The 55231-nt window shown below is 71.7% G+C and carries 54 protein-coding genes and 5 pseudogenes (1 of these 59 cut by a window edge); 28 read left to right on the top strand and 31 right to left on the bottom strand.

The annotated features are described in order from the left end of the window. The 4 genes and pseudogenes from IE263_RS44185 to IE263_RS44170 all read right to left on the bottom strand — a co-directional run. Nucleotides 1-79: the 5' portion of an NPP1 family protein gene (locus IE263_RS44185; protein ID WP_189943784.1), read on the bottom strand. It extends 698 nt beyond the left edge of the window; 79 of the gene's 777 nt are visible here — the first part of the coding sequence; the start codon lies at nucleotides 77-79; its stop codon lies beyond the left edge, outside the window. A 145-nt stretch (nucleotides 80-224) separates the two neighbouring features. Continuing rightward, nucleotides 225-1205: an ATP-dependent DNA ligase gene (locus tag IE263_RS44180; protein WP_444545110.1), complete on the bottom strand. Its 981-nt coding sequence runs from the start codon at nucleotides 1203-1205 to the stop codon at nucleotides 225-227. A 279-nt stretch (nucleotides 1206-1484) separates the two neighbouring features. Then, nucleotides 1485-2177: pseudogene (locus IE263_RS44175) on the bottom strand (sensor domain-containing protein); the annotation flags it as partial. Nucleotides 2178-2324: 147 nt separating this feature from the next. Then, nucleotides 2325-3374, bottom strand: a complete 1050-nt coding sequence (locus IE263_RS44170) for a zinc-dependent alcohol dehydrogenase (RefSeq protein ID WP_229911510.1) — start codon at nucleotides 3372-3374, stop codon at nucleotides 2325-2327. Between the two features lie 303 nt (nucleotides 3375-3677). Between IE263_RS44170 and IE263_RS44165 the strand changes: the two genes are divergently transcribed. The 4 genes from IE263_RS44165 to IE263_RS44150 all read left to right on the top strand — a co-directional run bounded on the left by IE263_RS44165 (nucleotide 3678) and on the right by IE263_RS44150 (nucleotide 7498). Next, a complete protein-coding gene (locus IE263_RS44165; RefSeq protein WP_189943783.1) occupies nucleotides 3678-4535 on the top strand; it encodes a response regulator transcription factor in 858 nt (285 codons plus the stop codon). 316 nt (nucleotides 4536-4851) lie between these two features. Beyond that, entirely contained in the window at nucleotides 4852-6084 is a 1233-nt protein-coding gene (locus IE263_RS44160; protein WP_189943782.1) for a cytochrome P450, read from the top strand. Between the two features lie 53 nt (nucleotides 6085-6137). Continuing rightward, nucleotides 6138-6332 carry a ferredoxin gene (locus tag IE263_RS44155; protein WP_189943781.1) on the top strand — a complete coding sequence of 65 codons (195 nt, stop codon included), beginning with the start codon at nucleotides 6138-6140 and terminating at the stop codon, nucleotides 6330-6332. Next, complete coding sequence (locus tag IE263_RS44150) at nucleotides 6329-7498, top strand: NAD(P)/FAD-dependent oxidoreductase (RefSeq protein ID WP_189943780.1); 1170 nt, start codon at nucleotides 6329-6331, stop codon at nucleotides 7496-7498. The genes IE263_RS44155 and IE263_RS44150 overlap by 4 nt, the downstream gene beginning before the upstream one ends. Nucleotides 7499-7604: 106 nt before the next feature. On the opposite strand, the gene IE263_RS44145 is transcribed toward IE263_RS44150, so the two are convergent. Further along, on the bottom strand, nucleotides 7605-7850 hold the full coding sequence (locus tag IE263_RS44145; RefSeq protein ID WP_189943809.1) for a hypothetical protein: 246 nt from the start codon (nucleotides 7848-7850) through the stop codon (nucleotides 7605-7607). Here IE263_RS44145 and IE263_RS44140 point away from each other — a divergent pair. Both IE263_RS44140 and IE263_RS44135 read left to right on the top strand, forming a co-directional pair. Further along, a pseudogene (locus IE263_RS44140) lies at nucleotides 7786-8067 on the top strand (iron chelate uptake ABC transporter family permease subunit); the annotation flags it as partial. The gene IE263_RS44145 and the pseudogene IE263_RS44140 sit on opposite strands and share 65 nt — an antisense overlap. 81 nt (nucleotides 8068-8148) lie before the next feature. Then, nucleotides 8149-8673 carry a MarR family winged helix-turn-helix transcriptional regulator gene (locus IE263_RS44135; protein ID WP_189943779.1) on the top strand — a complete coding sequence of 175 codons (525 nt, stop codon included), beginning with the start codon at nucleotides 8149-8151 and terminating at the stop codon, nucleotides 8671-8673. 2 nt (nucleotides 8674-8675) lie between these two features. Here IE263_RS44135 and IE263_RS49225 read toward each other — a convergent pair. Further along, a pseudogene (locus IE263_RS49225) lies at nucleotides 8676-9142 on the bottom strand (MFS transporter); the annotation flags it as partial. A 153-nt stretch (nucleotides 9143-9295) separates the two neighbouring features. Between IE263_RS49225 and IE263_RS44120 the strand changes: the two are divergent. The 3 genes from IE263_RS44120 to IE263_RS44110 all read left to right on the top strand — a co-directional run bounded on the left by IE263_RS44120 (nucleotide 9296) and on the right by IE263_RS44110 (nucleotide 12569). After that, nucleotides 9296-9676: a DoxX family protein gene (locus IE263_RS44120; RefSeq protein ID WP_189943778.1), complete on the top strand. Its 381-nt coding sequence runs from the start codon at nucleotides 9296-9298 to the stop codon at nucleotides 9674-9676. Further along, nucleotides 9673-10140, top strand: coding sequence for a peroxiredoxin (locus IE263_RS44115; protein ID WP_308430824.1), 468 nt, complete (start codon nucleotides 9673-9675; stop codon nucleotides 10138-10140). The genes IE263_RS44120 and IE263_RS44115 overlap by 4 nt, the downstream gene beginning before the upstream one ends. A gap of 83 nt (nucleotides 10141-10223) precedes the next feature. After that, entirely contained in the window at nucleotides 10224-12569 is a 2346-nt protein-coding gene (locus IE263_RS44110; protein WP_189943777.1) for an ATP-binding SpoIIE family protein phosphatase, read from the top strand. Nucleotides 12570-12578: 9 nt separating this feature from the next. On the opposite strand, the gene IE263_RS44105 is transcribed toward IE263_RS44110, so the two are convergent. Together IE263_RS44105 and IE263_RS49220 are read right to left on the bottom strand one after the other, a co-directional pair. Then, nucleotides 12579-13016 (bottom strand): cupin domain-containing protein, encoded by a 438-nt coding sequence (locus IE263_RS44105; RefSeq protein ID WP_189943776.1) that lies wholly within the window; start codon nucleotides 13014-13016, stop codon nucleotides 12579-12581. 97 nt (nucleotides 13017-13113) lie between these two features. Continuing rightward, a complete protein-coding gene (locus IE263_RS49220) occupies nucleotides 13114-14472 on the bottom strand; it encodes a hypothetical protein (RefSeq protein ID WP_229911509.1) in 1359 nt (452 codons plus the stop codon). Between the two features lie 204 nt (nucleotides 14473-14676). Here IE263_RS49220 and IE263_RS44095 point away from each other — a divergent pair, with 204 nt between their 5' ends. The 4 genes from IE263_RS44095 (at nucleotide 14677) to IE263_RS44080 (ending at nucleotide 18795) form a co-directional block, all read left to right on the top strand. Continuing rightward, the gene (locus IE263_RS44095) at nucleotides 14677-15474 is read left to right on the top strand and encodes a class I SAM-dependent methyltransferase (RefSeq protein WP_189943775.1); all 798 of its coding nucleotides are present in this window, start codon (nucleotides 14677-14679) and stop codon (nucleotides 15472-15474) included. A gap of 249 nt (nucleotides 15475-15723) precedes the next feature. Continuing rightward, a complete protein-coding gene (locus tag IE263_RS44090) occupies nucleotides 15724-16680 on the top strand; it encodes a GlxA family transcriptional regulator (protein ID WP_189943774.1) in 957 nt (318 codons plus the stop codon). Nucleotides 16681-16787: 107 nt separating this feature from the next. Further along, complete coding sequence (gene gap, locus IE263_RS44085; protein WP_189943773.1) at nucleotides 16788-17786, top strand: type I glyceraldehyde-3-phosphate dehydrogenase; 999 nt, start codon at nucleotides 16788-16790, stop codon at nucleotides 17784-17786. A 223-nt stretch (nucleotides 17787-18009) separates the two neighbouring features. Continuing rightward, nucleotides 18010-18795 (top strand): sulfite exporter TauE/SafE family protein, encoded by a 786-nt coding sequence (locus IE263_RS44080; RefSeq protein WP_189943801.1) that lies wholly within the window; start codon nucleotides 18010-18012, stop codon nucleotides 18793-18795. Nucleotides 18796-19028: 233 nt separating this feature from the next. Here the strand turns inward: IE263_RS44080 and IE263_RS44075 are convergent, their stop codons facing one another. Continuing rightward, complete coding sequence (locus IE263_RS44075; protein WP_189943772.1) at nucleotides 19029-19610, bottom strand: DNA polymerase ligase N-terminal domain-containing protein; 582 nt, start codon at nucleotides 19608-19610, stop codon at nucleotides 19029-19031. Nucleotides 19611-19706: 96 nt separating this feature from the next. Then, nucleotides 19707-20537: an aldo/keto reductase gene (locus IE263_RS44070; protein ID WP_189943771.1), complete on the bottom strand. Its 831-nt coding sequence runs from the start codon at nucleotides 20535-20537 to the stop codon at nucleotides 19707-19709. 131 nt (nucleotides 20538-20668) lie between these two features. Here IE263_RS44070 and IE263_RS44065 point away from each other — a divergent pair, with 131 nt between their 5' ends. After that, the gene (locus IE263_RS44065) at nucleotides 20669-21643 is read left to right on the top strand and encodes a TauD/TfdA dioxygenase family protein (RefSeq protein ID WP_189943770.1); all 975 of its coding nucleotides are present in this window, start codon (nucleotides 20669-20671) and stop codon (nucleotides 21641-21643) included. Between the two features lie 144 nt (nucleotides 21644-21787). Here the strand turns inward: IE263_RS44065 and IE263_RS44060 are convergent, their stop codons facing one another. Together IE263_RS44060 and IE263_RS44055 are read right to left on the bottom strand one after the other, a co-directional pair. Continuing rightward, a complete protein-coding gene (locus IE263_RS44060; protein ID WP_189943769.1) occupies nucleotides 21788-22825 on the bottom strand; it encodes an LLM class flavin-dependent oxidoreductase in 1038 nt (345 codons plus the stop codon). Between the two features lie 68 nt (nucleotides 22826-22893). Continuing rightward, on the bottom strand, nucleotides 22894-24399 hold the full coding sequence (locus IE263_RS44055) for a metallophosphoesterase family protein (RefSeq protein ID WP_189943768.1): 1506 nt from the start codon (nucleotides 24397-24399) through the stop codon (nucleotides 22894-22896). A gap of 176 nt (nucleotides 24400-24575) precedes the next feature. On the opposite strand from IE263_RS44055, the gene IE263_RS44050 reads away from it, so the two are divergent. Further along, a complete protein-coding gene (locus IE263_RS44050) occupies nucleotides 24576-26489 on the top strand; it encodes a protein-arginine deiminase domain-containing protein (protein ID WP_229911508.1) in 1914 nt (637 codons plus the stop codon). A gap of 91 nt (nucleotides 26490-26580) precedes the next feature. On the opposite strand, the gene IE263_RS44045 is transcribed toward IE263_RS44050, so the two are convergent. Next, nucleotides 26581-27741, bottom strand: coding sequence for an ROK family transcriptional regulator (locus IE263_RS44045; RefSeq protein WP_189943766.1), 1161 nt, complete (start codon nucleotides 27739-27741; stop codon nucleotides 26581-26583). Between the two features lie 165 nt (nucleotides 27742-27906). Between IE263_RS44045 and IE263_RS44040 the strand changes: the two genes are divergently transcribed. Genes IE263_RS44040 through IE263_RS44025 form a run of 4 tightly spaced genes read left to right on the top strand, consistent with a single transcriptional unit; the run spans nucleotide 27907 to nucleotide 32379 of the window. Further along, nucleotides 27907-28860: a carbohydrate ABC transporter permease gene (locus tag IE263_RS44040; protein ID WP_189943765.1), complete on the top strand. Its 954-nt coding sequence runs from the start codon at nucleotides 27907-27909 to the stop codon at nucleotides 28858-28860. A gap of 18 nt (nucleotides 28861-28878) precedes the next feature. Then, nucleotides 28879-29808, top strand: a complete 930-nt coding sequence (locus IE263_RS44035; RefSeq protein WP_189943764.1) for a carbohydrate ABC transporter permease — start codon at nucleotides 28879-28881, stop codon at nucleotides 29806-29808. Nucleotides 29809-29818: 10 nt separating this feature from the next. Further along, nucleotides 29819-31162 carry an ABC transporter substrate-binding protein gene (locus IE263_RS44030; RefSeq protein ID WP_189943763.1) on the top strand — a complete coding sequence of 448 codons (1344 nt, stop codon included), beginning with the start codon at nucleotides 29819-29821 and terminating at the stop codon, nucleotides 31160-31162. 14 nt (nucleotides 31163-31176) lie between these two features. Continuing rightward, complete coding sequence (locus IE263_RS44025) at nucleotides 31177-32379, top strand: Gfo/Idh/MocA family protein (protein WP_189943800.1); 1203 nt, start codon at nucleotides 31177-31179, stop codon at nucleotides 32377-32379. Nucleotides 32380-32457: 78 nt separating this feature from the next. On the opposite strand, the gene IE263_RS44020 is transcribed toward IE263_RS44025, so the two are convergent. Continuing rightward, nucleotides 32458-33651 carry an MFS transporter gene (locus tag IE263_RS44020; RefSeq protein WP_189943762.1) on the bottom strand — a complete coding sequence of 398 codons (1194 nt, stop codon included), beginning with the start codon at nucleotides 33649-33651 and terminating at the stop codon, nucleotides 32458-32460. A gap of 46 nt (nucleotides 33652-33697) precedes the next feature. On the opposite strand from IE263_RS44020, the gene pdxR reads away from it, so the two are divergent. After that, entirely contained in the window at nucleotides 33698-35137 is a 1440-nt protein-coding gene (pdxR, locus tag IE263_RS44015) for a MocR-like pyridoxine biosynthesis transcription factor PdxR (RefSeq protein WP_189943761.1), read from the top strand. A 32-nt stretch (nucleotides 35138-35169) separates the two neighbouring features. On the opposite strand, the gene IE263_RS44010 is transcribed toward pdxR, so the two are convergent. Beyond that, nucleotides 35170-36381: a serine hydrolase domain-containing protein gene (locus tag IE263_RS44010; protein ID WP_189943760.1), complete on the bottom strand. Its 1212-nt coding sequence runs from the start codon at nucleotides 36379-36381 to the stop codon at nucleotides 35170-35172. A 140-nt stretch (nucleotides 36382-36521) separates the two neighbouring features. Beyond that, nucleotides 36522-36902: a winged helix-turn-helix transcriptional regulator gene (locus IE263_RS44005; RefSeq protein ID WP_189943759.1), complete on the bottom strand. Its 381-nt coding sequence runs from the start codon at nucleotides 36900-36902 to the stop codon at nucleotides 36522-36524. 143 nt (nucleotides 36903-37045) lie between these two features. On the opposite strand from IE263_RS44005, the gene IE263_RS44000 reads away from it, so the two are divergent. The 4 genes and pseudogenes from IE263_RS44000 to IE263_RS43985 form a co-directional block, all read left to right on the top strand. Further along, nucleotides 37046-37453 carry a RidA family protein gene (locus IE263_RS44000; protein ID WP_189943758.1) on the top strand — a complete coding sequence of 136 codons (408 nt, stop codon included), beginning with the start codon at nucleotides 37046-37048 and terminating at the stop codon, nucleotides 37451-37453. Between the two features lie 79 nt (nucleotides 37454-37532). Beyond that, nucleotides 37533-37800, top strand: a pseudogene (locus IE263_RS43995) (DUF5937 family protein); the annotation flags it as partial. Nucleotides 37801-37970: 170 nt separating this feature from the next. Continuing rightward, nucleotides 37971-38771 (top strand): alpha/beta hydrolase family protein, encoded by an 801-nt coding sequence (locus IE263_RS43990; protein WP_229911507.1) that lies wholly within the window; start codon nucleotides 37971-37973, stop codon nucleotides 38769-38771. 330 nt (nucleotides 38772-39101) lie between these two features. Continuing rightward, nucleotides 39102-39947, top strand: a pseudogene (locus IE263_RS43985) (putative Ig domain-containing protein); the annotation flags it as partial. 63 nt (nucleotides 39948-40010) lie between these two features. On the opposite strand, the gene IE263_RS43980 reads toward IE263_RS43985, so the two are convergent. From IE263_RS43980 to IE263_RS49865, 5 genes are all read right to left on the bottom strand, one after another. Next, on the bottom strand, nucleotides 40011-41204 hold the full coding sequence (locus IE263_RS43980; protein ID WP_189943757.1) for a glycoside hydrolase family 64 protein: 1194 nt from the start codon (nucleotides 41202-41204) through the stop codon (nucleotides 40011-40013). A gap of 145 nt (nucleotides 41205-41349) precedes the next feature. Then, nucleotides 41350-42105 (bottom strand): dienelactone hydrolase family protein, encoded by a 756-nt coding sequence (locus IE263_RS43975; RefSeq protein ID WP_189943756.1) that lies wholly within the window; start codon nucleotides 42103-42105, stop codon nucleotides 41350-41352. Nucleotides 42106-42252: 147 nt separating this feature from the next. Then, nucleotides 42253-42873 (bottom strand): L-threonylcarbamoyladenylate synthase, encoded by a 621-nt coding sequence (locus IE263_RS43970; protein WP_189943755.1) that lies wholly within the window; start codon nucleotides 42871-42873, stop codon nucleotides 42253-42255. 441 nt (nucleotides 42874-43314) lie between these two features. Continuing rightward, entirely contained in the window at nucleotides 43315-43905 is a 591-nt protein-coding gene (locus IE263_RS43965) for a TetR/AcrR family transcriptional regulator (protein ID WP_229911506.1), read from the bottom strand. A 195-nt stretch (nucleotides 43906-44100) separates the two neighbouring features. Beyond that, nucleotides 44101-44259: a hypothetical protein gene (locus IE263_RS49865; RefSeq protein ID WP_189943753.1), complete on the bottom strand. Its 159-nt coding sequence runs from the start codon at nucleotides 44257-44259 to the stop codon at nucleotides 44101-44103. 235 nt (nucleotides 44260-44494) lie between these two features. On the opposite strand from IE263_RS49865, the gene IE263_RS49860 reads away from it, so the two are divergent. Both IE263_RS49860 and IE263_RS43955 read left to right on the top strand, forming a co-directional pair. After that, entirely contained in the window at nucleotides 44495-44623 is a 129-nt protein-coding gene (locus IE263_RS49860; protein WP_308430822.1) for a hypothetical protein, read from the top strand. A 127-nt stretch (nucleotides 44624-44750) separates the two neighbouring features. Continuing rightward, nucleotides 44751-46274, top strand: coding sequence for a helix-turn-helix domain-containing protein (locus IE263_RS43955; protein WP_189943752.1), 1524 nt, complete (start codon nucleotides 44751-44753; stop codon nucleotides 46272-46274). 120 nt (nucleotides 46275-46394) lie between these two features. On the opposite strand, the gene IE263_RS43950 is transcribed toward IE263_RS43955, so the two are convergent. From IE263_RS43950 to IE263_RS43920, 7 genes are all read right to left on the bottom strand, one after another. Then, a complete protein-coding gene (locus IE263_RS43950; RefSeq protein ID WP_189943751.1) occupies nucleotides 46395-47627 on the bottom strand; it encodes a cytochrome P450 family protein in 1233 nt (410 codons plus the stop codon). Beyond that, nucleotides 47624-48862, bottom strand: a complete 1239-nt coding sequence (locus IE263_RS43945) for a cytochrome P450 family protein (protein WP_189943750.1) — start codon at nucleotides 48860-48862, stop codon at nucleotides 47624-47626. Before IE263_RS43945 ends, IE263_RS43950 begins: the two co-directional genes overlap by 4 nt. Next, nucleotides 48859-49476: a GTP-binding protein gene (locus IE263_RS43940; protein ID WP_189943749.1), complete on the bottom strand. Its 618-nt coding sequence runs from the start codon at nucleotides 49474-49476 to the stop codon at nucleotides 48859-48861. The genes IE263_RS43945 and IE263_RS43940 overlap by 4 nt, the downstream gene beginning before the upstream one ends. Next, on the bottom strand, nucleotides 49448-49810 hold the full coding sequence (locus tag IE263_RS43935) for a DUF742 domain-containing protein (protein ID WP_189943748.1): 363 nt from the start codon (nucleotides 49808-49810) through the stop codon (nucleotides 49448-49450). Before IE263_RS43935 ends, IE263_RS43940 begins: the two co-directional genes overlap by 29 nt. Next, nucleotides 49807-50229 (bottom strand): roadblock/LC7 domain-containing protein, encoded by a 423-nt coding sequence (locus tag IE263_RS43930; protein ID WP_189943747.1) that lies wholly within the window; start codon nucleotides 50227-50229, stop codon nucleotides 49807-49809. Before IE263_RS43930 ends, IE263_RS43935 begins: the two co-directional genes overlap by 4 nt. After that, on the bottom strand, nucleotides 50226-51605 hold the full coding sequence (locus IE263_RS43925; RefSeq protein WP_189943746.1) for an ATP-binding protein: 1380 nt from the start codon (nucleotides 51603-51605) through the stop codon (nucleotides 50226-50228). Before IE263_RS43925 ends, IE263_RS43930 begins: the two co-directional genes overlap by 4 nt. A gap of 246 nt (nucleotides 51606-51851) precedes the next feature. Beyond that, nucleotides 51852-52319 carry a hypothetical protein gene (locus IE263_RS43920; RefSeq protein ID WP_189943745.1) on the bottom strand — a complete coding sequence of 156 codons (468 nt, stop codon included), beginning with the start codon at nucleotides 52317-52319 and terminating at the stop codon, nucleotides 51852-51854. A 283-nt stretch (nucleotides 52320-52602) separates the two neighbouring features. Between IE263_RS43920 and IE263_RS43915 the strand changes: the two genes are divergently transcribed. Further along, a complete protein-coding gene (locus IE263_RS43915) occupies nucleotides 52603-52839 on the top strand; it encodes a hypothetical protein (protein ID WP_189943744.1) in 237 nt (78 codons plus the stop codon). Between the two features lie 112 nt (nucleotides 52840-52951). Here the strand turns inward: IE263_RS43915 and IE263_RS43910 are convergent, their stop codons facing one another. Together IE263_RS43910 and IE263_RS43905 are read right to left on the bottom strand one after the other, a co-directional pair. Then, nucleotides 52952-53320: an ArsR/SmtB family transcription factor gene (locus tag IE263_RS43910; RefSeq protein WP_189943743.1), complete on the bottom strand. Its 369-nt coding sequence runs from the start codon at nucleotides 53318-53320 to the stop codon at nucleotides 52952-52954. Nucleotides 53321-53474: 154 nt separating this feature from the next. Further along, on the bottom strand, nucleotides 53475-53849 hold the full coding sequence (locus IE263_RS43905) for a hypothetical protein (RefSeq protein WP_189943742.1): 375 nt from the start codon (nucleotides 53847-53849) through the stop codon (nucleotides 53475-53477). Nucleotides 53850-54100: 251 nt separating this feature from the next. On the opposite strand from IE263_RS43905, the gene IE263_RS43900 reads away from it, so the two are divergent. Then, nucleotides 54101-54553 carry a flavodoxin family protein gene (locus IE263_RS43900; RefSeq protein ID WP_189943741.1) on the top strand — a complete coding sequence of 151 codons (453 nt, stop codon included), beginning with the start codon at nucleotides 54101-54103 and terminating at the stop codon, nucleotides 54551-54553. 21 nt (nucleotides 54554-54574) lie between these two features. Here IE263_RS43900 and IE263_RS43895 read toward each other — a convergent pair whose 3' ends face one another. Continuing rightward, nucleotides 54575-55051 carry a hypothetical protein gene (locus IE263_RS43895; RefSeq protein WP_189943740.1) on the bottom strand — a complete coding sequence of 159 codons (477 nt, stop codon included), beginning with the start codon at nucleotides 55049-55051 and terminating at the stop codon, nucleotides 54575-54577. Nucleotides 55052-55231: the final 180 nt, after the last annotated feature.

The raw sequence follows: 55231 nt of genomic DNA, 5'->3' as shown, positions 1-55231 counted from the left end.
AGGCGACCACGAGCGCGGCGGCACCGGCGAGACCGGTGAGCCATCTCCTGCGGTGAGCCTTGAACTTCGATGACGACACTGCGTCCTCCTCTGTGATCGCGGGCGCAGCCCAACGGCTGTGGGGGAAAAGGCGGTTCAGCTTCCCCGGTTTTCACTTCCGCGCCAAGAGGTCGCAGGCGTATCGGTGGTGAAGCGCAACCCAATACTTGGGATGTGACGGCACATCAGACGGGATTGTCCGGGATGTCGGCCGCCGACTCCTCAGGCGTGAGGTCGGTCCGCAGCCGCAGCCAGGACGGCTGGCGCAGCAGGCCCGCCCGGGTACGGGTGCTGAAGCGGACCTCGCCGACCAGCCGGGGCAGCACCCAGTACGCGCCGGGCGCCGCCGGCACCGGGTCGAAGGGGCACACGTCGGTCGCGCCGGCCCGCAGCAGCGCCGCCAGCTCGAGACGTTCGGCCTCGCTCCAGCCCGTGCCCACGCTGCCGACGTACCGCAGGGCCGCCCCCGCCCGTTGCCCGACGAGGACGGCACCGGGCAGCCCCGTGAGCCGGCCCTTGCCGGGCAGCCAGCCGCCGATCAGCACGTCCGCGGTGCGCATGTTGCGGATCTTGATCCAGTTCCGGGAACGCACCCCGGGCTCGTACACCGAGTCGAGCCGCTTGCACAGCAGCCCCTCCAGACCGTGCGCGCGCGTCGCCTCCAGCGCCTCCCGCCCGTGTCCGACGATCGCCCCCGGCGTCGACCAGTACGGCCCCTCCAGGCCGAGCCCCTCCAGGCGCGCCCGTCGCCGGGCGTAGGGGAGCCGGAGGAGGGAGCGGCCGCTCAGGTGCATCACGTCGAACAGCACGAGGTGGACGGGTGCCGACGCCGCGAGCCGCGCCGCCTTGCCGGGCGCCTGCACCAGCCCCATCCGGGCCTGCAGCAACTGGAAGTCGGCCCGCCCCTGTTCGTCCAGCGCGAGCACCTCTGCGTCCAGCACGGCCGGCGTCCGCCCGAGCGCACCGCCGATCGGCCGCAGCTCCGGATACGCGGCGGTGATGTCCTCCCCCGAGCGCGCACGCAGCACGACACTCCCGTCCCCGGCGAGGTAGACCACCGCCCGCTGCCCGTCCTGCTTGGTCTCGTAGGCCCACCGCGCGTCCTGCGCCGCGGACGGCAGGGTGCCGGGGGTGGCCAGCATGGGGGCGATCAGGGGGAGGGTCACGGGGTGAGGTGTCGACAGGGCGGCGGCCCGCCACGCGCACCGTACGGGCGTTTCCCCTGAACGGAGGGGAGCAGGCTCAGTCGCCGGAGTAGCCGAAGGCGCCCAGGTGGGTGGGCCGGTCGTCGGTGTACAGCACGACGTGGCGGCCCGTCCACCGCATGTCGCACTCGTCGATGAGCGTCGGCTCGAGGTCGCGCGGCGGCCACCGGGACTCCCGGGCCCGCGCGTGGACCTCCCGGAACTGGTCGGGCGTCGGTCTGTCGGTGCCGAAGTGGTGGCCAGCAGCTTGCGCGCCGCCTCCGGGTCGCCCTCGTGGGCCCGTTGGGCCAGCCCGATCCGCAGGGAGAGGGCGACCAGGTGGGCCTGGGCGCCGTCGTGCAGGTCGCGTTCGATGCGGCGCAGCTCGGCACCGTGGGCGGCGACCGCGTCCGCCCGGGTAGCGGTCAGCCGCTCGACCCGCTTGGCCAGCAGCGCCTGCGGGGAGGGCCTGAGCAGGGCGGCCGACCAACGGGCCTCCAGGTCGGCGAGTTCGACGACGAGCGGCAGCACCACCGGGGCGCGGCGCAGCAGTCCGGCCCACACGCCGTCGACGACGAGCGCCGCCGGCCACAGCGGCAGGATCAGCACCGTCAGCCAGCCGTAGGCGTAGTACGCGACCATCCAGCGCAGGTCGGTCAGTGTGCCGGGGTCCTTGACGGCCGTGCGCAGCCGGTGGGGGAGGGGACCGGTGAGCGGCTGGTAGGCCTCGGGGACCTCCCGGCCGGTCCAGCGGGCCGTCAACCGCCGCTTCGCGTCGGCGATCCGGCGGATCAGCAGCACGGTCTCGGGCACCATCCAGATCCCGACCACCGCGACCGCGCCCGTGGCGGTGATGAGCAGGACGGTGATGAAGAGGTACGAACCGAAGGCCATGGCAGCGGCCAGGACGAGGTGGACCGTGGCCCGCCCCGCCTGTCGCAGGGTCGCGCGCATGGATGCCGTTCCTCTCGTGCGGAGCAGGCGACGGGAGCGGAGCCGGTGGGGGGCGGTCCGGTGAAGCTGTCCGATGGGGGCTCGGCGGGCGGACCGGTCATGGCCCGCCCGCCGGCTGTCCGGCCGGCGTCGGGCGCCGGCGCTCGCTCAGTCCTCGTCGTCCAGCGTGACGACGACCTTCTCCGCCGCGCCCGGCGTCAGCGCGAGTTCGAAGGCGCGCTCGGCCTCCGAGAAGGGGACGCGGTGGCTGATGAGCTTGGCGAAGCGCTCCTGGTGCTCCACCAGCTCGGGGGTCACCTCGAAGATCTCGGTGGGGTAGCCCTGTGAGGCGACGAGGGTCAGCTCGCTGCGCAGCATGCCGCCGAGGTCGAACTCGGAGCCCTTCTTCTGCACGGCCACCATGACGAGCTTCGCGCCCCACTTGGCGGAGTTCACCACGGTGTTGAAGACGATCGGGACACCGGCGGCGTCGATGAAGATGTCGGTGCCGGGCCGGGGCTGGCCGAGGGCGTTGGCGCTCCGGCCGTGCAGCTCGGTCAGACGGGCGGCCACGTCCTCCTCGGCGGAGTCGATGACGGCGTCCGCGCCCACGGCCAGTGCCTTCTCCAGCCGGGAGGGGATGACGTCGGCGACCACCACGTGCTCCACCCCGCGCAGCTTCAGCCAGATCGCGGCGCCCAGACCGATCGGTCCGGCGCCGAACACGACGACCTTGTCGCCGGGCTTCGCCTCGGAGCGGTTGACACAGTGGCGGGCCACGGCCATCGGCTCGTTGAGCGAGGCGACGTCGAACGGCACGGTGTCCGGGAAGACGGCGACGCTCCTGCCGACCTCGGCGTTCTCGATCAGCAGGTACTCGCTCATACCGCCGTACCTGCCGCCGCAGCCGATGATGCCGGTCGGCGCGTCCTGCGGGTTGACCACCACTCGGTCGCCCATCTCGAGGCCGTCCACCTCGGCGCCGACCTCGACGACCTCGCCGGCCGGCTCGTGGCCCAGGGCCACCGGGATCATGTCGCCGCCCAGGTGCGCGCGGGCCGGCATGCCGCCCATGTGCAGGAAGGTGGCGTCGGTGCCACAGATGCCGCAGGCGCGGATCCGGACGAGCGCGTCCTTGGGCCCGGGCACAGGACGCTCGACGTCCACGACGTCGATCTTGCCGACCCCGCCGGTCCGGACGGACTTCATGGTGCTCATCAGGGGGAGCCTTTCTCTTGGGGGAGGGGTGTCCTCGGGCCCGGAGCCGGTCGGGGGGAGGGAGCCGGCTGCCGGGCCCGCGGACCGCGCCGATCCCCGTCCCCACGGGTTCGGCGCCAGGGAGACCGCCTCCGCTCAAGGTGGCTCCCGGTCTACGGGGTCACCCCCAAGGAGGGGTGACCAGGCGATACGGGTGTGCGGTGCTCGCTGTTGCTTGAGTTAGGCAAGCACATATGGATTACTTGAGTCAAGCAAGCTATAGATTTACTTGAGTCAGGCAAGCAGAAGAGTAGGGTGAGATCCATGGCCCCCTCGCCGCCCGCAACGCCCCCGCCGTTCCACTCCGAGCCCGACCTCGACGCCGTCGGGCCGTTACCCCGCCCGGACCCCCTGCCGCCCGTGGCGCCGAGCGCCCTCCCCTCACGGACGGTCTCGTCCACGTACGGCAGCGCGACGGAGAAACCGTCACTCGCCCGCGGCGCCGGACAGCACGTCCTGATCGTCGCCGGCGAACCGGACCTCGTCGAACTGCTCGCCACCACCCTGGAGTTGGCCGGCTACTGGATCAGCCTCACGGACACGCTCGCCGAGGCGCTGGTGCGGCTCGAGGCGCACCGGTTCGACCTGGTGGTCGCCGACACCACCCTCCCCGACTTCGCGGGCGTCGCCCGTACCGGCCGCCCGGTCGTCGCGCGCCGGCCGCCGGTCCTCTATCTGGCCGCCTGTGACTTCCTCGACCGGCTCCTGCCCGAACTCGGTCTGGGCGAGAAGGACTACGTCACCAAGCCCTTCCGGGTGGCCGAGATCCTCGCCCGGATGCAGGTCCTGTTGCGCGGCACGGCCCTCGGCGGCCCGGACCACTCCCCGCGCTACGGCGACCTCGTCCTCGACGACACCCTCTGCAGCGCCCGGCGCGGCACCCGCCCCCTCGACCTCACCCCCGCCGAGTACCGCCTGCTGCGCCACCTCCTCGTCAACGCGCACCGCGTGCTGTCCAAGGAGCAGATCAGCCGGTACGTGTGGGGCGACTTCCGCGGCGACAACGCGATCGAGCAGCTCGTCTCCCGCCTGCGGCGCAAGGTGGACTGCGACGCACCCGCATTGATCCACACTCGGCGGGGCTTCGGCTACTGGCTGGGGAGGCATGAGGGCGAAGGCTGAGAGGGGGGTTGAGCAAACAGTGAAGGCATCCGCCTTCGGCTGGTCAGGGGCGGTGCCGCGCTTGCTGCGGCGCCGTCCTTCGCGGTGAGGGTGGGAGTGGTGGCGGAGCAACAACTTCCCTTCCTCTGAGGGGAATTGCAGAATCACCACAATCGTCTTACGGTCCAACTCGCCATGTGATCCACGCCACGTCAGGTTTCTGACAGGAATCTGACCGGAAGGCGTCAGCCCTCTCTGTTTGCATGTGCTCATCGAGGTCTCGACCCCTTCCCCCGGCGCTCCGGCCCCTCCGGAGCCCCCACCACCGAGGAGAACCATGGCCGACACCGTGACCGGCCCGATCCCCGAAGCCCCGGACGCCGTCCCGGAGTTCCCGATGCCCCGGGCGGACCGCTGTCCGTTCGACCCGCCGCCCGCCCTGAAGGAGTTGCAGGAGCAGGGCCCGCTGACGAAGGTGCGCCTGTGGGACGGCAGCGAGCCGTGGCTCGTGACCCGCTACGCCGAGCAGCGGGCGCTGCTGGGCGACCCGCGGGTCAGCGCGGACACCGACAGCCCCGGTTACCCGACCAAGGCCTCGCCCGAGGCGGGAGAGGGCAAGCTCAGCTTCATCATGATGGACGACCCCGAACACGCCCGGCTGCGCCGGATGGTGACGGCTCCGTTCGCCATCAAGCGGGTGGAGGCACTGCGGCCCGCCGTACAGCGCATCGTGGACGGCCTCATCGACGACCTGCTGGCCGGCCCCCGACCCGCGGACCTCGTCGAGCAGTTCGCGCTCCCGCTGCCCTCGCTGGTGATCTGCGAACTGCTCGGCGTGCCCTACGACGACCACGCCTTCTTCCAGGACCACACCAAGACGATGGTCCACCGGGACGCCACCCCCGAACAGCGGGGCCAGGCCGGCCGCGAGGTGGCCGCCTACCTCGCCGGCCTCCTCGGCAAGCGGCTCGCCGACCCGCGCGAGGACCTGCTGTCGAGCATCGCCGGCCGCGTCACCGCCGGGGAGATCGACCACCGACAGGCCACGGAGATGGCGCTGCTCCTGCTGATCGCGGGCCACGAGACCACCGCGAACATGATCGCGCTCGGCACCCACGCCCTGCTCCAGCACCCCGACCAGCTCGCCCTGTTGCGCGAGACGGACGACCCCGCGCTGGTCGCCTCGGCGGTCGAGGAACTGCTGCGCTACCTGCACATCACCCACCTCGGCCGGCGCCGTGCGGTCACCGAGGACATCGAGATCGCCGGACAGGTCATCAAGGCCGGCGAAGGCGTGATCATGGTCAACGAGATCGCCAACCGGGACCCGGACGTCTTCCCCGACCCCGACCGGCTCGACATCACCCGCGACGCCCGCCGCCACGTCGCCTTCGGCTTCGGCGTCCACCAGTGCCTGGGCCAGCCCCTGGCCCGCATGGAACTGCAGGTCGTCTACGGCACCCTCTACCGGCGCATCCCCACGCTGGCGTCGGCCGTTCCGCCGGAGGACGTCCGCTTCAAGCACGACGCCTTCATCTACGGCGTCCACGAACTTCCCGTGACCTGGTGACGGTTCCCCGTCCCGCCACAGCACCACAACCGACCGTGATGAAGGGGAACCCCATGAAGGTGGAACTCGAAGCCGACAAGTGTGTCGCCTCCGGGCAGTGCGTCGTCGCCGCCATGCAGGTCTTCGACCAGGACGACGACGGCATCGCGATCCTGCTGGAGGAGCAGGTCGGCCCCGGCCTCGTCGACGACGTCCGGGAAGCCGTGGCGGTCTGCCCGGCCGCGGCGATCCGGCTGGTGGAGCAGTGAACCGGATCGTCGTCGTGGGCGCCTCGGCCGCCGGACTCGCGGCGGTCGAGACCCTCCGCCGCGAGGGCCACACCGGCACCGTCACCCTCGTCGGCGACGAACCGTACCTGCCGTACGACCGGCCGCCGCTGTCCAAGCAGCTCCTCGCTGCCGAACGGGAGGCGGACCGGCTGCAGTTGCGCCCGGCCGGCGACATCGCCGCCCTCGACCTCGACCTGCGGCTCGGCGTCGCCGCCACCGGCCTGGACCTCACCGGCCGGGCCGTGCGGCTCGCCGACGGGTCCGAGCTGCCCTACGACGGGCTGATCCTGGCCACCGGGGTCCGGCCGCGCCGGCTGCCGGGGGAGGGGGCGCACGTGCTGCGCACCCTGAACGACGCGCTCACGCTGCGAGAACGGCTCGCACCGGGCCGGCACCTGGTCGTGGTGGGGGCCGGGTTCCTCGGCGCCGAGGCCGCCGCCGTGGCCTGGCGGCTCGGTGCCCGGGTCACCGTCCTGGAACCGGCGGCGGTCCCGCTGGCCCACGCGGTCGGCGCGGAGGTCGGGCGCGTGCTGTCTCAGGCCCATCGCGACCGGGGCGTGGACCTGCGCTGCGGCGTCACCGTCACCGAGGTGACCGAGGACGGCGTACGGCTCAGCGACGGGGAGGTCGTCGAGGCCGACGAGGTGCTCGTCGCGATCGGCTCGCTGCCCAACACCGACTGGCTGGCCGACAGCGGACTGACGGTGGGCGACGGCGTGGTCTGCGACGCGTACCTGGCAGCCGCCCAGGGCGTCTACGCGGTGGGCGACGTGGCCCGCTGGTACAACCCGCTGTTCGGTACGTCCATGCGGATCGAGCACCGTACCAACGCGGCCGAACAGGGCATGGCCGCCGCCCGCAACCTGCTCGCCCCCGAGGGCCGCAAGCCGTTCGCGCCGGTGCCGTACTTCTGGTCCGACCAGTACGACATGAAGATCCAGGCGTACGGCTTTCTGCGCGGCCACGAGGAGGTCGCCGTGGTCGAGGGCGACCTGGACGAACGGCGGTTCCTGGCCGCCTACCGCACCGGCGACCGGGTGAGCGGGGCGCTCGCCGTCGGGATGCCGCCGCGGGCGATCCGCCGGTGGCGGCAGACGATCGCGGCCGGTGCGGCCTGGGAGGAGGCGGTGCCCGCCGCGGCGTAGCGGAGACGGGAAGACCGAGGGGCCCCGGCGGGCCGGTACGACCCGCCGGGGCCCTTTTCGCGGTGGGCGAGACCTCAGTGCGACATGACCTCAGTGCGGCAAGGCCTCAGTGGGCGAGATCGATGACGGTCACCGTGTCGGCGCCGTTCTCGCCGGCCCCGGACTTGTCGACCACGTAGGCGACGCCGTCGGCGACCTCCACGTGGTTGGGGTTCCGGCCCGTGGTGATCGTCTCCTCGACGACGCCCTCGCGCGGGTCGACGACCGTCGCGGTGGCGGCGGTGCGGTTGACCAGCACCGGACTGACCGCGATGGCGGTGGCGGCGGCCGGCCCGATCCCGTTCGTCGCCATGGCCGCCCCGCAACTGGCGCGCCGCCTCACCCGCGCAACCGGCCCGAACCTGCTGCCCGCCGCCTGGACGGGCGCCCTCCTGGTCTCCGCCGCCGACCTCACGACCCAGCGCCTCGCCGGCTCGGCCCTGCTCCCGGTCGGCGTGGTGACGGGTGTGGCGGGCGGCGTGTACCTGGCATGGCTGCTCAGGGGGGAGCGGGGAGCGGGACGGCTGTGACGCCGAGAAAAGACATACCGGTAGGTATGAGAACGCCTACTGCTTACTTGAGTTACGCAACAAGATGGTAAAGTGGGTCGCATGTCCACCGAACCGCTCCCCGTACCCCTCACCGCTTCTCCGGAAGTGATCGAGATCGAACGCGCGCTCACCCGCATCACCTACCTGAGCACCCGCGCCCGCCAGCACGACCGGCTGATGGCGCTGGCCGGCGTCCCCCTTGACCGCGCCGCCGTGGCCCTGCTGCGGCAGGTCGCCGACTCCGAGCCGCTGCGGCCGGGGGAGCTGGCACAGCGCCTCGGGGTGGAGGCCTCGCACGTGACCCGGACGGTGCAGCAGCTGCAGAAGTCCGGCTACGTCACCCGGGTCCCCGACCCCCACGACGGCCGGGCCCAGCGGATCCAGCTCACGGAACAGGGCAGCGCGGCCGTCGACCGGGTCAGGGACACGGGCGCCCGCGGTATGCAGCTGGCCCTGTCCGAGTGGTCCCCGGAGGATCTGCGCCGGCTCGCCACGCTCTTCCACCGCATGGTCGACGACTTCCTCGCGTACGCCGTCGACGAGGAGACCGAGCAGTCGTCCGAAGCGCCCACGGGCGGCGCCTGACATCACGTCCGCTCCGGAGCCCTCGCGGCCGGAGCGGGCTCCCGCAGCCCCCGCAACAACAGCCAGGCCACCACGGGCGGTACGACGAGGGGGAGCAGGCCCACCTGCAGGGACGTGGTGTCCGCGAGCGCTCCGACGGCCGGGGCCGCGACACCTCCGACGCTCACCGTCAAACCCAGCGTGACGCCGCTCGCGGGGTGCCCATGTGCCGGGGCAGACAGTCCTGGCCCAGCGTCACGTGCAGCGAGAACGGCACGTACAGCCCGGCCGAGGCGAGCGCGACGAACCCGTACAGCGCCGGGCCCGGCACGAACACCACCCCGGCCACCGCGACCACCGTCACCAGGTAGGACCGGCGCACGACCGTCAGCCGCCCGTACCGCCCGGCCAGCCGGCTCCCGGCCAGCGTCCCCACCGCGCCGCCCGCGTAGAGCACGCACAGGGCGGCCGTGCCGGCCCCGGCCCCGCCGCGGCCACACGCCGGGCACGCATCTGCGCCGCGGCCGGAGCACGCCGCGTCGGTCCCACCGACCCGGAAACGCAGGCGAGTTGGGAGGCCCCGCCGCCGGAGCGCCTCCCGCCCTCGCGTAAGATCGCGCGCCAGGCCGTCAGAGGAGGAACCGTGCCCCGGTCCGAACGCTCACCCCTGCTGCTCGCGGGCCTGCTGGCCGGCATGGGCGTCACCCACTTCGCCGTACCGCGTCCGTTCGACGCGACCATCCCCCGCGCGCTGCCGGGCTCGCCCCGGGCCTGGACATACGGCAGCGGTGTCGCCGAGCTGGCACTGGCGGCGGGCCTGGCGCTGCCGAAGACCCGCAAGGCGGCCGCGCTGGCCACCGCGGCGTTCTTCGTCGGTGTCTTCCCCGCCAACATCAAGATGGCGGTCGACTGGAGGCACCGCCCCACCCCGCTCAAGGCGGCCGCGATCGGCCGGCTGCCCCTGCAGGTGCCCCTCGTGCTGTGGGCCCGCAGCGTCGCCGAGAACACGAAGGGACAGTCGTGAGCAAGGCTCTGGAGACCGGTGACCTGGTCGAGGACTTCGCGCTGCCGGACGAGACCGGGACGGTCCGCAGCCTCACCGCACTGCTTGCCGACGGGCCGGTGGTCCTCTTCTTCTACCCCGCCGCCCTCACCCCCGGCTGCACCGCCGAGGCGTGTCACTTCCGGGACCTGGCCGCCGAGTTCGCCGCCGTGGGCGCGCAGCCCGTCGGCATCAGCGGCGACTCCGTCGACCGCCAGCAGGAGTTCGCCGGCCGTCACACTCTCGGGATGCCGCTGCTGTCCGACGCCGACGGCGCGGTGCGGGAACGGTTCGGCGTGAAGCGCGGCTTCTCCCTGGCTCCCACCAAGCGGGTCACCTTCGTCATCGGGCAGGACCGCACCGTCCTGGAGGTCGTGCGCAGCGAGCTGCGCATGAACACCCACGCCGACCGCGCCCTGGAGGTGCTGCGCGCCCACCGCTCCTGAGGGCCGCCAGGCCCCGTCCCGCCGCCGTTGACTTGGCGGGACAGCGGTTGATGCAGTGCAACAAAGGGACCATTCTGGACGACATGGACCACGTCGTCGCTGCGGTCGTCATCGATGCCCGGGGCACCGTGACGGGCTGGAGCGAGGGCGCCCGTCTGCTCACCGGCCATACGGCCGAGGAGGCGGTGGGCCGACCGGCCGCCGAGATGCTCGGCGACGCCCTCCCGGCGCGCTTCGACGACGTCTGGACCGGCCCCGTCGTCGTACGGCACCGTGACGGCCGCGCGGTCACCGTCACCGTGACCGCCTGCCCCGTCCTCGGCCCCGGAGGCGAACCCGCGGGCCTCACCCTCACCGCCGCACCGCCCCCGGCCACGGAAACCACCCTGGCCGGGCACGCCTTCCAGCAGGCCTCCATGTCGATGTCGGTCTTCGACACCCGCCAGCGCTACCTGCGCCTGAACGACGCCGCCTGCAAGGTCATGGGCGTGCCCGAGGACGTCCTGCTCGGCCGGCACTTCCCGGAGACCGTCGAGGACGCCACGCACAGCCGGGGCTTCAATTACCACCTGCGCCAGGTCGCCGAGACCGGCCGCCCGGTCCGCTACGAAAGCTTCACCGGCGCCCCGTCCCTCAACCGGGAGCACGCCTGGAGCATCGAGATGTGGCCCCTGCGCGACTCCGACGGCGAGGTCGGCGCAGTCGCCCTGGCCGCGTTCGACAGCAGTGAGCAGTACTGGGCCCGCCGGCGGCTGGCCCTGCTCAACGAGGCGGCGGCCTCCATCGGCACCACCCTGGACGTGGTGCGCACCGCCGAGGAACTCGTCGAACTCCTCGTGCCGCAGTTCGCCGACTTCGCCAGTGTCGACCTGCTCGACTGGGTGCTCGGCGCCGACGAGCCGCCCCCCGTGCCCGCCGGCGAGATCGTGCTGCGCCGCGTCGCCCACGGCTCCGTCACCCAGGGCACCCCCGAGGCGGGCGTCCATCTGGGAGACCTGGACATCTACCCGTCGTACAGCCCGCCCGCGCGCGCCCTGCGGGAGGGGCGCGCCGTCCTGAGCCAGGCGGGCGAGCCGGACTTCGTGCGCTGGATCGCCGAGCGCGACACCCGCACCCCCGAGGGACGCCGCCACCGCCGCGGCGTCCACTCCCTGCTCGCCGTACCGCTGCGGGCCCGCGGCACGACCCTGGGCGTCGCCGTCTGCATCCGCATCGCCGACCCGGACGACTACGAGGCCGACGACGCCCTCTTCGCCGAGGAGCTCGCCAGCCGCGCCGCCGTCTGCGTCGACAACGCCCGCCGCTTCGCCCGGGAACGCACCACCGCCCTCGCCCTCCAGCACAGCCTGCTGCCCCGCGGACTGCCCGGACAGGCGGCGGTCGAGGTCGCCCACCGCTATCTGCCCAGCGGCTCCACCGCGGGCATCGGCGGCGACTGGTTCGACGTCATCCCGCTTTCCGGCAGCCGGGTCGCCCTGGTCGTCGGCGACGTGGTGGGACACGGCATCCCGTCCACGGCGACCATGGGCCGGCTCTGCATGGCCGTCCGCACCCTCGCCGACGTGGACCTGCCGCCCGACGAGCTCCTCACCCACCTCGACGACCTCGTCACCCACCTCGCGGCCTACGACGGCGGCAGCGACGACGTCGCGGAACTCGGCGCGACCTGCCTCTACGCCGTCTACGACCCCGTCACCCGCCGCCTCACCCTCGCCGCCGCCGGCCACCCCGCGCCCGCCCTGGTCCTGCCCGACGGCACCACAGACCTCGTCCGGCTGACCCCCGGCCCCCCGCTCGGCGTCGGGGGGCTGCCCTTCGAGGCGGTCGAGCTGGAACTGCCCGAGGACACGCTCGTCGCCCTCTACACCGATGGCCTCATCGAGGACCGCGACCGGGACGTCGACCGTGCCGCCGCCGAGCTGTGCAGCGCGCTGACCGCACCCGCCGCCACCCTCGACGCCCTGTGCGACACCGTGCTCAAGGCGGTCCTGCCCGAGGAGCCCAGCGACGACGTCGCCCTCCTGCTGGCCCGCACCCGCGCACTCGGCGCCGAGCAGGTCGCCACCTGGGACGTGACCCCGGATCCCGCCCACGTGGCCGCCACCCGGCAGGCCGCCACCGACCGACTCACCGCATGGGGGCTGGAGGAGACCGCGTTCGTCACCGAACTCGTCGTCAGCGAACTCGTCACCAACGCCATCCGCTACGGCGAACCCCCCATCCAGCTCCGGCTGATCCGCGACCGCGCCCTCATCTGCGAGGTCTCCGACGGCAGTTCGACCTCGCCGCACCTGCGCCGCGCCCACAGCGACGACGAAGGAGGGCGCGGCCTTCTCCTCGTCGCCCAGCTCACCCAGCGCTGGGGCAGCCGGCAGACGACCCGGGGCAAGACGATCTGGTGCGAGCAGAGCCTGACGCCATCGCTGTGATCACCCGCCTCACTCGAACGGGCAGCCCGGGTTCGGCGCGTCCTGGGAGAACGGCGCGCCGTGCGGCAGCACGTACAGCACGTCGAGGACGAGCGGGGTGTCGCCGAGGTTGCGGCCGAGGTGCACATAGCCGGGCCCGGCGGGCTCCTGGATGGTGCCGCCCTTCGGATAGACGCCGTCGGAGGCGCACGTCGAGTCGAAGTGGGTGAGCGTGCCCTGCCGGACGACGGCGTACACCGGCCCGTCGTGGTAGTGCCAGCCGGTCGCCTGACCGGGCGGAACGGTCAGCTCCCGCAGGACGTAGTCGGTGTCCCCCACGGTGGTCCGGGCGATGACCCGGCCGCTGACCCCGGGCCCGGGCGGCGTCGCGTGCGCGGTGGTCGGACCGACGAGGACGGTGGCGGCGGCGACCACGCCGGTGAGGGCGACGCGGAACGGGATGCGCATGGGGCCTCCTGACGGGAGCTCACGACTGGGACGTGCCACATTGAACCTAGAGGCAAGGAAGGGGAGTTGGGGCCAGATTCAGGATCCGCCGAGCCTGTCACAAGCCGGCCTCGGTGAGAATTCGGTACATCCGGGTGGGCCGCAGCGCGGGGTTGGCAGCGGCCTCGTCGGCGACCTCGGGGGCCGGGTCCGACAGGAGTTGCTCCAGCAGTGCGTCCGTGATGTTGGGGTGACGGGCGACCCCACCGCGCAGGAAGGGCTCCGCAGCGGCGGCGAGTCGCTCCAGGGCTGTCACGGGCAGTTCCGGGTCCTGCAGGGCGACGTAGCGCACGTGCGGGCTCGGTTCGTCGACGAACGTGGGCAGCGTGTGACGGGGGAAGTTGGGGTGCTCGACGAGCGGCGGTCGGATGTTGGACACGTCGCCGTGGGCGCGTACCAGCCGCTCCAGGACTTCCGGTGGTGCGTCCGGCCGGCGGGCGGCGGCGCAGCGGACGCTGAGCTCCGGGTCGTCGTCCAGCCGACGCCATGCCTCCTCGGGCAGATCGGGGCAGGAGGCCAGTACGCGCCGAAATATCGGGTACGAGCAGTCCAGGTAGGTCAATCGCTCGTCGAGGGGCACTTCACGCAGCCAGCCGGGCTCGGCGAAGTTCCAGTTCAACGCCACATCGGCCGCGATGCTTCCGGCCGCGCGTTCGGCTTCGACCAGCGCGTACAGCCGGTTCCGGGTTTCGGTGTCGACGTGGCGGCTCTGCGCCACCGCGACGCGCACGGCCGGGTCGTCGATGTCCAGGAGGCGGGCGACCATGTCGGCGGACAGGTGCGGGTTCCCGGCGACAGCCTTGATGACCTTCTCGTCCTCGGTGCGCATGAGCTGTGCGAACTGGTCCGACGTGAGCGGGACGTAGCGCGCCACGTTGACCCGCATGGCCGGGTCGGCGAGACAACGGTCCCTCCATTCCGGCGGGACACCCGGTTGCGCGTGCTCGGTGGCGGCTGCACGGACCGACGGATCCGAGTCGGTCAGCAGTCCCACCTGCACCGCGACCGGCCGGTCGTACCAGGCGCGCGCGACCGCGGCCCGCAGCCTCGGATCGGGCGACCCGGCGAGTACCCTCCGAGGCTGACCGTAGGCCTCCTCCAGGCTGTCGATGCCGATCGTCACCGCGCGGTCCACGGTGTAGCGGACGAAGTCCACGTACGCATCGCGGATCGCCGGATCGGGATGTTCGGCTATCCGGCGGCGCATCGCCGGGGAGATCCGGTCCCCGCGAAGGCTCACCGCCGTGATGTCGTCGCCATGCGTCAACAGAACCTCGACAACGGCGTCCGCCAGCCGCCCGCGACGCAGGATCCCGTGCCGGCCGGCCGCGTGTGCGGCCAGGCGCACCAGGACATCCTGAGGAGCTGCCGGGTTCCGCCCCAGGCCGGACAGTCGCGGATGGTTGAGGCTCGTCATGTGCTCAACGTAGTGGCCCCCTGCGCCCGGTCCTCCCGGGGGCCTTCGCCGCTCGCTCCGGCAAGAAGGGCGCGGCCACACGGCCGGTCCCACCCGGACGGGCCGGTGGGCTGGTGGGAGGGCGCGAGCAGTGGTGCCGTGGGAGGGAGACGGTCAGAGGCTTCTCCCACATCGGGGGATCGTCCCCGTACGGAGGTCACCGCCATGGTCCGGCACACGAAGTCCTCGAAGAAGGAGGAGCGCAACCGCTCCACCCTCACCCACAAGGTCGGCTACGCCCTGCGCCATCCCGGCCGCGTCGCCCCGTACCTCCGCCGCGCCGGGAGGGACGCCTGGCTGAGGTTCAGGCACCCCGACCACGTCGGCTACTACCGGGCCGTGATGGCCTCGGACACCCGCCGCGACCCGGAGGCCGCCGTCGGCAGCCGCAACCACGACCGCTGGCTGGCGCTCGGGCAGATGCAGTTCGACTACCTCGTCGAGCACGGGCTGCGCCCCGAACACCGCATGCTCGACATCGGCTGCGGCAACCTGCGCGGCGGCTGGCGCTTCATCGACCACCTCGACCCCGGCAACTACTACGGCATCGACATATCGCCCGACATCCTCATCGCCGCCAAGCAGACCCTCACCGAGCGCCGGCTCCAGCACAAACTGCCGCACCTGACCCTCACCGGCGACCTCACCCTGGACTTCCTGCCCAGCGACCACTTCGACGTCGTCCACGCGCACAGCGTCTTCTCCCACTCCCCGCCGCATGTCATCGAGGAGTGCCTCGCCCACGTCGGACGCGTCCTCACCGACAAGGGGTTCTTCGACTTCACCTTCGACCGCACCGAGGGCACCGAACACCAGGTACTGCGCGAGGACTTCTACTACCGCACCGAGACCCTCCTCTCCCTCGCCCGCAAGCACGGCCTGTACGCACGCTTGATGGAGGACTGGGAACAGCTTCCGCACGGCCAGTCGAAGATCCGGGTGAGCCGTTCCCCGCGTCCGTGACAGCCGCGACTCGGTCTGCGCGGCCACGCAGCGGGCTCAAGGTCGACGAGGAGGGACGCGCGATCGTGGACGAGTCCCTGCGCAGCGTCACCGACGAACGGCCGAGGCCGCCCGACCCGGACCGGCTGGAGGCGGGCGAAGGGTGGGACGGGCGGGGGACTGCAATGGGGAAGACAGCCCGGCGCGTGTGTCGTCTGCCCGGTCCGCGCAGTGGGCGTCTCGAAGTCACGCCCCACGTAACCTCTTCCTGTGCCAGCCTCCCGCCTGCATCGCGTCGCCGTCCTTGTGCTCGAGGGTGCGAAGCCGCTCGATGTCGGAATTCCCGCGCAGGTTTTCACGACCCGCGCGAGCATGCCGTACGAGGTGCGGGTGTGCGGGGCGACACCCGGTCTCGTGACCGGCGGCGATGGCCTCGCCTACTACGTCGCCCACGGCCTCGACGCGCTTGCGTGGGCCGACATCGTCTTCGTCCCCGGCTACCGGTTCCCGGACCGCGACGACCCGCCGCAGGCCGTCGTCGAGGCACTGATCGCCGCCCACGACCGGGGCGCGCGGCTCGCCGCCATCTCGACGGGCGCCTTCGCGCTCGCCGCCACGGGCCTGCTCGACGGCAGGCGCGCCACGACGCACTGGCACTACACGCGGGCACTCGTGGCCAGGCATCCGCTCGTCCAGGTCGACGAGAACGTGCTGTTCGTCGACGAGGGCAGCGTGCTCACCTCGGCCGGCGCCGCCTCCGGCATCGACCTGTGCCTGCACATCCTGCGCGGCGACCTCGGAGTGGCCGCGTCCAACCACGCGGCCCGGCGTCTGGTTGCGGCCCCCTACCGCAGCGGCGGTCAGGCCCAGTACGTACCGCGCAGCGTCCCCGAGCCGCTCGGCGAGCGCTTCGGCGCCACCCGCGAGTGGGCGCTGCACCGGCTCGGCGAGCCCCTCACCCTCGACATACTGGCGCGGCAGGCGGGGGTCTCGCCGCGCACGTTCTCCCGGCGCTTCGTCGAGGAGACCGGCTACACGCCGATGCAGTGGGTGATGCGCGCCCGCATCGACCTGGCCCGCGAACTGCTCGAGCGCTCGCAGCGCAGCGTCGAGCAGATCGCCGCCGACGTCGGGCTCGGCACCGGCGCGAACCTGCGCCTGCACTTCCAGCGCATCCTCGGCACCACACCGAGCGAGTACCGGCGCACCTTCACCCGGGGCGAGTAACCCGCCCGGCACGGCGTGGCGGGATCCTTTTGAACCGTGGCGATCCCGCCACTGTCAGCGGCGCGAGCCGCGGGCGAGCCTGATGTGGAAGGGAAGGGACATCACTCATGACTCGCATCGCCATCAACGGATTCGGCCGCATCGGACGCAATGTGCTGCGCGCACTGCTGGAGCGCGACAGCACCCTCGAGATCGTCGCCGTCAACGATCTGACGGAGCCCGCCACTCTCGCCCGGCTGCTCGCCTACGACAGCACGGCCGGCCGGCTCGGGCGCCCGGTGACCGTCGACGGGGACGCCCTCGTCGTCGACGGCCGTCGGATCACGGTGCTGGCCGAGCGCGAACCGGCGCAGCTGCCGTGGGCCGAACTCGGCGTCGACATCGTCCTGGAAGCCACCGGCCGCTTCACCTCGGCGAAGGCCGCCCGCGCCCACCTCGACGCGGGCGCGAAGAAGGTACTCGTCAGCGCGCCGTCGGACGGCGCCGACGTCACGCTCGCGTTCGGGGTCAACACCGATGCCTACGACCCGGACCTGCACACGATCGTCTCGAACGCCTCCTGCACCACCAACGCGCTCGCGCCGCTGGCCGCGGTCCTCGACGAACTCGCCGGTATCGAGCACGGGTTCATGACGACGGTGCACGCCTACACGCAGGAGCAGAACCTGCAGGACGGTCCGCACCGCGACGCCCGTCGCGCCCGGGCCGCCGGCGTCAACATCGTGCCGACCACGACCGGCGCCGCCAAGGCGATCGGCCTGGTGCTGCCGAACCTCGACGGCAAGCTGTCGGGCGACTCGATCCGCGTACCGGTGCCGGTGGGCTCGATCGTCGAACTCAACACGACCGTCGCCCGCGACGTGACGCGCGACGACGTGCTGGCGGCGTACCGCGCCGCGGCGGAGGGGCCGCTCGCCGGCATCCTCGAGTACTCGGAGGACCCGCTCGTGTCGTCCGACATCGTGGGCAATCCCGCCTCGTCGATCTTCGACTCGGCCCTCACCCGCGTCGACGGCCGCCACGTCAAGGTGGTCGCGTGGTACGACAACGAGTGGGGTTTCTCGAACCGCGTGATCGACACGCTCGAGTTCCTCGCCACCCGCTGACCGGACGCCGGGGCGGTACCCCGCCTCCGGCGACCGCGCCGGCCGGCACTTCCTTCGGGCGCTCTGGTTGGCCAGTGGGGCAACCAGAGCGCTCCCTACGTTGTTCAGTCACGGGATCCGGTCATCGCCCATGCCCAGCCGATCGTGAACATCTCATTGCAGGTCACCTCACTGACCTTCGGGGCGCTGATACTGACCGGGCGAACGACGGGCTGGGGTGACGGTGGACTGGACGGTGCCGGGAGGGCTGGTCGCCGGGCTGCTGATCGCGATGGTGACCGCCCCGGTCGGCGTGTCCGGCGCGGTGTTCCTGCTCCCGGTCCAGCTGAGTGTCCTCGGCGTGCCCAACCCCGCGGTCACCCCGACGAACCTGCTGTTCAACGTCGTCGCCGGACCCGGCGCCCTGTGGCGCTACCGCCACGACGGCGCCCTGCGCGGCGACCTTGCCCGACGGCTGGTGCTGGGCACACTGCCCGGGGTCGTCCTCGGCGCCGCCGTCCGCGTCTTCGCCCTCCCCGGCCCAAACGTCTTCCGGCTCCTGATCGCCACCCTGCTCCTCCCGCTCGGACTGTGGCTGTCCCTGCGCGCCCTCACCCCGGCCCGCCATCACCGGTCACCCGCAGGCGAGTTGTCCCCACGCACCCTCACCGGCCTCGCCCTGGCGGTCGGCGTCGTCGGCGGCATCTACGGCATCGGCGGTGGCTCCCTGCTCGGCCCCGTCCTCGTCGGGCGCGGTCTGCCCGTCGCCCGTGTCGCCCCGGCCGCGCTCGCCGCCACCTTCGCCACCTCCCTCGCCGGCGCCGCCGCCTACACGCTGCTGGCACTCGCGAGCACCGGAGACGTCGCCCCCGACTGGTGGCTCGGCCTCGCCTGCGGCACCGGCGGCCTGCTCGGCGGCTACCTCGGCGCCCGCCTCCAACCCCGCCTGCCCGAACGCGCCCTACGGCTCCTGCTCGGCACCCTCGCCACCGCCCTCGGTGCCCTGTACGCCGCCCAGACCCTGACCTGAACCGCGCCGGTTGGGGACCCGTAGGGCCCTCATCGGGCGTTCGTCATGGGACAACGAACGACAACAAACCCCGTCCATGACGTCCGCGCGAAGACCCATCCGCCGGCGAAGTCCCGCCGGTCGCTCAGCGTGGCCTGCATCGGCCGGGCCGCCGGCTCCCGCCCGGGCCGCGCGTCCCGCCACAGCCGGCGCTCCTCGCCGGTCAGTGAGGCGAGCAGCCCGGTCACCGCCGCTCACTCCCCGGCGGCCACCTGGGCGAGCGTCCGCCCGGTCCGCACCGAACGCGCCCGGCGCGGGTCGGGTGTACCGTGCCCGCGCCCGCCGCCCGCCTTCACCAGCAGCCAGGAGTCCTCACCGCGGAACCGGGTGAGGGCATACGTCCCGCGCAGTTTCGACCCGTGCAGCCGGAACGACGCGTGCCCCTGCCGGAGTGACTCCTCGAACCCGACGGCGCGCCCCTTCGCGTCGTGACTCAGCGGCTCATACGTCCCGTGGTCCCACACGATGACGGTCCCGCCCCCGTACTCGCCCTCCGGGATGATCCCCTCGAACTCCTCGTACTCCAGCGGATGGTCCTCCGTGGGGACGGCCAGCCGCTTGTCCTTCGGCCGCGCGGAGGGCCCCTTCGGAATCGACCACGACTTCAGCACGTCGCCCACCTGCAACCGGAAGTCGAAGTGCAACGTGCTCGCATCATGAATCTGCACGACGAACCGCGGCTCTTCACCACCCGCCGCCCGCTCTCCCGCCGGCTCCCCGGTCCGACGGAAGTCGCGCTTGCCGCGATAGTCCCGCAGCCGCTCCTGCTCACCCATGTGCCCCTCCTTCCGAGCACTCCGGGTACCCGGCCCGCGGCGCGCGGAACGCGGGCCGCGGGCCGGCAGACGATCACGGAGACCCCCGGCGCCGCCTCAGAACTCCTCGTGCACCTCCGGATCCCCGCCCAGCCGCTCGTGCGCCCGCTCCGCGATCACCCCCATCTGTGCCGGGCCCAGCTCGAAGCCGAAGACGTCCAGATTGGCGCGCCGGCGCTCGGAACTCGACGACTTCGGGATGGGGAGTGCTCCGAGCTGGATGTGCCAGCGCAGGACGACCTGGGCGGGGGTCACGCCGTGGGCCTCGGCGATCGTGACGACGGCCGGGTCCTCCAGGAGGGCCGAGCCGCGGCCGAGCGGGCTCCAGCTCTCCGTGACGATGCCCTTGGCCTCGTGGAAGGCCCGCAGGTCGTTCTGCGGGAAGAGGGGGTGCAGCTCGATCTGGTTGACGGAGGGCAGGACGCCGGTCTCCTTCTCCAGGCGCTCGATGTGCTCGGCGGTGAAGTTGGAGACACCGATCGAGCGGACCAGGCCGTCCTCGCGGAGCTTGATCATGGCGCGCCAGGAGCCGACGTACTTGTCGACGCGGGGGAGCGGCCAGTGGATCAGGTACAGGTCCACGTGGTCGAGGCCGAGGCGGCGGCGGGACTCCTCGAAGGAGGCGAGGGTCTCGTCGTAGCCGTGGTGGCGGCCGGGGAGCTTCGTGGTGACCACGATCTCCTCGCGCGGCACGCCCGAGCGGGCCACGCCGCGGCCCACGCCCGTCTCGTTGCGGTAGTTCGTCGCCGTGTCGATCAGGCGGTAGCCCAGGGCGAGCGCCCCCGTCACCGCCGCCTCCGCCTGCGCGTCGTCCATCGGCCAGGTGCCGAGACCGAGGGCCGGGAGCTTCGTTCCGTCGTTGAGCGTGTGCACCGGGATGTTGATCACCGTCGGACCTTCCCTCGACTGTGTCGTCCTTTCCAGCCTCCAGGACGGGACGAGGATTGATCAACCGGAAGGGTGGGGGAGGAAGCCAGCGGGCGGCAACGGGCCGTACCTCCACGACGATCGGAGCGCGCATGACGACGGACAGCCGGAGCACGGACGAGGCCGCGCGGGCGGCCGGGCTGGAGGTGAGGCCGGTCGCCGGTCACATCGGTGCCGAGATCGAGGGCGTCGACCTGGCCGAAGGCCTCGACGACGCCCAGGTCGCCGCGATCCGGGCGGCGGTGCTGCGCTGGAAGGTGGTGTTCTTCCGCGGGCAGCGCCTCGACCACGCCGGACACGTGGCGTTCGCGCGGCGGTTCGGCGAGCCGGTCGTGCTGCGCAAGCGGGGGAGTGCCTCCCCGCGCGACGTCCCCGAGATCGAGACCACCGCCGACCGGCTGGAACTCGGCGGCCGGTTCGGCATGGACCACGACGAGTGGCTCCAGCGCAGGCGCCACACCCTGCTGCGCGGCTGGCACTGCGACCACGGCGCCCGCATCGACCCACCCGCCGCGACCATTCTGCGCGCCGAGACGGTCCCGCCCTACGGCGGCGACACCACCTGGTCCAACCTGGCGGCCGCCTACGCCGGACTCTCCGCACCCGTACGGGATTTCGTGGACGGACTGCGGGCCGAGCACCGACTCGGCGTCGGCTACCAGCCGCGCCCGGGCGACGACGCGTACGTCCGGCATCTGCTGGACCATCAGGTCGCCTCGCTGCACCCGCTGGTACGCGTCCACCCGGAGACGGGGGAGCGTGTGCTGTACGTCAACGGCTACTACGTCGAGCAGATCACCGACCTCTCCCGCGCGGAGAGCGCGGCGATCCTGGACATGCTCCTCGACCAGGCCACCCGGCCCGAGTACACCGTCCGCTTCCGCTGGGAGCCGGGCAGCATCGCCTTCTGGGACAACCGGGCCACCATCCACCTCGCCCCCAGCGACAACGCCCACCTCGGCTTCCCCCGCACCATGCACCGGGTGATGCTCGCGGGCGAGGTGCCGGTCGGCGTGGACGGCAAGCCGTCGGAGCCGGTGACCGGGACCGAGCCAGGGCGCTGGTGAGGCCTCCCCGGCGCGACCGGCAGCGGTCAGGCGGGCTCAGCGCGGGTCACGAACGGCCGCCCGTCCTCCGGCAGGAACACGACGAACTCACGTGCTCCGTGGACCACGCGAAACTCCAGCCCTGCCGATCGGACGGCGACATGGTCATCGGTCTCCCGCTCCGGGCCGCCGACCCAGCGCCGGCCCCAGCTTCGTCGCCATGTCGGTGAGTATCTGCACGTAGTCCTCGTGCTCGAAGGTGAACGGCAGCGCGAACGCCACCTCGTCCACCTCGCGGAACGCGGCGTGCGCGTGCAGGCGTTCGGCGATCTCGTCCGAGGTGCCGACCAGGTCCGGCGCGAACAGCAGACGCGCCGGACCCTGCGGGGACTGTGTCCGCGGCAGGCGCTCGGCGGCGAACTCCTCGTACTTCGCGCGCTGTTCGGGCGAGGCGGAGTCGGTCGGGATGACGACCAGGCCCTGGGAGACGCGGGCAGCCTCCCCGTCGGGATGGGCGGCGCGGAAGGCGCGGATGTGGGACAGCTGGATGTCCGCGAAGTCCCCGGCGGCGTCCGGATCTTCGGCCTTGACGACGCTGCTGGTGAGGAAGTTCATGCCGTGCTCGCCGGCCCACCGCGCCGAGCTCAGGCTGCCCCCGCCGTACCACATACGGCTGCCCAGGCCCGGGGAATGCGGCTGCACCCGGTTTGAGAACACTTCGAACCCCTCGACGCCACCGAAGTCGGTGGCCGGCTCACCCCGCACCAGGTCCAGCAGCCGCCGCACCCGCCCGTACCCGAAGTCCTCGGCTTCGGCCGTGTCCGGGTAGAGGGCCTGCTTGACCTGGTCGTAGTGCATGGGCGGGCCGACGCTCACCCCCGGGTTGAGCCGTCCACCGGACAGGATGTCCACCGTCGCCAGATCCTCCGCCAGCCGCAGCGGGTTCTCCCAGCCCAGCGGGATCACCGCGGTGCCCAGCTCGATACGGCTCGTGCGCTGCGAGGCCGCCGCCAGGACGGCGACGGGGGAGGAGATGCCGTACTGGAGATGCTGATGGCGCACCCACGCGCTGTCGAAGCCGAGGCGCTCGCCCAGCTCGATGATCTCCAGCGTGGTCTCGTGTCCCCGGCGCGGATCGGCCCCGTCGAACAGACCGATCGTGAGGAAGCCCAGCTTGCGCAGCGGGCGTGAGGCGGACGGCATGGGCTCCTCCAACGATCGACGGCGCGCACCGCCGTACACCGGTTCTGCCGTGATTGTCGCAGGGCCGGTCAGACCAGGGGGATGGTGACCTCGTCCTCGACCGGCGGGTCCAGTTCCTGCGCGCGGTTGCCGGTGGCCGCGTAGCAGCGCAGCCGGACACGCTCCGGGCTCACGTCCAGGCGCAGGAAGCACTTGAAGAACGGCGGGCTGTAGGTCGCTGAACTCGGCGAGAACAGCTGCGTGTAGATCTTGCGTACGGGGAGGCGGAAGCGTGCGGTGCGGTCGGGGCGGCGCCCGGCCCCGAGCAGACTGGCGACCAGCCGGATCCGCCGCGTGAGCCGCACCTCGCCGCCCGGCGTCCGGGTCGGCGGGATACCCAGCCGCTCGGCGATCACGGCCGTGGCCTCGGCCTCGGTGAGTGTGAAGAAACGGCGCATCCGCAGCCGGCGGCCGTACAGCCGGCTGTAGAAGGCGAGGGAGTCGCCGCGCAGCGGATAGCAGCGGAAGTCGGCCTCGCTCACGCCGCCGACGTCGACTCGCGCAATGGTGTGCGTGGCGTGCATGAACGCCCCGCCGCCGCCCGACACGACGTATTGCAGGGTGCGCCCGTCCTCCAGACGCACCGGATACCGCTGGTAGTTGTGGATGTCGCCGCCGATCGCCGCGACATACCGGTGCTCCGGGTCGCGCACGATCTCGTCGACCGTGCCGCCGCCCTCGATGGCACACGGGTGGTGCTCGCCGTCCACGTACAGCGGCGAGCCGGTGATCAGGATCTTCGGGCGCGGCCCCTTCGACACCTCGCGCAGCCAAGCGCCCTGTTCGGCGTCCAGGGTGCCCAGCAGGCCCGTGTCGATGCCGATGATCCGCACCGGACCGGAGTCGATCGCCCAGTACGGGCCCGGCTGCACGGCCTGCTGGGACTGCGCGGAGCGCAACGTCCGTGCCTCGTCGAGGCGTTGACCGTCACCGGCGCGGGCCCGGTGCCACAGCAGTGAGCGCAGCCAGGCACGGGTGAGAGGGCGCGGGGAGGGCTCGGCGGGCAGCGGCGGGGCATCGTCGCAGAAGACGCGCATGAACCCGCCGAGATCCTCGTACCAGTCGTGGTTCCCCGGTATCGCGTAGATCGGCGCCCGGTAGTCCTGGTACGGCCGGAAGAACTTGCCGTCATAGTCGTCCGCGCTGCCGACGGGGTAGATCACGTCACTGGCCAGGACGGCGAACCGCGTGTCCTGACCCACCTTCAGAAAGCCCGGCACCACCGCGTACTGGGGATCGTCGCCCTCCCCGGTGTCACCGATGACCATGAAGGAGAAGCGGTCCGGGTCCGAACGCCGGATCACCTTGTCGGCGGGCGCCCCGGCCGCCGCCCGCTGCGCCACCCAACGGGCGCGCGTACGGCCCGTGGGATCCCCGAACCAGGACGCCAGCACACCGTTGCGCGCGGCCCACAGCATCCTGGGATCCAGCCACGAGATCTTCTGGACCCTGCCGGGCATCAACTGCCGGTACCCGCCTCGGTCGGCGCCGCCCCAGCCGGCGCCCTCGGCGGTGTCACGTGAGGAGTCAGACACCGCTGCACCGTAGCAACCGATCCAGGACCGCCCGGACGCGGGCCGATGATCGGCGGCGGCCGAACGACTTCGTTCCCACAGCCAACGCACAGCGCCCGTTCCGCCTCTTCCTCCTCAACGGGGGACCACCGCACGGAACGAAAGGACGCGATGTGCGTAAAAGACACGCTGGACGGGTGGTAGTCGCCCTCACCGCGACGGGAGCGGTGCTGACACCCCCGGTCCTGGCGTACGCGGAGGAGCCGCTCCGCGTCGACCTGAGGGCGGACGTCGACCGCGACGGCCGGGTCGACTTCACCGGTGGCACCGACACGGCCGGCGAGGACACCTGGTCCGTCGGACGGGGGGCGGTCTTCCTGCCCAACATCGACGACGACAGCAAGCGGTGCCCGACCACCGGGCCCGGCGGACGCCCGCTCACCGATGCCCAGTTGGCCGCCTGCAACGACGCCTCGGACACGAAGGTCAACGGCCGGGCCGACGCCGCGGACCTGGCCCGGGTCCGCTCGGTGCCGATGAGGAACCTGCCCTCCGACGCCAAGGGCAGCGTCGAGGTGACCACGGGGGCCGCGCAGACCAGGGTCTTCGTCAACCGCAAAGGTGCCTGGACACCCGTCACTTCGCAGACTCGGCTGACGCGGGCCGAGCTGCGCTCCGGCGTCGAGTTCGGCGTCGAGGGCAAGGACGTGATCCGCGACAGCGCCAAGTGGGACGGTCGCGCGGTCATCCGGCTCAAGGTGACCTCCTCCGCCGGCACCGCCTCCGACACCGTCACTCTCCGGGCCGCCCCGCTGCTCACCCACCACGCCCTGCAGAACACCCAGCAGTTGCTGGTCACCAAGATCGGTGGCAACGACCCCTGGGCCAAGCGCCAGCGGACGTTCGTCACCACCCTGGAGAAGGAGGCCCGGCAGGCCGGCATCACCAAGCCGCTGGTGACCTTCGAGAAGTACGGCGACATCTGGGCCCAGGACTTCGTCGAACCGGCCTACCTCTCCATGACCGGCCCGGACGGACGCCTGCGGACGATGCGCGTGATGCTGCGCTCCGCCCAGGACCGGGAAGCGGGCCGGGAGCTCTACGAGAAGCTGCGCGGCCCGGACATCGGCGTCGTGCAGGCCAAGGGCCGGGACATGCAGGGCTGGGAGACCCTCAACTCCTACGGGAACCTGGAGACCATCCCGCCCTACACGCACAACGGCCGGGCGTTTCCCGCCGGACGGATCATCATGGGCGAGCGCAAGGACGGCAGCGGGATACGCCCCTCGCAGGAGATACGCACCCTGCTCAAGTCCCAGGGGCTGCAGGACCCGCTGCTGCTGGACACCTCGTGGCTGCATGTCGGCCATGTCGACGAGTTCGTCCAGTTCCTGCCGGCCGACACCCCGCGCGGCTGGCGCATCGGCGTCGCCGACCCGGAGGCCGGTGTGCGGCTGCTGAAGGACGCGCAGCGCGACGGTCACGGCGCCACGAAGATGTTCTCCGTGCCCGGCTTCGACGGTGTGGGTGCTCCCAGGGAGACCGTCGACCAGGCGCTCGCCTCCCGGTACCTGCTGTCCGACAACACGATGGCCGCCGAGAAGATCGCGGCCAACCTGGAGGTCCTCAAGCGGGAGACGGGCGTCACCGACGAGGAGATCGTCCGGGTGCCCGCCCTCTACACCCGGGGCACCGAGATGGGCGACGAGGGCACTCGCGTGCCGCTGCTCCGCCGCCTCGGCGGCAGCGCCGACCCGGAGGCCGCCGAGCAGTACGGCCAGCAGCGGCTCCTGGGCCGTGACGGCAACCGGACCACTGCGGGCGCCCCCTTCGCCGCACAGGCTCCCGGGACTGTCATGACCAGCGCGTACGTCCCCGGCGCCGTCAACGGCATCCTGCTCTCCCGCGACCGCTACCTCGCCCCGCGCCAGTGGGGTCCCGTCATCGGCGGCAAGGACATCTTCACCGAGGCCGTCACCGCCGCGTACACCCGCGCCGGCCTGAAGGTGTCGTACGTCGACGACTGGTACACGTACCACCTCGGCATGGGCGAGATCCACTGCGGCACCAACACCCTGCGCGACGCCTCCGCCGCCTGGTGGAAGCCGTAACCGGACCGTCCCGGACGGCAGCCGGCCGCCCCCAGGTCACCGACCTGGGGGCGCTCCCGTGCGCGTTGCCGGCGCGGGGCGGCGCTCTCCGCTACGCCTTCGCGGTTCCCAGGACCAGCACCTGGATCGCCAGCACCGCGGCGCCGCGTGCCCAGTCGTGGAAGTCCGACACCTTGGTCTCCAGGTGGACCGGGGCGGCCAGCGGGTGGCGGTGCGCGCGGATGGTCTCCTCCACCGTCGCTCCGGCCACCTCCATCAGGCCGACTCCTTCACCGGCGAGCAGGATCTTCTGCGGCATGGCGAAGTTGGAGATCTGCGCCACCAGTGTGCCGAGGGCACGCGCCGCCTCGTCGACGACCCGGGCGGGCATGGGTTCCCCCGCGGCGGCGCCGGCGAGGATCTCCTCGTACGTCATCTCGCGGCCGGTGGCGGCCTGGACCTGGTAGCGGATGCTGGGGATGGTCAGCAGGGAGACCGCGCTGCCGCGGGCGCCCTCGGGGGTGAGCGGGCCGTTGGGGTTCACGATCCAGTGGCGGCCGAATCCGCGGTCCTCCTCGGCGCAGGGCACCCGTGTGCCGCCCAGGACGAGTCCGTAGCCGATGCCCGCGCCGATGGTGAGGACGGCGAAGCGGTCCAGGCCGCGGCCGGCGCCGAACCAGGTCTCGGCCTCGACGAGGGCGGAGACGTCGTTCTCGACGACCACCGGCAACCCGGTGCGCTCCTCGACGAGTTCGGCCAGCCGCACGTCGCGCCACTCCAGGAAGGGGGACTCCCCGACCACGGCACGCTCCTGGACGAGGCCGCCCACACCGATGCCGATGCCCGCGAGCCCGGGGTGCGCGCGGGCCAGTTCGGCGGTCATCTCGCCCAGCTGATCGGCGACCCGGTCCGGGTCGTGCGTGGTGAGCGGGCGGTCGTACCGGGTGACGATCTCGCTCCGGAGGGTGGTGACGACGCCGTAGACCATGTCCTCGGTGATCTTGAAGCCCACGAAGGAGCGGGACTCGGCGACGATGTCGAGGGGCTGCGACGGGCGGCCCTGTCGGACCTCGGCGAGCGCGGCGCCCTCGGGGACCTCGACGAGGAGGCCCGACTCGAGCAGGGGCTTGGTCAGCCTGGTGAGGCTTCCCGCCGAGAGGCTGAGGCGCCGGGCGATCTCGCTGCGGGACAGCGGGCCGTGCACGAGCACCTCGAGAGCCACCGCGCGTTCCCCGGGGCTGAGCGGCAGCCAACTGGCGGTCCGTGTGGTCATGAAGCTCGGACTCCCCCAAGATTTCTTTCGACATGGAACTAACGGCACCACTCTATGGCGTGATCTGCTCGTTCGAAAAGATGTGTGCAGGCCTCTTGACGCCACAATTATTCCGCCTCAAAAGTAAGTGGTCTGAGGACGAGCCGCCGATGAGGGAGCCCCCCGATGACCGTCGCCTCCAGCAGCCCACCATCCCGCCTGCCTCTGAGCGATGCCGGGGCCGTGGCACCGGCCAAGAAGGCCAGGGCCCGCACCCGGGGTGACGGCGCCCTCGCGGCTGTGTTCATCGCGCCGGCGATGCTGGGCTTTCTGGTGTTCCTGCTCTGGCCGACGGTGCGGGGCATCTATCTGAGCTTCACCCGCTTCAACCTGCTGACCCCGGCCGAGTGGGTGGGCCTGGACAACTACGTCCGCATGGTCAACGACCCGATCTTCTGGGGCTCGTTGACGGTGACCGTCGAGTATGTCGTCATCAACATCGGCGTCCAGACGGTCGCGGCGCTCGCCATCGCGGTCCTCCTCCAGCGGCTGACCCAGTCGGCTCTGCTGCGGGGCATCGTGCTCACCCCGTATCTGATGTCGAACGTCGTCGCCGGTCTCGTCTGGCTGTGGATCCTCGACACCCAGCTCGGCATCGGCAACGAGATCATCAGCGCCCTCGGCTTCGACCGCATCCCCTTCCTCGCCGACGACACCTGGGCGATCCCCACCATCGCCCTGATCAACGTCTGGCGGCACGTCGGCTACACCGCCCTCCTCCTCTTCGCGGGTCTCCAGGCGATCCCCAACGACATGTACGAGGCGGCCAAGGTCGACGGCGCGAGCGAGTGGCGGATGTTCTGGCGGATCACCATGCCGCTGCTGCGGCCGGTGCTCGCCGTTGTGCTGATCATGACCGTGATCGGGTCGTTCCAGGTGTTCGACACCGTCGCGGTGACCACCGCGGGCGGTCCGGCGAACGCGACCAACGTGCTCCAGTACTACATCTACGGCTCCGCCTTCGGCCGCTTCCAGTTCGGCTACGCCTCCGCGATGTCCGTCGCCCTGCTGGTCGTACTGAGCGCGATCACCGTCCTCCAGTACCGGCTCACCCGGGCCGGCCAGACCGACCTCGGCTGACGGAAGGGAGACACCGACATGGCTGCTGTGGCCGCTACGCCGACAAAGGCGCCGACCGTACACCCGGTCCGGCGCAGGTTCTCCCTCGGGCGGGCCGCCGCCTGGACGGTGATGGGCCTGATCGTCCTCATCACCCTGCTGCCGTTCTACTGGATCCTGCGCACCGCGCTCTCCACCAACGCCGGCCTGGGCGCCGACCCCACCAACCCGCTGCCGGCCGACCTCACCGGCAGCGGCTTCGAGCGGGCCCTCGGGCTGCAGTCGGCGAAGGAGGCCATCGCGCAGGGCGGCGCGGGCGGCGGGCTCGACTTCTGGCGCTACCTGCTCAACTCGGTGATCGTGTCGACGCTGATCACCGGCTGTCAGATCTTCTTCTCCGCGATGGCCGCGTACGCCTTCTCGCGGTTGCGCTGGCGCGGCCGGGACAAGGTGTTCGGCCTGTTCCTGGCCGGGCTGATGGTGCCGACCATCTTCACGCTGCTGCCGAACTTCGTGCTCATCAAGCAACTGCACCTGGTGGACACGCTGTTCGGGATCGCACTGCCCAGCCTCTTCATGACCCCGTTCGCGGTGTTCTTCCTGCGGCAGTTCTTCATGAACGTGCCCCGGGAGGTCGAGGAGGCGGCACTGCTCGACGGCGCCGGAAAGGTCAAGATCTTCTTCCGGGTGATCCTGCCGATGGCGTCGACGCCGATCATCACGCTGTCCGTGCTGACGTACATCACCTCCTGGAACGACTACTTCTGGCCGCTGATGGTCTCCTACAGCGACAGCTCGCGGGTGCTGACCGTGGCGCTGGCGATCTTCCGGGCGCAGACCCCGGCGACCGGCGTCGACTGGTCGGGGCTCACCGCGGCGACGCTGATCGCCGCGCTCCCGATGCTGGTGCTCTTCGCCTGCTTCGCCCGCCGCATCGTCAGCTCCATCGGCTTCACCGGGATCAAGTGAGGGAACACTGATGCGACTTCGTACGCTGACCGCGCTGGCCGGAGCGCTCACCCTGTCCCTGGTGGCCGGCTGCGCGAAGGGCGGCTCCTCGGGGGCGTCCGCGAACACGGTGACGTACTGGCTGTGGGACGCCAACCAGCTGCCCGCCTACCAGGCCTGCGCGAAGGGGTTCGAGAAGGAGAACCCGGGGCTGAAGGTCAGGATCACCCAGCTGGGCTGGAGCGACTACTGGACCAAGCTGACCGCGGGCTTCATCGCGGGCACCCAGCCGGACGTGTTCACCGACCACATCCAGAAGTTCGGCCAGTTCGCCGATCTGAAGGTGCTGGAGCCGCTCGACGACCTGGACATCCAGGAGTCCGCCTACCAGCCGGGGCTCGCCGCGAACTGGATCGGCCAGGACGGCCACCGCTACGGCGCCCCCAAGGACTGGGACACCGTCGCGCTCTTCTACAACGACAAGATGGCGAAGGCCGCCGGTCTCACCGCCGAGCAGCTGAACAGCCTCTCCTGGAACCCGGAGGACGGCGGCACCTTCGAGAAGGCCATCGCCCGCCTCACCGTCGACCGGAACGGCAAGCGGGGCGACGAGCCGGGCTTCGACAAGAACCACGTCAAGGTGTACGGGCTGGCCAGCAACGGCGGAGGCTACGGCGACGGCCAGACGCAGTGGAGCATGTTCACCGCCTCCGCCGGATGGAACTACACGGAGAAGGCGCGCTGGGGCACGAAGTACCAGTACGGCAGCAAGACCTTCCAGTCCGTGATCAAGTGGTACTTCGGGCTGGCGAAGAAGGGCTACCTGGCCCCCTTCTCCGACTACAACGTCCAGTCCAACCAGGCCAACACGCAGGTCGCCGCGGGCAAGGCCGCCGCCGCCTTCGACGGCGCCTGGATGATCTCCACCTACGCCGGCTTCAAGGGCAGGGACATCAAGTCCGCCCTCACCCCGGTCGGCCCGACCGGCAAGCGCGCCACGATGATGAACGGCCTCGCCGACTCCATCACCAAGGCCTCCAAGAACAAGGCGGGCGCCCGCAAGTGGGTGGAGTACCTGGCCTCCGACAAGTGCCAGACCGTCGTCGGCGAGTACGGGGTCGTCTTCCCCGCCACTCCGGCCGGCACCGAGGCCGCCATCGCCGCCTACAAGAAGAAGGACCTCGACGTCTCGGCCTTCACCGACCCCGTGGCCGACAAGAAGGCCTTCCGTACCTTCTCCTACCCGATCACCAACTACGCGGCCGACGTGACGGCGCTCATGCAGCCCGAGATGGAGGCCATCTACGGCAACGGCAAGCCGGTGAGCAGCCTCGACGAGACCAACGACCAGATCAACCTGATCCTCGACCAGTGAAGGGCACGCCTTACATGACGTTCTCCCTCGGCATCGTCGGCGCCGGCCAGTTCTCCGGCCAGTTCGCGAAGCTGTTCCTGGCCCACCCCGGCGTCAGCGACGTGTACGTCACCGACCTCCTGCCGGAGCGGGCCGGGCAACTCGCCGCCGCCGAAGGCCTGACCGGCACCTTCCCCTCGTACGAGGCGATGCTGGAGTCGGCGGCCGTCGACGCGGTCGCGATCTTCACCCAGCGGTGGACGCACGGTCCCCTGGTGGTGCAGGGCCTGAACGCGGGCAAGCACGTGTACTCCGCCGTCCCCATGGCCATCACCACGGAGGAGATCGCGGCCGTCATCGACACGGTCAAGGCGACCGGGCTGACGTACATGATGGGCGAGACCAGTCAGTACAACCCGGCGACCGTGCACGCCCGCAACCAGATCGCCGAGGGTGCCTTCGGGCGGATCTTCTACGCCGAGGGCGACTACGTCCACGACATGGACCTGGGCTTCTACGAGGCCTACCAGTACAGCGGCGGCGAGAACTGGAGGGCTACCGCCAGCTACCCCCCGCTGCTGTATCCGACGCACTCGGTGGGCGGGGTGCTGGGCGCCTGGCAGACGCACGCGGTCAGTGTGTCCGCGATCGGGGTCGTCGACGAGCGAGGCGACGGTGTCTTCGACAAGGAGGTCAGCCAGTTCGGCAACGACTTCTCCAACGCCACCGCGCTGTTCGAGGTGGCGGGCGGCGGTTCGTTCCGGACGAACGAGTTCCGGCGCGTGGGCTACCCGTCCCACATCCGGGAGTCACGCTTCCGGTTCTTCGGTACGGAGGCGAGCATGGAGCAGCTCGCGACGGTCGCCCTGTGGCAGGACAGGAACGGGGTGGAGGACATCAGCGAACTCCTCGAACCCAAGCCCACCATGTCCCCTGACGACCCGTCACTGCAGCACATCGCCCCGGATCTGCGGGCGGCCTTCACGTCCGGGTCGGCCCTGGTGCACGACCGCTCGCGCCTGCCGCGGGAGTTCGACAACCTGCACAACGGCCACGAGGGCAGCCACCACTTCCTGGTCGACGACTTCGTGACCGCGGTCAACACACGGACGCTGCCGTCGGTCAACGCCTGGGTGGCGGCCCGCTACACCCTGCCGGGCATCATCGCGCACGAGTCCGCCCTCAGGGGCGGGGCCCGGCTGGAGATCCCGGACTTCGGGGACGCGCCGGAGGCGTAGGGCCTTGTGTGGTCCAGCCGTTCAGCCCGACGGCTGGACCACACGGCCACGGGGGTTGTGGTTCCGGCCTGCAAGGCCTCAACTCCGCCCGTCTCTCCCCGCCGCCCGGTCCCACCACGCCGGAGCGAGAGCCGTCACCATCAGCGCCGCGGTCAAGGCGAACGCCCAGGGATAGCCGGTCAGCGCGGCCATCGCCCCGAATCCGACCGCGCCGATGCCCATGCCTGCGTCGTAGGCGAGGTTCCACAGCGCGCTGACCGTGCCGTACCCGGAGGCCGGCACCCGGGAGTACATCAGCGTGATGGTCGCGTTCTGGGTGATGCCGAACCCGATCCCGAACACGGCCACACCCACGATGACCGCGACGGGGACATCCGTGAGGGCGGTGACGAGGATCCCGGCGGCCGAGGCGAGCAGCCCGGGCACGATCAGCCTGTCGGCCCCGTGCCGGTCGCCGTGCCGGCCGGCGAACCAGCGGGCCACGGCCGAGGCGGCAGGCTGGACGAACAGGGCCGCGGCGACGAGTCCGGAGTACTGCGCGGCCACGGCAAGGGGCAGGAACGTGACGATGATCCCCGCACCCAGCGCCGTCACCGCGAAGACGGCCGCGGGACGTGCGAGCGCGGGCGAACGGCCCCCCGCCAGGACGCCGATCGGCTTGCCCGGCGCAACCTCCCGGCCGGGGAGTCCCGGTACAGCGGCGATGGAGATCAGGGCGAGCAGGGCCGCCGCCGTGCAGACCGGCCCGTACCCCGTGTGCGAGGCCAGCCAGGTCCCGAGCGGCAGGCCCACGAGCGACGGCACACCGACCACGACGCCCGCCAGGGCCAGCCCCTCACCGCGGCGTTCGAGCGGGATCAGCGACACCGTCAGCGCACCGCCCGCGACCACCGTGAGCGCGAAGCCGAGACCGCGGACGAGACACACCGCCACGATCCACGTCATGTCCTGCGAGAGGGTCAGGACCAGCGCCGGAGCGCCCAGCAGCAACAACCCCGCCCCCAGGACCACGCGATAGCCGCACCGGGCGGTCAGCCAGGGGGTCATCAGCTCGCCGACGACCGTCGCCAGCATCAGCGCACCGGTGACCAGGCCCGCCTCGTCGCTGCCCCGGCCCGGGACGCCCTGCGCGTACATCGGGACGACCGACAACAGCAGGAAGAAGCTCGACGAGGCACCGACGGCCGTGACGAAGCGCATCAGCAGCGCGGGGGTCACCAGGCGCTGCCGTACGCCGGCGGCCTGGCTCGGTGGATCGACGGACGAAGTCATGCGCTGAACCTATGAACCGAACGGCCCATCAGTAAGATCCAATTCCATGCCTCTTGAGTGGGCCGGTTCTTCGCCGGACTTGTTGCTGGTGATCGACCGGGAGAGCGGTGAGCCGCTCCGTACCCAGGTGGAGCGCCGGCTGCGGGACGCGATCAGGGGAGGCCGGCTGCGCAGCGGCGAACGACTGCCGTCATCCCGCACACTCGCCCGCCAACTCGGCCTGTCCCGGGGGCTGGTGCAGGAGTGCTACGAGCAACTCCACGCCGAGGGTTACCTGGTGTCCCGTCCCGGGGCGGGGACCTATGTCGCCTCGGGCACGCACCTACCGCAGGACCCCGCGAAGCGCCGTGCGGCGGAGCCGGAGCTGCTGGCGGATTTCCAGTCGGGCGTTCCCGACCTGCGTTCCTTCCCCGTGACCGACTGGCTGTGGGCCATGCGTGAGGCCGCCCGGGTCACTCCGGCCTCGGCGTTCTCCTACGGCGACGCCCGGGGCAGCGCGGCGCTGCGCGAGGTCCTGGCGGGCTATCTGCGGCGGGTACGGGCCTGTGTGGCGGACCCGGAACAGATGGTGATCTGCTCCGGATACGCGCAGGGCCTCGGCCTGGCGCTGCACGCGTTGGCCCGCTCGGGGATACGCACAGTGGCGTACGAGGATCCGGGCTCGCCCACGACGACGCGCTCCGCCGCGGCATGGGCGGGCATGGCGGCGGTCCCCGTGCCGGTGGACGACCAAGGCATCGACGTCGAGGCGCTCGCCGCGACCGACGCCCGGGTCGTGATCGTCACCCCGGCACACCAGTGGCCGACCGGGGTCGTACTGGCTCCCCGGCGACGGCTGGCCCTGATCGACTGGGCGGTGCGCCGGGACGCCGTGATCATCGAGGACGACTACGACGCGGAGTTCCGCTACGACCGGGATCCGGTCGGCACCCTCCAGGGCCTCGCCCCGGATCGGGTGATCGCGGCCGGAACGGTCAGCAAGTCCCTCGCGCCGGCGCTGCGGATCGGCTGGCTGCTGTGCCCGCCGGGCATCCGCGCGCTCGTCACGGTGCACAAGCACCTCAGCGACCGCGGCTCCCCGACGCTGGACCAGCTCGCCTTGGCGACACTGATCGAGTCCGGGCGCTACGACCGGCACCTGCGCCGGATGCGCGCGCGGTACGCGGCCCGGCGCAGCGCCCTGGTGGCCGCGCTCGCCGAACACGCTCCGCGGGTCGTGGTGACCGGGCTGGCGGCGGGCTTCCACGCGGTCGCGCACCTCGGCCCGGCTGCGGACGAGCGGGCCGTCGTCGCCGCGGCGCGGGAGCGGGCCGTCGGCCTGTACGGCATGAGTGCGTGCCGTACGTCGCGGGCGGCCGCGCCGGCGCAACTGGTGCTGGGGTTCGGCAATGTGAGCGACGACGCCCTGACCGCCGGCATCGCGGTGGTGGGCGACCTGCTCCGCGGTGACGGCGGCGGACCGCACGGCCATGGGCGTGACATGTGACGACAGTCCCTGGCCCGCGTGTCGTCCGCCGCTCATTCCAGGATCAGTGGCTTCTCCGGGGCGAGATGATTGGCGATCGACACCAGGAGCGCGGTGCTGAAGTTCTGGGCGGTGTCGCTGCCCCTTCCCTGTGTCGCGGCCGTCGCGATCGCGATCTTCCTGGAGGGCAGATAGGAAACCGATCCCTGGTAGCCGGCGAACGACGGATTCTGCAGGAGCCAGGTGTTCTGCACGGCCAGCCCCAGGGCGTAGGACGTCCTCGGCGTCACCTTGGCGACGGGGGTGATCTGCACCTTGCGCGACTCGGGCGTGAGCAGCCTGCCCTCGCCCCACGCTGCCACCGACTTCCCCATGTCCTCCAGCGTGCCCGTCATGACCGCTCCCGGGGCCAGCGTCCATGACGGGTCCCAGTAGGTGGCGTCCTCGAACACATCCCGCTCGTTGTCGAAAGAGTGCAGCACCGGGGCGGGGATCTCGGCCGTGGACGGGTTGTCCGTTCCGGTCAGACCGAGGGGCTTCAGGATTCCCTCGCGCATCACTTCCGCAAGGGGCCTCTTCCTGACCTTGGAGATGATGTCGCCCAGGATCACCCAGTTGGCATGCGAGTAGGCGAACCCCGACCCGGGCGGTTTCTGGAGGGGTTTGGAGAAGGAGAAGCCCAGCAGTTCCTGCGGCGTCCAATGCCGGAAGGGATTCTTGTAGAGCGCGGCGATGAACTCGGGGTTCTGGACGTAGTCCGCGTAGCCGGAAGTGCTGGAGGCCACCATCTTCAGGGTGATGTCCTTCGCGTGCGGCAGGTCGGGGAGCCACCGGGAGATCTTGTCGTCGAGCCGGACCTCGCCCTCGTCGACGAGCTTGAGCAGTTCGGTCGTCAGATACGGAATGGCGACCGCGCCGATCCGCAGGTGCATGTCGGTCGTCGCGGGGATGCCCGTCATCGTCTCTCCGGCAGCGACGCTCGTGACCTTTTCCCCGTCGATCCAGACCCCGGCCATGGCTGCGGTGAGCTTGTACTTCTTCAGGGAGTCGGCGACCTGCTTCTTGATGAAGGCTTCGCTGTCGGCGGGAATGCAGGTGCCGCCCTTGGAGACCTGGTCGGTCGTGCAGGCCTTCGGCGTGCCCTCGGCCTTCGTGGCCACCGTGGCGACACAGCCCGTGAGCGAAGCGCCCAGAAGCCCCAGGGCCAGCGGCAGGCATATGAGGACGGTTCCTGCGGTGTGACGCGTGGCTTCGGGTCGACGCACGGCGGAGCCTCCATACGGGTCGAAGGCTGCGATTCCCCCACGTCGCACCTGCGGGCTTCGTTCCGGAGGCTAGCCGCCGACACCGGCCGTCGCGCCCCGGGCGACCCCGTTCGGGTGGGGTAGCGACGCAATCGCCCCCGTCAGGTGTCGAAGCGGTGGCGGGCGGTCTCGATGTGGCCGAGGTACCGGTGGGTCCAGTCGCACAGTCCGTCGATCGTCACCCGCAGGGCCTGGCCCGGCTCGGTGAGGGTGTACTCGACCCGCGGCGGCACCGTGGGGTGCACTTTCCGCTCGACCAGGCCGTTGCGCTCGAGCATGCGCAGATTCTGGGTGAGCATCTTGTGGCTGATGCCCTCGATCTCGTTGCGCAGCTCGCTGAAGCGCAGGGTTTGCTCCCCCAGGGCCTCGATGATCAGGAGCGCCCATTTGTTGGCGACATCCGAGAAGATCTCCCGCGCCAGAGAGTCCGCGCGCCTCAGGTCCGCTTCGTCGGGCGAGCCCGTGAACTGCTTGGTCACCATGAGGTTCCCCAGTCACTGAAAAGTGCGTTCTTCCACGTCAGCGTTCACTCTCCTACGGTTCCTGAGTAACCACAAGAGACCGAGAGACGTCCGGGGCCGCGGGCAGCAGGCCCACGGGCTCTCGTGACAAGGAGGCAGGCAGCATGGCCATCACACTGGTGAACCCCAGCGGATTGCCCAAGATCGATGTCTACCGGCAGGTGTCGATCGCGACGGGGACGAAGCTGGTCTTCATCGCCGGGCAGGTCGCCTGGGATGCCGAGGGGGTCACGGTCGGCGAAGGCGACCTCGCCGCCCAGGTCGAGCAGTGTTACCTCAACATCGCCACCGCCTTGGCCGAGGTCGGCGGCTCCTTCGACGATGTGGCGAAACTGACCGTCCACGTCGTCGACTGGACCCCCGACAAGATGCCACAGCTGCTGGAAGGGATCCGTCGGGCGACCGCGAAGCTGGGGGTCACCCCGGTCCCGCCGGCCACGCTGCTGGGCGTTGCCGCACTGGACGTGCCCGACCATCTGGTGGAGATCGAAGCCACCGCAGTCCTCGGCTGAACAGATTCCCTTCGCCCGTTGAGCACCGAGGCGGCTTCCCCATGGAGAAGTCAACGCTCGTGAGTCAGAGCCTGTCCCCAGCGTCTACGGCCGCCCGCACCTGGTGGTGGGTCCACGCGCCCGGGTGGCACCCGGTGGTGCAGTACCCCGTGGCCGAGCCGAACCCGCCGGAGCCGGTGTCGCTGGAGACGGTCGGGCTACGGCTGAAGGCGCTCGCCCATCCGGTACGGCTGCGCCTCCTGCGCACCCTGGCTCGCGGCCCGCACACCAGCGGCGAGCCGGCCCATGCCTGGGAGCTGACACCCCCGGAGGTCTCCCGCCACCTCACCGCCTGCTCCACAGGTGGGTCTACCGGGCGGGGGAGGGCGCCCGTCGTCTGACCTCGACGCCGGGCGTGCACGCGGGAGTGCGTCGCGGGGGCACCCTGATTCGCTGTTCAGGCCGGGGGGTCACCGTCGTCCCACGCGGTGGACCGGCCGTCCCCGTCGTCTCGTACGCCGAGCGCCCCGTGCTCGACGTGCGCGCCACCATCCTCCACCTCGGCCCCGACGCCCTGCGCGCCCGCCTCCACCTCCCCTCCTGGCACCGTCCCGGCAGCGGACCCCTGCCCGTCCTGCTCGACCCCTACGGCGGGGCGGGCGCCCAGCGGGTCACCGCCGAGACGGACGCGAAGACGCTGGTGTCGCAGTGGTTCGCCGAGCACGGGTTCGCCGTCCTGGTCGCCGACGGGCGCGGCACGCAGGTGCGTGGGCCGGACTGGGAACGCGCGGTCCACGGCGACCTGTTCGGGTCCGTCCTCGACGACCAGGTCACCGCTCTGCACGAGGCCGCCCGCCGCCACTCCGACCTCGACCTCGGCCGGGTCGGCATCCGGGGCTGGTCCTTCAGCGGCACGCTCGCGCTTCTCGCCGTCCTGCGCCGCCCGGACGTCTTCCACGCGGCCGGCGCCGGCGCCGGTGTCACCGATCAGCGGCTGTACGACGCCCACTGGCGGGAGCGGTTCCTCGGCCACCCCGAGGTGCACGCCGACCGCTACGAGGCCGCCTCCCCATTGCGCGAGGCATACCGCCTCACCCGCCCCCTGCTGCTCCTGCACGGCCTCGCCGACCCCAAGGTCCCGCCGGTTCACACCCTGCGCCTGTCCGCCGCCCTGCGTGCCGCAGGACGTCCGCACGAGCTGGTCCTGCTGCCCGGCGCCGGCCATCAGCCGGTCGGCACGTCGCTCACGGAAGAGGTGCTCCGGCCTCAGGTCCGCTTCCTCCGCCGCCACTTGGCCGCCTCGGCCGTGACCGGGCACCTGGGTCGGGAGACCTGCTGAACCCGCGCTGACCACAGCGAACGCACAGTCGGAGCACAGCCCCACGCGGCGCGACGGCCCTGACGGCGATCCGCACCGAGGGATAACCCTCGAAGCACCGGCATCTGGATGACATGCCCCGGACAACCCTGTCATCCTCCGACCCAACTACCGCTCCAAGAGGGCACGTTGCCCCCCCACCGCACGGTCCCCGCACACCTCAGCTCGTCCCGGACAGCACACCCGGCTGCCCGGGCCTGTCACCGGCCGCGCCCCGCGGCCGCCGCAGTAGGAGTACGCGTGAGACCCAACCCCCGCAAGCGGACCGCGGTCGGAGTCACCCTGCTCTTCACCGCCGCCCTCAACGCGGCCGCCGCGCTGTACGGCAGCGGCTCCACCCAGTACGCCGGGGTCGGCAACGCCTTCGCCGGCATCAACGTGGGCAGCCACATCACGGTCCCGTCGACCGGCGTCACGGTCACCGACCCGGGCAGCCAGTCCTCCACCGTCGGCACCGCGGTGAACATGCAGATCGCGGCGAGCAGCACCAACAGCGGCTCCCTGACCTACGCGGCGAGCGGTCTGCCCGCGGGCCTGTCGATCAGCGGCTCCACCGGCCTGATCTCCGGCACCCCGACCACGGCCGGCACCTCCAGCACCACCGTCACGGTGACCGACAGCACCGGCGCGACCGGCACCGCCTCCTTCACCTGGACGGTCAGCGCGAGCGGCGGCGGCACCTGCGCCTCGGCGCAGCTCCTGGGCAACCCGGGCTTCGAGTCGGGCGACACCACCTGGACCGCCAGCAGCGGGGTCATCACCAACTCCAGCAGCCAGGCGGCTCGTACCGGCTCCTGCAAGGCCTGGCTCGACGGCTACGGATCGACCCACACCGACACGCTGTCGCAGTCGGTGGCGATCCCGAGCGGCTGCACCAACACCACGTTCACCTTCTACCTGCACATCGACACGGCCGAGACCACCACCAGCACCCAGTACGACAAGCTGACGGTCACCGCCGGGTCCACCACCCTGGCCACCTACTCCAACCTCAACGCGGCTTCCGGCTACGTGCAGAAGTCCTTCAGCCTCGGATCCTTCGCGGGCAGCACGGTGACCCTGAAGTTCACCGGCGTCGAGGACTCCTCCCTCCAGACCAGCTTCGTCGTGGACGACACAGCCGTGACGACGAGCTGACCCGCCCCCCACGGGCCGACGTCCCGCACGCGGGCTCCCCCCGCGTGCGGGACGTCGCTGTGTTCAGTTCAGCGGGTCGAGCGTCAGGTAGGCCTGGCGCGGAGCGCCGTCGTGGACGAGCGACTCCTGCTGCCCGACGTCGTCGAAGGCGAACGCGTACGCCTTGCCGTCGGCCATCTGCGCGTGGATCTTGCGGGCGTAGTGGTTGGTCACCACGTCCTGGTAGAAGTGCGCCGTCGTGGTGTCCGGCTGGTTCGGGTTGACCAGGAGGGTCGACCGGTTGAAGCCGGCGCACAGGGTGCGGGAGATCGGCCCCCGTACGGCGTCGTTGGGGGCGTCCAGCAGTCGGTGGCAGCCGAAGACGCTGTCGGCGTCGGGCTTCTGGAAGCTGGTGACGACGGCTCCCGCGCTGTTGGTGAAGTTCAGGACGCCGCCGGAGACCCGCCCGTAGTACTTTGTGCCCGGCTGGTCCGCGAACGGGGTCACCGTGAGCGTCGTCGTCGCGTACTTCTGCCAGACGCGGTTGACGTAGTCGTCCATCACGGACCTGGGCAGGACCCCCGTCTCCACCCCGTACAGCGGCGAGAGCGCCCTGAGGACGGTGCCGTCGGACCGCGTCTGGATCAGGTTGGCCCAGCCCCCGGGCTGTCCGCGCAGGGCGTTGAAGAAGCCGTGGTAACCGCCCGGCTTGAGCCGCCCGGTGCTGCTCACGCTCCCGTCGGAGCGCTGCACGCCGACCGCGTACGGCGCGGAGAACATGTCGACCTGGGTGCTGTTCAGCCACAGCCCGGAGTTGTTGAGGGTGTACTCCGACCAGTTGAAGAGGATGGTGCGGTTCGGGTCGCTCGGATTCTGCACGGCAGGCTGCACCAGCCCGCCGGTGGTCAGCCGGAACACCAGCTTCTGCCCGTACGAGAAGTAGATCCGGCCCGAGAACTTGGGGATCCGGATCGTCGTGGACTGCCCGGCGGCCGGTCCAGGGATCGAGGCGTCGGGTGCCGGCGTGGGCGGGTTGCCGCCCGCCGGCCAGGCGTGGAACGCGCCGTTCGCGTCCGCCCAGCCCTGCTGACCCGTCGTCAGGAGGGTGCCGAGGTTGTAGACGTAGAGGGGTTCGCCGCGGCCCGAGTTGTTGGTGATCTTCAGTGGGATGGTGTCGGGGACCGCGGCCTGTGCGGGCGGTCCGAGGGTGAGCAACGCGCCGACCAGAGCTGCGGCTCCCGCCGCTGCCGCCAGCCGGGACCTGAGTGAGCGGAGCACTCTCCACCTCCGTGCGGTAGGCCTGTGGGGTTGGTCCGTACCTTGTTGAGAGCGCTCTCAAGGTGACACTGGGGTGTGGGCATGTCAATAACTTGGCAAGAGGAGGCGCCCGCGTCCTGCCGTCGCGGGCGCCTCGGAGACCGGATCAGAACGTGCGCTTCAGCAGATCCAGCAGCGCCGTCCAGTGCCGCTCCGCGCCCTCCTCGTGGTACGCAGCGGTGTCGGCCTGCGTGAAGCCGTGCTGGGCGCCCTCGTAGACCTCGCAGCGGTGGCGGACACCGGCCGCGGTCAGCGCTTCCTCCAGGCGCTCGATCTGCTCGGGCGGCAGGGCCGGGTCGTCGTCGGCGTGACCGAAGTACAGTTCGGCCGTGACGCGGTCGGCCACCCGGTGCGGGCTGTCCGGAGCGTCGGTCGCGAGCCGCCCGCCGTGGAAGCCGGCCGCCGCCGCGACCCGGTCCGGGTGGGTGCCGGCGGTCAGCAGGGAGAGACGGGCGCCCATGCAGTACCCGGTCAGCGCGACCGGGCCGTCCGCGACCAGCGGGCTCTCGGCCATCCAGTGCAGGTAGGCGCCGGCGTCCCGCATGGCCAGATCGTTCGTGAGGGACTGCATGATCGGGTGGAGCTTCTCCCACATCTCCGGCCGGGCGGCGGGGTCGATGAACTCGGGCAGCTCCACGACCGGGGCACGCCCGTGACGGTAGAAGACGTTGGGCACCAGCACCGTGTAGCCGGCCCCGGCGAGCCGGTCGGCCATCGCCCGCAGATGCGGACGCAGGCCGAACGCGTCCTGGTACAGCAGCACACCCGGCCGGGGCGACCCGTCACCGGGATGGGAGAGGTAGGCGTCCGCGACGCCGTCCTCGGTGGGAATGTCCACGGCTGTTCCCTGTACGGAGGTCATGGGCTGCCTCTCTGCGCGGTTCACGGCGAGCTGTGGGCCCGCCCGGCGGGCCAGGCCGCGCTCATGGTTGCACGCACCATCCAACCGGCCGCGTGGACCCCCGGCCCGCAAACCGTCCCTTTACCCGGGCTTACTCGAAACACCGGGCTACTCGAACCGCGAGGCGTCACCCGCCCCGTACCGTACGATCTCCGCCTCGCCCTCCGAGAAGTCAATGACCGTCGTCGGTTCGGTGCCGCAGTCCCCGGAGTCCAGTACCCCGTCCACCACGTGGTCGAGCCGGTCCTTGATCTCCCAGCCCTGGGTCATCGGCTCCTCCTCGCCGGGCAGCAACAGGGTGCTGGACAGCAGCGGTTCACCGAGCTCGGAGAGCAGGGCCTGGGTGACGACGTGGTCGGGGATGCGCACGCCCACCGTCTTCTTCTTCGGATGCTGAAGCATGCGCGGCACCTCCTTCGTCGCCGGGAGGATGAAGGTGTAGCTGCCGGGCGTCGACGCCTTGATGGCGCGGAACACGTCGTTGTCCACCCGCACGAACTGCCCGAGCTGTGCGAAGTCCTGGCAGACGAGGGTGAAGTGGTGCCGGTCGTCCAGCTCGCGGATGGACCGGATCCGGTCGACGCCGTCCCGGCTGCCGATCCGGCAGCCGAGCGCGTAGCAGGAGTCCGTCGGGTACGCGATGAGCGCGTCCGCCCGGATGGCAGCCGCGACCTGGGCGATGGTGCGCGGCTGGGGGTTTTCGGGGTGCACGTCGTAGTACTTCGCCATTGGCTGAGCTTATGCCTTGGCGCGGGGGTGGGCCGCGCAGGCCTGTCGGACGCCGGTGTCTCCGGCTGTGCAGACCGTCCGGCCGACGCCGCTGTCTCCGGCCGTGCAGACCGTCCGGCCTCCGTGCCCCGACGATGCGCGGGGTGCTGTCCCCCCATGCCCGGATCACACGGGGGAGCGGTGCGCCGAGGCGGCCGCCGGCTTCCACGGTTCGGCCGCCGGATGGACCGAGCCCCTCCCGGACGCCCGCCCGAGCGCGGCGACCGCCTGTGCGCCGTCGTCGGCCCATGGCGCTCCGTCCCCGGCTACGACCACGCCCGGTGGCACCCGGTGGCACCCGGTGGCACCCGGTGGCACCCGGTGGACTTCCGCGACGACGAGGAACGGCGCAGGTACCGGCGGCTCACGGCCGGGACGGCCGGGCGGGACTGCGCCCCGCCCTCAAGCGTCCTGGGGCCCGGCCGCCCCCAACAGGTGCGTCCAGCTGTCGGCCAGCAGGCCGACGGCCGTCGCGGAGTCGGTCTCCCACCCGTGGCGCATCCAGTGCCGGGCCAGCTGGTCGAGCTGGGTCAGGGCGAGGAAACCGCGCATGCGCCGCGACTCCGGAGCGAAGCGGCCGGCCTGCTCCAGGCCCGCCTCGATGTCGGCGACGACCCCGTCGAACCAGTGGTTCACCAGTTCGCGCAGCTCCGGGTCGACCACGGCCGCTTCGTGCGCGGCCAGCACGTACGGGCGGGTCCGGGGCCACTGCCGCGAGGTGTCGCGCAGCCAGGCCTCGATGCCGTCCCGGCTGCCCCGGCGTACGACCGCGACGAGGTCCGGTGCCGCCTGCGGCTCGGTGTCGCGGCGCGCCAGCAGCTCGTCCAGTTCAGCGACGAGCGCCTTCATCAGGGCCGCCCGCGAGGGAAAGTACGCGTAGAACGTGACCCGTGTGGTGCCCGCCGCCCGCGCGATGTCGTCGACCGTCGTTCCCGCGTAGCCCCGCGCCTCGAACAGTTCCAGGGCCGTCGACAGCAGCAGCCGACGGGTCATCTCCTTCTGTGCAGCGCGTAGACGGGCCACGGCAGGCGCTCTTCCGGTCGACTGCGAAGGGGCCGCTGACCTGCGAGGTCGCGCTCCCGACGGACGCCCTCATCGTACGGTACGGCCTTCGCGCGGCACCCGCCTGCGTACGTCGGTCCGCGCGGGCCCGACAAGCGCGTCGCCCACCCGTACCCGACGGCGACCTCACGCCGGCGTCTTGCCGAGGTCCGCGACCTCGAGACCGCCTACCTCACCGAGGCCCTGCTCTCCCTCACCGACGGCGAGATGGACGCCCTCGGCTCCGCGCTGGGGGCGCTCACGTCGCTCACGCGCCACCTGCGCGCTGCCGCGTACTGACCGCACCACCGCGGGCGCCCGCGCGCGTCCCCGGCGTGCTCCCCGCAGATCGGCGGCGCCCTCGGCACCTCCGTGCTGGTCTCCGTGATCAGCGCCAGGGTCGGTTCGACACTGGGCGGCGGACTCACCCCACGCCGCGTCCCGCCGCCACGGCCGCAGGGCTCCAGGAGGCCGAGGACGCGGTCGCCATGGGCGTGGCCCCCCGTGCCCGACGGCATGCCCCGAGCGGCTGCGGGCGGCCGTGGTCGAGGGCAGCGGCCAGGCCTTCATGAACGGCCTGCACGCGGTCTCCGTGGTCACCGGCCTGCTGTGCGTCGGCGGAGCCGCGCCGGCCGCCGTCGGCATCCGGAAGACCCCTGCCTCCCATTGACCTGCCTGGGCCTGCCCCGGGCCCCGCCCGGCGCGGCGGGGCCCCGGAGGCCCAGGTGAGGTAACGTCCCGGACCGATATGGCTGGTTCGGCCCGAGGGGGCCGCGAGGGACGAGGAGAGCGCCGAGATGGCTGGCCGGGACGACGAGAACCGTCACACGGACGGGACGGACGGCGCCGACCCGACGTGGGCGCAGGAACTCCTCGACCACCTGCGCCCCACCGGACGCGACGTAGGCAGGATCGTCGACTGGCTCGCCGTCACCGTCGACGCGACCGTCTCCCTGCGCGACGACACCGGCACCCTGCTCGCCGGACCGTCCATCCCCCTGGACGAGGGCCTGGCGGCGGACATCCTCACCGGCCGTATCGCCTCCGCCGCCTGGGAGGGCGACGGCCGCCACCTGCGCCTGATACGGGTCGAACTCACGCCGCCCGCCCGGGCCGGCATCCTCATCGTCTCCCGCACCGCCCCCTTCGACCGGCGTGCCTCCGAGATCGTCCCCCACACCGCGGCAGCCCTCGAACTCCTGCTGCGCGCCCAGCGCACCACCGCCACCGGACACCGTCTCGCCCGCGCCACCTCCGACCTGCGCCTGGCCATCCTCCAACTGCTCATGGTCGAGGACACCGTCGCCGCACGCCGTGTCGCCGCCGGCCTGTGGCCCGGCCTCCTGGACACGGACACCGCCTGCGTCTACGTCGTCGAGAGCACCCCGCAGGACCGCGACCGTCTCGCCGAGGCCTGCCTCGCCGCGACCCGCGAGCACGCCCTGGTCGTCCGCTGCCCCGCCATGGAAGGCCACGTCATCGTCGTCACCCCGCACGACACAGCGGGCAGCGAACTGCGCGGCCTGTGCGACCGCCACCCCGACACCTTCCTCGGCGGGAGCACCCCCCAGAGCCTCGCCCACACCGCCACCGCCTACGGACAGGCCGTCAGCGCCCTCGCCGTCGCCCGCTTCCGCCCCGACAAGGCGGCCGTCTACGCCGAACGCACCCACCCCGAGCGCCTGATGGACCCCGCCGCCCTGCGTGCCTGGACGACCCGCCTGCTGCGCCCCCTCGACACCCTCCCGCACCACACCCGAGCCGAACTCCTCGCCACCACCCGGCTCGGCCTGGAGTTCACCGCCGTCAACGCCGCCAAGGTCCTCGGCGTCAGCCGCAACACCGTGCGGGCCCGCATGGAACGCGTCGAGACGCTGCTCGGCACGGACTTCTCCGACCTCACCGTCCGCGCCACCGTCCACCTCGCGCTCAACGCCCAGGTCGCCATCGCCGAGGAGTACCCCGGCGCCGCCACCGCCCCCGACCGCCTCGACGACCTGCTCGCCGGAACCGCACTGCGCGCCTGGGCGCACGACCTGCTCGCGCGCCTGGAGACCGACAGCCGCGACCTGCGCCGTACCCTGCGCACCTGGATCACCGCCGGCGGCAACGCCGAACGCACCGCACAGGTGCTCGGCGTGCATGCCCAGACCGTCCGCGAGCACGTCCGCAGCGCGGAACCCGTCCTGGAACGCCAACTCCTCGCCGCCGGCAGCGACCTCTACGAGGTCGTTCTCGCCCATCTGGCCACCGGTGACCTCGAACGACCCGCTCTCCACCCGACGGAATCGGGCCATCCGGACTCACCTGTGCACAGGTGAGCCATCCGGCCCGGTGAGCGGGCATCGGCACGATTCACAACCCGTGCGCCGAACACGTAAGTTCGACGCATCGCGGGGGCCACGACCGGAACGGGGGACCGGTCGGGCTCCCGCGCCTGGTCAGCCCCGCGTCCGGACCGGGATCTCCTGCCAGCCGAAGGCGATGAACGACGGCACCTGGCGCAGTTCTTCGGCCCGGGTGTCCAGCCGCAGATCGGGGAACCGGTCGAACAGCGCGGGCAGCGCCGTCAGCGCCTCCATGCGGGCCAGCGGCGCGCCGATGCACCGGTGGACACCGATGCCGAACGCCAGATGGTCGTCCGCCCCGCGCGTGGCGTCGAACGCGTCGGCGTCCGCCCCGTAGTGCGCCGGGTCCAGGCCCGCCGCCGCGTACGTCGTGATGATGGCGTCCCCGGCCGGGATCGTCACGTCACCGACCTTCAGGTCGCTGACGGCGAACCGCAGCGGCAGCGAGGCGATCGACGGGTGCACCCGCAGCGTCTCGTCCACCACCGCGTCCCAGCCGATCTCCCCGCGCCGCACGGCCGCCAGCTGCCCGGGCCGGTCCAGGAGCGCCACCACCGCGTTCCCGATGAGGTTCACGGTCGTCTCGAACCCGGCCCCGATCACCAACAGCAGCGTGTACAGCAGCTCCTCGCTGCTCAGCCGGTCGCCGTCCTCGTCGCGCACCCGGATCAGCTCGGTCGTCATGTCGTCGCCGGGGTGCTCGCTCTTGTGGGCGATGAGCCCGCCCAGCACCGTGCCGATCTGCTCCTGCACGAACGCGGCGTGCTCCGGGCTCGGGTCCGAGGTGTCCATGATGGCCGCGATCAGCCGGGCGGTGGCCTCCCGCAACTCCTCGGGCACACCGAACAGTTCGCAGATGATCCGCATGGGCAGCGGGTGTGCGAACCCGGCCTTCAGATCGACCACGTCACCGCCCTGCTCGAGCTCGTCCAGCAGCTCCGTGGTGATGGCCTCCACCCGGTCCCGCAGGGCCTCGGTGCGCCGGTGCGTGAAGCTCGGCGCTACCAGTTTGCGCAGCCGCGCGTGGTCGGCGCCGTACGTGGAGAGCATGTTGACCACGCCGACCCAGCCCAGGATCCAGCCCCAGGACGGGTGGTCGCCGATCTCGGGCCACAGCCGCCAGTGCCGGCGCGGGTCCTTGCTGACCTGCGGATCGAGGATCAGCTCCTTGAGCGTGTCGTAGCGGGTGGGCGCCCAGGCCGGGATGCCCCCGGGCAGCTCCACGGGCACGATCGGGCCGAGGGCGCGCAGCCGGGCGCTCTCGCCCGGGATGTCGGACCCGAACGGATCGATGGCGAAGCGGTCGACGCGGTCGGTCACGGTCATGACGGAACTCCTGGCTGGTCGGGGGAGCGGGGGCTGAAACGGACGGGCAGGGCGGTCAGCGAGCGGTGGAACGGGCCCGGCCGCCAGCTCAGCCGCTCGCGGGGCAGGACCGGGTCGAGGTCGGGCAGCCACTGGGTGAGCCGCTCGATCGCCTCGGTGACCAGCAGCAGCGTGTGCTGCTTGACCGGGCAGGTGTGCGGGCCCGCACCCCACGACAGGTGCGAGGCGTCGTTCGGGTGCCGGCCGCCGGTGGCCTCCCGCTCGGCGAAGTGTCCGAGCGCTCCGTACGACACCACCACCGGCACCGCGTCCCGCAGCCACACCCCGTGGAACGCGACCGGCCGACGGGCGTAGTAGATGCCGTAGTTGGCCAGCGGTGTCTCGTGGTGCAGCACCTCGACGACCGCGTCCATGACCGGGCGGGCGCCGCTGGTGAGGGTGGAGTAGTAGGCCGGGTTGCCCAGGATCCGGGAGAGGGTGTTCGACAGCAGGTTCGCGGTCGGCTCGTAGCCGGCGCCCAGGGTGAGGAACACCTGCCAGGTGACCTCCTCAAGGGTCAGTCCCGCCGGATGGTCCAGCAGCCGGCTCGGCAGGTCGTCACCCGGCCGCTCGGCCTTGGCGGCGATCAGCTCCAGGACGTACTGGGCGTACTGCGCCTCGCCTTCGGCGGCCTGCGCTCCGCCCTCCATCATCTTGCCGAGCCCCTCGTTGAGCCGGTCGCCGTGGCTGTCCGGCAGCCCGAACAGGTCGTTGAAGACCAGCGCCATCAGCGGCCGCGAGAAGTCCCCGACCAGATCGGCCCCGCCGCGCGGGCCGATCCGGCCAACGAGCAGCCGTACGGCCCGGTGCACGCGGGCCCGCAGGTCGTGCGGCTCGACCAGGTCGAACACGTCGATGAGGGTGGTGCGGTAGCGGACGTGGGCGGCCCCGTCGGCGAACAGCGCGTTGGGGCGCCACCGCATCATGCCGAGCACCGGCGAGTCGGCCGGGACGGTCGACTCCCACGCGCGCGGGTCGTGCGAGAACGTCTCCTGATCGTGCAGCACGTCCAGCGCGGCCCGCCGGTCCGTGACCAGGTACGCCGGGACGCCGGGCGCCAACTCCGCCCATCCGATGGGCCCCTGCGCGCGCAGGGCCGCGTAGTAGCGGTGCGGATCGGACGCGAAGCCGTCCTCCCACAGCCGCACGGGCGCCGAACGCGTGAAGTCGTGCCGGCCCGGGGGATAGGTGGTCACCGGGCCTCCCCGGGGTCGATGAGGTGGTCGACCAGCGCGAGCAGCGCGTCGATCGACGAGTTCGCGTCCCGCGCGTCGCACGTCACCATCGGCGTGCCCGCCTCCAGGTCGAGGGCGCGCCGCAGTTGCTCCTCGCCGTAGTGGCGGGGCGCGTCCGGGAAGGCGTTGAAGGCGACCGCGTACGGCAGCCCGCTCTCCTCCACCAGCCCCAGCACGTCGAACGACGCGTCCAGCCGGCGGCTGTCGACCAGGACCAGCGCGCCGAGCGCCCCGTAGGCGATCTCGTCCCACAGCGAACGGAACCGCTCCTGCCCGGGTGTGCCGAACAGGTACAGCACCACTCCGCCGGGCAGGCTGATCCGGCCGAAGTCGATGGCGACGGTCGTCGTCGTCTTCTCCCGCACCCCCGCCAGGTCGTCCACCTCGGCGGAGGCTTCGCTGAGGTGCTCCTCGGTGTGCAGCGGCCGGATCTCGGACACCGAGTCGATCAGGGTCGTCTTGCCCACCCCGAACGGACCCGCGACGAGGATCTTCACCAGGTCGCGGGCGGTGTCGGGAAGGTGGATGGCGCCGGGGGTGACGGCGCTAGGTGTGCTTGAGGGCGCGGAGGCCATCGGCCACTCTCTTCAGCAGGTCGGGGTCGAACCGTTCGGCGGGCGGGATCGGCGCGCGGGTGAGGACCAGCTCCCGGTCGGCGAGGCCGGCCGCCAGGACACGTACCGCGGAGACCGGCAGCCGCAGCAGCGCCGCAGCCTCCACCACCGCCAGCGAGCCGCCCTCCAGGGCGTCCAGCAGGGCGAGTTCGGCGGCGGGCAGCCCGGGCGGCACGGGCTCGCCGCTGCGGGCGAGCACCGACAGCCGCTCCAGCTGGGGACGGCTGGGCCGGGCCACCCCGCCGGTCGACAGGTACGCGGGAACCAGGGGACGACCGGCCGGGCGTCCGGTCATGCCGGAGCGTTGTCGTCGGCTCCTCGGGGCGCGGCCGTCATGGCCTTCTCGCCGAGCCGCGCCACCTGGGAGTGCACCCGGTGCGCCAGCAGGTCCAGGCGCACCTCGCCGTCCCCGTACGCGGCCACACAGGTGCCGTGGTCCGTCGGCACGATGAGGACGTAGCCGTGGTCCGACTCGATGACGATCTGGCGCACCTCGGCCCGGTCCTGGTCGGCGAACGCGGCCGCCGCCGTCCGGCACGCCCCCTGCACGGTGCTGGTGATGGCGGCCACCCGCTCCGCCGACGGCTGCGACAGCGCGTCGGTGTACCCCGTCACGAGCCCGTCCCGGGTCAGCATGACGGCGGCCACCACGTGCGGCACCTGCAGGATCGGTTCCAGCACCCATGCGGTGTCGCCCGTGTTGCGGCTGGTCATCGAGCCGCTCCTCCTTCGTCGTCGGTGTTGTCGGTCTCGTGGGCCGCCGGTGCGGTGCCCTGGGGTGCGGCCTCGGCGCCGGAGCGGGCGGCCGCGGTGCCGGACTGCAGCGCGCCCAGCGCCGCCGCGGCCTCCTCCGGGCGGGGCGCCGGCCGCCGCGGCGCGGGCTGCTCCGGAACGGCTGCGGCCCGGGTACGGCGACGGCGCTGCGGCAGCCCGTCGGCGTCCCGGGGAGTGTGGTGCCGGGGAGTGTCCGGGGCGGTCTCGTCCGTGCCGTACGCGTGGGAGGCGGCCGCTGCCGCCTTGCGGGTCGTGCGCGGGGCGCTCGGAGCCTGCGGCCGGTCGGCCGGGTCGAGGTGACTGAGGAGGTGGCTGTCGACCCGCAGCACCGCGCGCACCCCGCCGTACGGGGACGGCGAGGAGACGTCGACACCCAGGTCGAACTGCCGGGTCAGCCGCCCGATGGCGGCCAGGCCCATGCGCGGCGGGTCGCCGAGGTCGGTCAGCAGGATGGGGGAGTCGCCCGCCACCAGGCGCTGGGCGCGGTCGCGTTCGTCCTGTGTCATGCCGAGGCCCGCGTCGTCGATGGTCACGCACACGCCGTGGTGCACGTGCTCCAGACTCACCACCACGTCGGTGTCCGGCGCGGAGTGCCGCAGGGCGTTGTCGAGGAGTTCGGCGACGATGACGGCGACGGGTTCCACGGCGTGCGAGACCAGGGCCGTGCCGGGCTCGAGGTGGTTGTGGACCTTGACCCGGTGGTAGCCCGCGAGCCGGGCCTGGCCGCCGGTGACCGCGTCCACCAGGTGCGACTCCTCGCGCGCGAGCCCCACCCAGGCCCCGCACACCACCGCCGCGACCTGGGCGCGGCGCAGCGACTGCTCGTTCTCGTGGTCGAGCTCGAAGAGGGTCTGCGTCAACTCCGGGTCGTCGTAGCGCTGTTGCAGACCGCGCAGGGCGTCCTGCAGCCGGTACAGGGCCGCCTGGATCTCCCGGGTGGCGCCCCGCATCCCGGCCTGCGCGGCCGCGTCGACCCGGGTGCGCTGGGCGGCCACCTCTGCCTGCATCGCCAGGAGCACGTTCTCCAGGGCGATGCCGAAGGGTGTGCCGACGGTCAGCGGCTGCAGCGGGCCGGGCACGTCGAGATGCGGATGCGCCACCTGACGGGCGGCGGCGGGTACGCGCCGGGCCGCGAGATGCTCGACCTCCGCGGTGAACGCCCGCAACGACCCGTCGAGTTGGGTGCGCAGCGCGGCGATCTCCGCACGCTGCCGGGTCTGTTGCCGTCGTAACCGCAGGAGCCCGCCGCCGAGGGCGAGCGCGGACAGTGTTCCGGCGGCGAGGCCGCCGGCCACCAGGTCCGGTAATTCGATCATCGATTCGGTTCCAGGGAGGGTCAGGCGATTCGGGGAGCACGAGTGCAGGGGTGGGCCCAAGGTGTTCGGACCAGGCACCCGCAGCACAGTACACACCGTCATTGATCGCTCTCGCACGGTCGAGCGATACTTCGGTCCGAAAGTGCCCGGTATCTTTTCGCTTCTGCGTCGACTGTCGGAATTGCCGTGCGGTGCGGGCGAGTTGGTGTGGAGATGATCATAGGCCTGACGTCGGCCCGGGACGCGCTACACGCCGCTCGGCGGGGGCAGTACGGCAAGGCTCCCGTTGGCCTGACGCAGCGCCAGCTCCAGCGTGCCCGGCGCGTGCAGCGCACCGGTCCCGTCCGGCGGTACCAGCCACTCCAGGGACCGCGCCGGCCGGTACGGCGGGGGCACCGCGACCCAGGACCCCCGGCCCGCGTGCCGCAGCCCCGCCCCGACCCAGCGGCTGTCCGGATCCGGCGGCAGGAAGAAGCCCACCCGATGGGCCGCGGTGTCCACGAGTGTCGGCCCGGGCACAGGCAGCGACGGCTGCCACAGCAGGTCCAGGGTCAACAGACCTAGCCGCTCGGGCACGCTGAGCACGTCCCAGTAGCGGCCGGCCGCCAGCAGCGCGATGCCGTTGCCCTGGTCCCACTCCCGCTTGCACACCCGTGGGTCCGTCGCGGCGGCGGCGAGCCACTCCACGCCCCGCCCCCACATCACATCGCTCATGTCCGGCTCCGTGTGAGATCCCCCCCGGGCCCGGACGACGCAGGCACACAGGACACCGGGCCGGGCCGCCGTCGACCGCGCGCCGACTCGGCGTATGCATGCTGGTAGATATTTCTACGTGGCGGAAGGGGTGGCGAACCCTGGCGTTTCGGTCTGGTTCGTTCGAGTCCCGTGTCCCCGTTCGGCCGACGGCCTCGGACGTGCGCGCGGTGTGCCCGGGGGGGCGATGGGTACCCGGCCACCGAGCGAGCAATGTCGAGGATCACGCTGGGAGGAGGCCCGCATGGCCACTGGCACGGAAACCGGCGACGTGACCGGTACCCGGGACAAGGACTACAACCTCATCTGGTACGTGGAGGCGTGCCTGAACAACGCGCTGCGGCTGGAGACCTACATCCAGGACGCCGAACGCGACAAGGACACCGAGGTCGCGGACCTGTTCCGCAAGGCCCAGGCCGACAGCCGCAAGGGCGCCGAGCTGGGGAAGGACCTCCTGCGCACGCGCCTGAGCGGAGCCTGACGCCCGCTGCCCCAGGGGCCCGGACACCGTGAGACGGTCACGGCGTCCGGGCCCCGGCGTGCGTCTCCACGACGAACCTGAAATGAACTTGTGAGTTCGGTGCGGGCCCCCGTCACGCCCGACTCGGGTCGCCCTGCGGTACGGACAGCGGCGGTTCCGTCTGACGCAGCTCCGCCAGCAACTCGTTCTGCCCGGCGAGCAGTTCGGTCAGGATGCGGCGGGCCGCCCGCAGCAGCTCGGCGACGTCACCGCCGGCCAGCGCGTAGCTGACCGTCGAGCCCTCCCGGATCGACACCACGATCCCCGAGCGGCGCAGCACGGCCAACTGCTGGGACAGGCTGGACGGTTCGATCTCGATCTCCGCGAGCAGGTCCCGCACGGCGACGGGGCCGCCCTGCAGCAGTTCGAGGACCCTGATGCGCACCGGGTGCCCGAGCATGCGGAAGAACTCGGCCTTGGCCTGGTAGAGGGGGACCTGCATGGTCAATCGCTCCCTGCCCGGTTCGGGGTCCTGCGTCCGCCACGATCCTGGCGACTGTGGGCTCCGCACACCTCGGTGATGCACTCATGTGGATGTGTCGAGTTGAAGAAATCTTCAACTACCGGGCGTGCGAAGCCGCCGGCCGCCGGGCCGTCTACACCTCGAGCTCCGTCTCGATCCGCTTGAGCTGGTGGCGGGCCATGGCCAGATTGGAACGGTCCCGGTCCAGCACGAGGTAGATGAACAAGCCGCTGCCCTGCCGGCCCTTGAGCAGCCGGATGAGGTGGTACTGGCTGCCGAGCGTGATCAGGATGTCCTCGATCTCGCCCTTAAGCCCGAGGTGTTCCATCGTGCGGACCTTCGCGCGGATCACGTCGGTGTTCCCTGCCGCGGCGACGGCCAGGTCGAGGTCCTTGCCGCCGCCCATCGTGCCCAGCGCCATACCGCTGGTGTAGTCCACGACGGCTGCGCCCAGTGCCCCCTCGATCATGGTCATCGTCTCCTTCAGGGAGATTTCCACATTCGCCATGGCGCTCCTCCTGCCGGTAGCACGGGCCCGGGCTCCTCCGGCCCCGTTCGTGCCCCGAACCGTACGGAGCGGGTCCCCCGGAAGGGTGAAGCGCTCCGGGACTGGCACAAGGAGGTTCGAAACACGGAAACGTCTGCCGCTTTCTGATCACACACATGCGGGAGTTGTCCGGGTGGCGTCTCAACTTCAGTTGCTCGCTCAAAAAGAAGTCCGCTTGCGGTCGGACCGGCGAGCGGGCAGGGTTCGGTGCCGTGGCCACCCTGCTGATCGTCCATCACACGCCCTCGCCGAACTGCCAGGCGATGTTCGAATCGGTCGTCTCGGGCGCGACGGACCCGGAGATCCAAGGCGTCCGCGTGCTGCGCCGGGCCGCCCTCGCCGCCACGGCCTCCGACGTCCTGGAGGCCGACGGCTTTCTGCTGGGCACCCCGGCCAACCTCGGCTACATGTCCGGCGCCCTCAAGCACTTCTTCGACCAGATCTACTACCCCTGCCTCGACACCACCCGCGGCCGCCCCTTCGCCTACTACGTGCACGGCGGCAACGACGTCACCGGCGCCGTGCGCGGCATCGAGGCCATCACGACGGGCCTCGGCTGGCGGCGGGCGGCCGAGCCCGTGACCGTCACCGGGGAACCCGGCAAGGCGGATCTGGAGGCCTGCTGGGAGCTGGGTGCGACGACGGCCGCGGGGCTCATGGAGTGACGGAACCGCGTCGGTCCGGGCTCAGTCCCACAGCGGGTAGCTCACGACCTTCGCGAACTGCTCGGGCCGCTCCCCGGTGTACTCCAGCGTGATCCGGCCGTAGCGCTGCGTCTGGGGTTCCTTCTCCCAGGTCTGCGGCTTGTCCAGCCGTACGACGACCGGGTACGAGTGGAAGGTGCCGACGGCGCAGTACGGCTTGCAGTCGTTGAGGAGGTTGACGCCGGTGGCCCTCGCCGAGTCCGCGCTCCAGTGGTCCCACTTCAGCGAGGCGAGCCGGCTGTTGCCGTCACCGCAGGCCAGGATGAACGCGTCCGGGCGCACCTGGGGGTGCCAGAGGCAGTCGACCAGGACCGCGCCCGCGGTCTGCCGCGCGCCGGCCTGCTCGGCCGTGGTGCCGGGCGGCGACGTGCGGGGCGCGGCCGAGGCCGTACCGATCGCCGCGGTGAGTCCCAGCGCGGCGCACAGCAGCGCCGCCGTCCTCATGGTGTGTCCGCGCATGTCCGCTCCCGCCCGGCTGTCTCGGACCCAGGTTCTGTACCGACGCTACGACGGCGTGCGGACGAGGGCCACTCGAACGGGCCCGGGCCGCTGACGCGAGGGCGAGCCGGAACATCGTCTTTCCGGCCCCCGGCCTCCGGCCCCCGGCCTCCGGCCCCCGGCCTCCGGCCCCCGGCCTCC

Source organism: Streptomyces aurantiogriseus (assembly GCF_014649375.1).
In the GTDB taxonomy this organism is placed as follows: Bacteria; Actinomycetota; Actinomycetes; order Streptomycetales; family Streptomycetaceae; genus Streptomyces; species Streptomyces aurantiogriseus.
The sequence above is the reverse complement of the archived record's forward strand: the minus strand, read 5'-3'. Positions and strand labels throughout refer to the sequence as shown.

What these genes read in the sequence shown, in the direction of transcription:
- IE263_RS44170 (WP_229911510.1), bottom strand. Translation starts at nt 3,374, where the DNA reads ATGAGCACCATGAAGTCCGTCCGGACCGGCGGGGTCGGCAAGATCGAC.
- IE263_RS44165 (WP_189943783.1), top strand. Translation starts at nt 3,678, where the DNA reads ATGGCCCCCTCGCCGCCCGCAACGCCCCCGCCGTTCCACTCCGAGCCC.
- IE263_RS44160 (WP_189943782.1), top strand. Translation starts at nt 4,852, where the DNA reads ATGGCCGACACCGTGACCGGCCCGATCCCCGAAGCCCCGGACGCCGTC.
- IE263_RS44155 (WP_189943781.1), top strand. Translation starts at nt 6,138, where the DNA reads ATGAAGGTGGAACTCGAAGCCGACAAGTGTGTCGCCTCCGGGCAGTGC.
- IE263_RS44145 (WP_189943809.1), bottom strand. Translation starts at nt 7,850, where the DNA reads ATGGCGACGAACGGGATCGGGCCGGCCGCCGCCACCGCCATCGCGGTC.
- IE263_RS44135 (WP_189943779.1), top strand. Translation starts at nt 8,149, where the DNA reads ATGTCCACCGAACCGCTCCCCGTACCCCTCACCGCTTCTCCGGAAGTG.
- IE263_RS44110 (WP_189943777.1), top strand. Translation starts at nt 10,224, where the DNA reads ATGGACCACGTCGTCGCTGCGGTCGTCATCGATGCCCGGGGCACCGTG.
- IE263_RS44105 (WP_189943776.1), bottom strand. Translation starts at nt 13,016, where the DNA reads ATGCGCATCCCGTTCCGCGTCGCCCTCACCGGCGTGGTCGCCGCCGCC.
- IE263_RS49220 (WP_229911509.1), bottom strand. Translation starts at nt 14,472, where the DNA reads ATGACGAGCCTCAACCATCCGCGACTGTCCGGCCTGGGGCGGAACCCG.
- IE263_RS44095 (WP_189943775.1), top strand. Translation starts at nt 14,677, where the DNA reads ATGGTCCGGCACACGAAGTCCTCGAAGAAGGAGGAGCGCAACCGCTCC.
- gap (WP_189943773.1), top strand. Translation starts at nt 16,788, where the DNA reads ATGACTCGCATCGCCATCAACGGATTCGGCCGCATCGGACGCAATGTG.
- IE263_RS44075 (WP_189943772.1), bottom strand. Translation starts at nt 19,610, where the DNA reads ATGGGTGAGCAGGAGCGGCTGCGGGACTATCGCGGCAAGCGCGACTTC.
- IE263_RS44065 (WP_189943770.1), top strand. Translation starts at nt 20,669, where the DNA reads ATGACGACGGACAGCCGGAGCACGGACGAGGCCGCGCGGGCGGCCGGG.
- IE263_RS44060 (WP_189943769.1), bottom strand. Translation starts at nt 22,825, where the DNA reads ATGCCGTCCGCCTCACGCCCGCTGCGCAAGCTGGGCTTCCTCACGATC.
- IE263_RS44045 (WP_189943766.1), bottom strand. Translation starts at nt 27,741, where the DNA reads ATGACCACACGGACCGCCAGTTGGCTGCCGCTCAGCCCCGGGGAACGC.
- IE263_RS44040 (WP_189943765.1), top strand. Translation starts at nt 27,907, where the DNA reads ATGACCGTCGCCTCCAGCAGCCCACCATCCCGCCTGCCTCTGAGCGAT.
- IE263_RS44035 (WP_189943764.1), top strand. Translation starts at nt 28,879, where the DNA reads ATGGCTGCTGTGGCCGCTACGCCGACAAAGGCGCCGACCGTACACCCG.
- IE263_RS44030 (WP_189943763.1), top strand. Translation starts at nt 29,819, where the DNA reads ATGCGACTTCGTACGCTGACCGCGCTGGCCGGAGCGCTCACCCTGTCC.
- IE263_RS44025 (WP_189943800.1), top strand. Translation starts at nt 31,177, where the DNA reads ATGACGTTCTCCCTCGGCATCGTCGGCGCCGGCCAGTTCTCCGGCCAG.
- IE263_RS44020 (WP_189943762.1), bottom strand. Translation starts at nt 33,651, where the DNA reads ATGACTTCGTCCGTCGATCCACCGAGCCAGGCCGCCGGCGTACGGCAG.
- pdxR (WP_189943761.1), top strand. Translation starts at nt 33,698, where the DNA reads ATGCCTCTTGAGTGGGCCGGTTCTTCGCCGGACTTGTTGCTGGTGATC.
- IE263_RS44005 (WP_189943759.1), bottom strand. Translation starts at nt 36,902, where the DNA reads ATGGTGACCAAGCAGTTCACGGGCTCGCCCGACGAAGCGGACCTGAGG.
- IE263_RS44000 (WP_189943758.1), top strand. Translation starts at nt 37,046, where the DNA reads ATGGCCATCACACTGGTGAACCCCAGCGGATTGCCCAAGATCGATGTC.
- IE263_RS43975 (WP_189943756.1), bottom strand. Translation starts at nt 42,105, where the DNA reads ATGACCTCCGTACAGGGAACAGCCGTGGACATTCCCACCGAGGACGGC.
- IE263_RS43970 (WP_189943755.1), bottom strand. Translation starts at nt 42,873, where the DNA reads ATGGCGAAGTACTACGACGTGCACCCCGAAAACCCCCAGCCGCGCACC.
- IE263_RS43965 (WP_229911506.1), bottom strand. Translation starts at nt 43,905, where the DNA reads ATGACCCGTCGGCTGCTGCTGTCGACGGCCCTGGAACTGTTCGAGGCG.
- IE263_RS43955 (WP_189943752.1), top strand. Translation starts at nt 44,751, where the DNA reads ATGGCTGGCCGGGACGACGAGAACCGTCACACGGACGGGACGGACGGC.
- IE263_RS43950 (WP_189943751.1), bottom strand. Translation starts at nt 47,627, where the DNA reads ATGACCGTGACCGACCGCGTCGACCGCTTCGCCATCGATCCGTTCGGG.
- IE263_RS43940 (WP_189943749.1), bottom strand. Translation starts at nt 49,476, where the DNA reads ATGGCCTCCGCGCCCTCAAGCACACCTAGCGCCGTCACCCCCGGCGCC.
- IE263_RS43935 (WP_189943748.1), bottom strand. Translation starts at nt 49,810, where the DNA reads ATGACCGGACGCCCGGCCGGTCGTCCCCTGGTTCCCGCGTACCTGTCG.
- IE263_RS43930 (WP_189943747.1), bottom strand. Translation starts at nt 50,229, where the DNA reads ATGACCAGCCGCAACACGGGCGACACCGCATGGGTGCTGGAACCGATC.
- IE263_RS43925 (WP_189943746.1), bottom strand. Translation starts at nt 51,605, where the DNA reads ATGATCGAATTACCGGACCTGGTGGCCGGCGGCCTCGCCGCCGGAACA.
- IE263_RS43920 (WP_189943745.1), bottom strand. Translation starts at nt 52,319, where the DNA reads ATGAGCGATGTGATGTGGGGGCGGGGCGTGGAGTGGCTCGCCGCCGCC.
- IE263_RS43915 (WP_189943744.1), top strand. Translation starts at nt 52,603, where the DNA reads ATGGCCACTGGCACGGAAACCGGCGACGTGACCGGTACCCGGGACAAG.
- IE263_RS43910 (WP_189943743.1), bottom strand. Translation starts at nt 53,320, where the DNA reads ATGCAGGTCCCCCTCTACCAGGCCAAGGCCGAGTTCTTCCGCATGCTC.
- IE263_RS43905 (WP_189943742.1), bottom strand. Translation starts at nt 53,849, where the DNA reads ATGGCGAATGTGGAAATCTCCCTGAAGGAGACGATGACCATGATCGAG.
- IE263_RS43895 (WP_189943740.1), bottom strand. Translation starts at nt 55,051, where the DNA reads ATGCGCGGACACACCATGAGGACGGCGGCGCTGCTGTGCGCCGCGCTG.